This window comes from Coprococcus eutactus (assembly GCF_001404675.1).
GTDB classification, from domain to species: Bacteria; Bacillota; Clostridia; order Lachnospirales; family Lachnospiraceae; genus Coprococcus; species Coprococcus aceti.
On the sequence record NZ_CYXU01000004.1, the window covers coordinates 57,672 to 115,342 of the forward strand.

Genomic DNA, 57,671 nt, shown 5'->3' on the forward strand with positions numbered 1-57,671 from the left:
TTGTAAGGTTGCAGTCAGCGAGCTTGAGAGAGCTTTTTCCGAATCGTTACAGACATTAAAGCTTTTAAATGTACGCAATACTCTGTATGTGGACAGTGAACTTTCCACGCTTTCGGGCAAAAATGCTGCTGCGATATTAGATTTTTATGAGGAAGTAATAGAAGCAGATCTTGAAAATTTAACAAGTGTGCAGATAAGCCTCGCAAATATAAATGGATTGCGGCTGTCGCTGAATGTCTGTTGTGAAGCCGACCTGTCGATCTTTTTAAATAAAGGTAACGTTATTTATGAAATGGACGATGACGCAGGCTACCAGCATCTTGTATTTATTATTGAGGGAGGTGCCGCCGTATGAGTGCCTTTTCTTCACTTCCGGTCTTTTTGCAGACCTTAATACCACTTCTGCTGTTTGTGGAAGCTGTGCTTGAATTGGGACTTTATATATATCAACTTTCGCATCGTTCAAAATTGCATGATAATTTACCGAGTCTTGTGATTTTTGCGTTTTTGCTTACGCTTTTGTTCTCGGTAACACAGGGGGATCCGTTCAATGGCAAGGATGCATTTTTATTAGATGCGCCTTGGCTGATTTTCATTACAGTAATTTTCGTTGTTGTTGTTCATTTTGCCTTTGCTCTGACGAGAGAGTATCGCCGCCGAAAGAACATGCTCTCCCCATTTTCCGTTAAAGATGCCACAGACAAGCTGCCTATGGGGTTGTGCTTTGCCGATCCGAACGGGCGTATTGTCCTTTGCAATGACCGTATGCGTCATCTGTCGTTTGCACTGAGCGGGCATGAGTTTCAGATTACCGAAGATCTTGAAAAAGCGTTGGAGTACCCCGATAAAAGTATTATCGTTAATGGCGATTGTTACATACTGCCCGATAAGACAGTTTGGCAATTCCGCAAGCAGCATATAACCGTTGACAAAGATGAAAAATGGCTTCAAATGACAGCGCATAATGTCACTGAACTTTATAATGGCAATGTTCGTCAAACTGCTATTAACGACGAACTGAAAGAGGTCAACCGAAAGCTACAAAAAATGTATGAACGAATGGCCGATGATATAAAAGAAAAAGAAATTCTTGACCTGAAAATACATATTCATGATACAATCGGAAGAAGCTTGCTGACAATTCGTGACATAATTGAAAGCGATGAAAACACTGATAAAAAGCTTGAGGCTTTACAGGAAGCAACGGCAGTGCTGACAAGTGATCGAGTGACGGCCAGCGGAACGATGGAAGAGGTTGTTCAGACAGCGGAAATCCTCGGTGTAACTGTAATGACGGACGGATGCCTTCCAGCCGATTCACTTGCCGAAGAGCTTACTGTTGTCGCTGCGAAAGAATGTGTAACAAATTGTATCAGGCATGCCGGAGGCAATGAGGTATATATCAGCGTAAATTGGCGAAAGGATGTGTTTGATATTACGATAACGAACAATGGCGCTGCACCATCGGGCCCTATTAAGGAGGGCAGCGGACTCTCGTCGATTCGCCACAGCATAGAATCTGCCGGTGGAGAAATGCACACTGTATATAAACCACGATTTGAATTGCTGCTTATCATTCCAAAGGATGCGTCAAGTTTTATATGATGTTCAATAAAAGGAGAACGACATATGATAAATACAATACTGGTTGAAGATGATTTATATATTCAAAAGCATTTTGCCGAGCGGCTGAAATCAAACGAAATTTTTCGCCTTGTCGGCGTATATCGTGACGCTTTTGAGGCAGAGAAAAACTGCAATTGTTCAATACAGCTTATTCTTATGGATGTACAAACACAGCACAAGCACTCCGGGCTTGCCGCCGCAAAACGTATAAAAAAAGCTTTTCCAAATATCAAAATAGTAATCGTAACCTCGCTTGTCGACCCGCAGGTATTGGAACGAGCAAAGACAGGTGCAGCAGACAGCCTGTGGTATAAAGACCACGGCACAGAGGAGCTGATAAGTGTGATAAGGCGTACCCTTGCAGGCGAAAAAGTATTTCCTGACACCTCTCCTGCAATTGAAATGGAAGGCACAATGTCCGATACATTCTCGCCCCGACAGCTTGATATTCTCCGCTTATACATAAAGGGCTTTACATATCAGGAGATTGCCGATAAACTGGGCATCTCCAAAAACGGTGTGCGCTGGAACTTAGACGATATGGTTGAAAAAGGTAGATTTGAGAATCGAGAAGCGTTGGTTGTGACAGCTATTGAGAACAAGCTCATGGTGACCACTTTAAAAGACGAATAGAGTAAATGAACCCCTTGACTGACACGGTCAAGGGGTTTTTATGTCCCAAAGTCAAAAAAGTTTGAAAATAGTTTTTTCTGTTACTGGCACTTGTGCCAGTGACAGACCTCAAAAAATCCGTACAATAGAATGTGTAAGACTATAGTTGTAGTAGAAAGGGGGAGCAATGAATGTTGAAATATAACAAATACATTATGACCCTGTTGATGGTTTTAATTATGCCAGCCTTGGTTTCTGGATGTGTGGCAAAACCGTCAGAGGATTCTAATCTGACCGAAGATAAAACAACCGCCACAACCACAGAAGCAACCACAGAGGCGACTACAGAAGCAACCACAGAGGCGGCTACAGAAGCAACCATTGAGGCAACTACAGAAGCGACCATAGAAGCAACCACAGAAGCATCGGTACAAAAAGACACAGATTTATCAAAACTTCAAAACACCATTCTTGATAACAAAGAATCGGTTGGGATTGCCTATATCGGTTATGTCGGTTACGAGGCTGATGAGGAAGAAATCATAAATTTCGTAAAAGACAGTCAGTATGCGGATAAATATGATTTTCTCTGCGGCGCGCCCCTTGTAAATGTAGGCGGTGCGGAGCTTTATGCGGTAGTTATTGCCGATACAAAATACAGTGTGTCTGTTTATCGGGCGGAAATAACTGATAATGGTGAATATTCTGTAAATACCGACAATACACTCTATAATTACAACGGAAATGGAATTGATTATTTTTTACTGCGCTGCAATGAGAGTGAAATACATTCAAATGTATCGCTGAGCTTTAAAAAAGGAAACGATTCTTTTTCGGTATTCCCGATGTTGTCAGGAATGGATGGGCAGCTTGTCGATGGAAAATACTATGATTTTTCAATATATTCCGATTATGTCGGCAGCGGTGAGTCCGAGGATAAGAATGTAGCAATAGCAAGGGAAATCCTTTTGGAGTCTCAGGAGGTGCAATACTACATAAGCATGGGCATGAGTGTACAGTATACGGGCCAGATTGATGAAATTGAGGGACGACCGTAATCTACCGTGTGAGTTAAAGCACGGAATAATAAAATAAAAAAGGGAAAAAGAAAAAAAGGAGGGAAAAAATATGGTAGATATTAAATCAATGGCAGCTGCAACAGCCCCGAGAGAGTTTGAACTCTCTTATACAACCACAATTGAAGATGTATATGAAAAGCTTAGCACACATGCCTCGGCTTTTAAAATGCCTTTCAAAATCAAAGGGGGCATCCCAGGAAAGCGCATTTCCTTTGAGAAAGAACCGAACCTCGACGTTACGGTCTGGGTCTTTGTTAAGGATGGCAACAAAATTAAAGTCATGGCAAACATCCAGGAGAACACAACAACCGTCAATGGTATGCGAGTTGACAAAAACAGCGTAATTCAAAAAGGTGTAAGCGGAGTAGCTAATCTTCCTATTCAAAGAGGTGAGTATCTTGATGAGGTGACCGAAAATGTTAAAAAGATACTCAACGGCGAGCAGGTTGAAGATTATGTAGCACCCGTTGGTGTAAACGGCAGTGGACAGACGGAAAAGGATTGGCTTGTAGCCCTTCTTCTCTGCCTTTTCCTCGGCGGAGTTGGTGGCCACCGTTTCTATGTGGGCAAAGTAGGATCAGGCATTCTCTATCTTTTTACCGCCGGCGTTTTTGGAATCGGTGTACTTGTTGATCTGATAAAGATCATTACCGGCAAATTCACTGACAAAGACGGAAATCCTATTCAAAAAAAATAGACAGGACTTCTTGACAGCCTTTAGACAAATATGGCTTAAAATTGGGAACTGTGCCTGAACTCTTTCGGGCACAGTCCTGATTGCGAAAGGAGAACTTGTTATGAGTAAAAGAAAAGAGCACATCAAAATGACCATATTTATTATGGTCGCCGGCATAGCATCGATGGTTTTGGGTGTATTCGGAATTGTCACAAGCAGAATTGAAAAGAAAGAATATGCAGCCTCAACTGATATACGGAAAGTTTCCGCTGTTATTGTTGACTTTTCAACCTACGATAGTAAGGATGACAATGGCGATGTAGATTATACAACATATAAATTCAGAATTTCATATGAAATTGACGGAAAGACCTATAAAGGAAAGTGCGAAGAACGCGTTTGGCCAAGAGATATCGCAAAAGGATACACATACGATAAATTGAGAAAAGGCGATACAATAAAAGTAGAGGTCTATAAAACTACAAAAGGAAATTACAAGCTTTCCCCGGAGGGGAATCCCGTTGATTTCCTTCTCTATTGCGCGGCAATCCCTTTTGGCTTGTTCCTTGTTGTTATAATGATATGTGACATTGTAAAAGACAAACGGAAAAAGCAGAGCGAAAATGAAGTGGTCAGCAAGGAATAAATCAGAGGTGATTTTATGGATTTATCAGTATCGCTGTGCATTGCAGCTTCTTTTGCTATATTATGTACATTCTATATCGGTAAAAGTATACTTGTAATGGATTTTTCGGAATATCTTCCCAAGAATTTGAAAAAAGCTAAGCTGGAAAGATTGCTGGCAAAAAGGGAAACTCCTCTACAGGATTCGAAAATCCGAAAGGATATAAGAAAAGCATTTGAAAGAGTACTGATTCCGCTTGGAAAAGCGGATCAAAAGCTTCTTACGGCAAGAATGGACCTGGCTTTCCGAAAAAAAATCGTCAGTCAGATCGACGTACTTAATAAGAATAAGCTATGCCGCAAAATTTACGTCACGGATGTTGTTCCCATTCCTAAAAATAACTTTGAAACATGGAACGATGATGGCAGAGAATGGCGGGAATCGGTTTTGAAGTGCAGCACCCTGGAGCGTTTCGAGTCAATGCAAGGCAACAGGGTTCAGCATGAGATATACCGTAAAAATTCATATCTCCGAATACTTCAGTCGAGACACGTTCGCCGCACAGACAAAAAAGAGAATAAGAAAAGCTATTATCACGATATGTTGAGAATAACCTGCCCATCATGCGGTGCAAGAGTCAAGCTGAACAGTCAGCAGGTTACCTGTGAATATTGCGGCGCCGTTATAAGAAACGAGTTTTACGATTGGCAGACTGAATCGTTTGAGATTTATGAAACGATCAGTACAAATATGAAAAGATTTTTACAGCTTCTTTTGTCCGGTTTCATACTTTTCTTAAGTGTCTTTCCATGCTTATACTTGATCGAGGATACGGAGATTTCACTTGCAGCCGGCGTCGGTGCAGCGATTCTTGCTTTTGGAACGATTGTCACACCTATTATTTGTGGAAAAGTTAAACAAGACAATTTAGCGAAAAAGATCGTAGGATATTCAGAGAACTACCTCAGATCCTGCTTAAACGAATACTTTAGCAAAAACGAAAATGACAATGATCTGCTTGATTTCAGTATCGGCACGATCAAGCTTTTAAAAGTCTCTAACACAGATGAAATAACAACGGTTAAGTCTGAAGTTTATGGAACAAAAACCTTTCTTCCTGAAAATAAGAAACCGTTTACAAAAAAATTCAAAAAGAAACTGACCATGCAAAGGGCTAGATATCCAGAAAAAAGAAAGTCTGACGGTGAATTTTTTGTTGAAAAGGAATGTCCGAGCTGCGGAGCAACATTCTTGCCAGATGAAAACGGATGCTGTTCTTATTGTGGTTATAGCCTTCACGGAGATAGCGAAAAGTGGAAAATAAAAAGCTGAATCCTGTTAAAATCCTGCAATGCCGATTAAGGTAGGGAAGGGAAACATTTACATATTATTAATTTTAAAAGGAGGGAAACCTATGAACAAAAAGAAAAAACTTTTGACTGTCGTAACACTTGTCATACTGATGCTCGAGGCATCAGTATTTACTGTTTCGGCAGCGGACAATCATTCGGTTGACGAAAACACAACCTATGTAACCAATTTTGCTGAGCTAGAAAAAGCTCTTGAAGCCACCTCAAACGAGACAAATCCACCCGATAAGCTTGTTGTTCTCAAAAATAACATAGATTACGAAGAGCAAGTTCCGAGCGATTGGAGCTATCAGGATGAGCAGGAGTGGTATTCCGAAATCACAGTTAGCTATCCCGGAAAAATCACCCTTGACTTGAACGGAAAAACCCTGAAAGTTACAACTGATATTCGTTCAGACGAGGAGACAAGGGATCTGTTTGTGGTTTTTTCGGGTTCCAAGGCAAACACCGACTTCACAATTACCACAACCCAGTCCGGCGGACAGATAATCTTTAACTCAACAGCCAACGAAACTTCAATGATCGCTGTGAATAACCCAAACGCAGATGTGAATATTCTTGGAAAAGCAGGGAAGTTTATCAACTATAATCTCACTCTTACAGCACAATCCGGAAGTGACACTTATATAAACGATAAGAACAGGCACCACGTTATTTCCTTCTATGATATAAACAATCTCTATATCACCGGTACTCTTATTCAGAATAATGCACGCGTCCCGTCTTGTATATATTCATACGGATTGGAGCCGCAGGGCAATGTTACAATAACAGGAAACTCAGAAATAGAAGTAATTTCAAATCAGCTTCTTAATGAACAGCCGTTCAGCACAATATATTTCCAAAACACCCCATCCAGCAGAAAAGTAAGGCTTGGCGGCTGTTATATTGGACAAAAGGGAAATGTAAATTCAATCTATTACGGTGGCCAGCCTCCTCATTTCTATGACATAGTTCTATCACAATCTCTGGAAAAGCCGAACTATGTTAGTATGCACAACGGTACCAGGGTATACAATACCTGGCCTGACTTTGTTAAGTTGGATGCGGATATAAAAATTATCTCCTCCTGTCACGATTCTGAGCCTGAATTAGAGGAAAGGACATCACTTCTTGGTCACTACAAGTACTGTAAAAAGTGTGATGCTCTTGAAAGCTTCCAGGAGCATCAGTTTGGCAGAACTCTCGCTGCTAAAGAGGCAACATGCATCAGAAAGGGAAGAACGGTCGGCTATGAGTGCTTCGGCTGCAAATATTATGAGGGTTACACCGAACTGCCAGCACTTGGACACGATTTGAGCGACACCTATACGGTTGACTGGCCGGCAACCTGCGACAAAGATGGAAGGGAATCCAGACACTGCAAACACACTGGCTGTGAGTATGCAATTCAGAAAGTCATTCCGAAGCAGCATCAGAGCCTTGTATGTAATGGCACATACTGCCAAAGCTGCAAGCAATATGTTAACCCGACCAAAATAGGTTACGGTGACAATTCCTGTAAAAACATAACCGCTTACTTCTTTACTCCGACGGAAACGAAGGTTTATCTTATCACCATAACTTCGTCAAATCTCGGCAGCGGAAATATTCAGGGAACAGAAGTAAACCTTGTTGAGAATAACCGGCTTAGTGAATCCGTCTCTAGTAACGATAAAGGCAAAATTACCGAAGTCAGACTTGAAAAAGACAAAACCTACGATGTTACACCGTATATCACTAATTCAGAAAGTCAAGACTGCATAGTTAACATCTCCTGTAAGGAACATAATGCGGTTATAGATAACGAAATTAAAGCAACCTGCACAAAGACGGGTCTCACCAAAGGTAAGCACTGTTCGGTTTGTAACACCGTTATAGTCGCTCAGACCAAAGTCAAGGCTCTCGGTCATAAGTACTCCAAGTCTGTTGTCAAGGCTACTCTTACCTCAAATGGCAAGATTACCAAGAAGTGCACTGTTTGCAGTATGATAGAACCAACAATTTCGATAGCGAGAATTAAGACAGTTTCGCTGAAAAAGTCGTCGTATACATATAACGGAAAGGTTCAGAAGCCTTCGGTCATCGTTAAGGATGCAAACAAAAAAACGCTTAAGAATGGAACAGATTACACCGTTGCTTACAGCAAAAACAAAAATATCGGCAAGGCAACAGTAACCGTTACCTTCAAGGGCAATTACAGCGGCAGCAAAAAGCTGAACTTCAACATTCTTCCCGCCGCGACGAGCAAGATCAGCGTTAAGCAGACCACAAACTCAATCACGGCTTCATGGAAAAAGGTTGCCGGTGTAAGCGGATACAGAGTATACCTTTACAAGGGCAAAAAGCTTGTCAATAGAGCTGATACAACGAAGCTCTCACACACATTTAAAAAGCTTTCAAAGGGTACGGAGTACAAGATTGTTGTCAAAGCCTATAAGAAGATTGATGGCAAAAAGGTTCTTTCTCTCGTTTCAAAGGAGCTTCTGACCGCAACAAAGCTTTCTGCGCCGACTTCGGTCAAGGTCAAAGCAGGAAATAAAATGGCAACCGTCAGTTGGACAAAGGTTAAGAGTGCAAACAGCTATACGGTATATTACAGCACAAAGAAAAACAGCGGCTTCAAAAAGCTCGCTGTTATCAAAAACAGCGCAAACATCAAAAAGCTTTCAAGCGGCAAGACCTACTACTTCAAGGTTGTTGCCAACAAGAAGGCTGGAAAGGCTGTTGTGGCTTCTGATTACAGCAAGCTTATAAGCGCAAAAATCAAGTAATGGTGTTATCTGAACCGGTCAACAGATAACCGCAAAACCCCGAAGCAGAAATACTCTGCAGCGGGGTTTTTTTGTGGCAAAAAAACGGTGTTTCTGTTATGCTAGATATATTAAGAGATTGATATGTAGTGATGTTATTTTGACATTAAGAAAGGTTCAAGGTACTGCTTATGATAAAAAGGAAATTAGCAACATTTATGTTGACATTAATACTGGTGATGACAGGTGTATCGACGATTCGAGTGATAGGCTATGCGCAGGAAGAATCTGTTGGTTCATTAACAAATCCCCAAGAGGGAGTTACAGAATATAAGTACAGTGCTGAAAGTGATTCTCAAAAAGGTGTCGCATTAAAGGTTGAATGGAACGAACCCAAATTAGGAGAGGATACAACATTCCACGTTTCGGCGGATGGTGGCAGTGGCCGGTATTTGTTTAGAATGGATGCACCGAGTTATTCCAATCCGGGTGAGTATAGTTTTGAATCCGTGGCGGATCCAAGCCGCGGAGCGTGGATTCAATATACAGATGAGTGCGAATCTCACGACTTTGAATTCACAATGACCGCTTCGGGAATCTATAACTTCAGGTTTTATGTAATGGACAAGACGTCAGGTGTCTATTATATGCGTGTGAGCACAAATATACAGGTATCGGACAGGGCTTATCCGAGCGTGGGTGACATCGTGAATGCTGCGGTAAAAAAGTGCAGCAAGGAGACGGATGGTTCGGACTATGAAAAGGCATTGTGGCTGCATGACTGGCTGTTGCAGCAGCTTGATTACGATCATTCCCTGAAATGGTCTTCGGCAGAGAGCGCACTGACACGAAAGCTGGGCACATGTCAAGCCTATGAGAGTGCCTATTCAAAACTGCTTACTGCAGCCGGCATAACAAATGCTGAGACAAGGGATACCTATGATGGACATACCTGGAATGCCATGAAGCTGGATGGCAAATGGTATCAGGTGGACTGTACATGGGATGATACAAAAGACAATTATTATAACTTTGATCCTACGCATTTGTATTTTGGACTGACGGATGAACTCATGGCGTTGGCACACAACGGTCATAATAAGATTTATACGGCAAGCGGTTATGGCACACGTTCCACAAGTCTGGCAGATAACTATTTTGTCAGGAACGGAGATGCCGCAAAGTGGGCGCGGGCTTACGCTGACAGGATTCAGAAAAATCTCAATGCAGGTAAAACCAAATTCGAAGTTAGCACTGACAATGCGTCATATCCGCCGAGCATTTCGGGTATTCAAAATGGGATTATCGCATATGCCTTAAATCAGATGACGTGGAAGGCGGGAAGTAAAAAGGTTGCATTGCGCGTGGCAGGGACATCCACCAAGCTTTCTTTTACTGCAAAATATACGGACACAGTAAAGCGCGTGAGAATAGTATTTGCTCCAAATGGAGGGCGTGTGAGTTCTGGAAGTAAGACTGTCATTTGTGGAAAAACTTACGGAACACTGCCGACACCTACCAGAAGGGGATATACATTTGCAGGCTGGTACACAGCAAAGAGTGGCGGCAGCAGGATCGGCAGCAGCTCGGTTGTGAGGACCACCAGGAATCAGACATTATACGCAAGGTGGAAGCTGGTAAAGTACAAGATCCAGTACAGGCTTGGCAAGGGGAAAAACAGCCGGTCCAATCCAGTCGGTTATACCGTCGCGTCTAGGACTATCGTCTTGAAGAATCCGGTCAGAAAAGGCTACACATTTAAGGGGTGGTACAGCGATCCAAAATTCAAGAAAAAGGTTACGAAGATTGCAGCCGGCAGCACCGGCAGCAGGAAACTCTATGCCAGGTGGGTGAGAAAATAAATTCGTATAAATCGATGCAATATCCCCCTTTGTTGTCGAATTGTGAAAAATATGCGATAATGAGTGCTGGAGAAAATATTTGGCGCCAAGGAGGCATAAAGGGGATTATGGCAAAAATTGCGTTTTGTGATGATGATGTTTCTGTGCTTGCTGAGATGCAAAGGCTTATGGAACAGTATTGTGCGGAGAGAGACTGCAAAATAGAATACAATATTTTTAATCATCCTTTTGACCTGGTGGCGGAAATAGAGAAGGGAAACAGATATGATATCCTGTTTATGGATGTCTTGATGCCGGGAGAGAATGGAATTGAAGCGGCAACGGAGATACGAAAATACGATAAAAACGTCAAGATCATATTTGTCACTTCGTCCTCTGAGTTTGCGGTGCAGTCTTACGTTATAGGCGCATACTATTATCAATTAAAGCCCATCTGGGCAGAGAGCTTTTTCCGTTTGCTTGATTCTGTGCTTGCAGCCTGTAAAAAGGAGGCGGAGACCAGCCTCATTCTGCGATGTAAGAGTGGAATCACCCGTATAGATATAAAAGCCCTGGAATATTGCGAAGTCATTCACCGCACCCTTATATTTCACCTGAATACAGGAAAAGTACTGGAAAGCGCCGGCAGCATGGATGAGCTTGTAAAGCAGCTTTCCACGTATCCTTTTTTTCACAGACCTCACCGTTCTTATCTGGTAAATCTGGAATATGTGCAAAACATAACATTTAGGGGGATTACCATGTCTAGTCTTGCAGAAATACCGGTTCCACGGGGAAAATACAATGAAGTAAAGGATGCATTCCTTGAATATGCGTTCCAGAACAGGCAGGTAATGATATGAGCCTATATATTTCGCTTCTTAACAATATGGCTGTGAGCTTTTTTGGGGGAATATTATCAGCGTCTTTTTGTAATGCGCTGTCCACTAGGAAAAGAAAACTCATTTTCATAGGATGCATGGTTTTACTCCCGCTGATACAGAGCATATTATATTTCAGCAAGGGCGCTGATTTTGTAAGACATATTTATCCGTTGGCGGTGCATCTTCCATTGGTCATTGTTCTCTGGATGTTGACAGGAAAATTGCTGTGGTCTGTTTTTTCTGTACAGGCGGCATACTTGTGCTGCGAACTTAGAAGATGGGTTGCACTTGCCACAGTTGCTGCATTTTCGGGAAGGCAGATGATGCAGGATATTACAGAACTTGTGGTTACAATCCCTGCATTGCTGCTTCTGCTTCATTTTGTGTCACCTGCAGTCAGAGGATTGTCAGATAAAAGTCTCAGGGAGCAATGGCAGTTTGGAATCATACCGGCGCTATATTATTTATTTGACTATTTTACAATAGTGTATACGAACCTTCTTTTGAGTGGCAGTTACGTTGTAGCGGAATTTATGCCTTTTGTATGCTGTGTTGCATATCTGGCCTTTCTCTTATATAACTCCAAAAAGGAACAGATGCAGAATGAGATGAAGCTGATCCGGAATAATCTGGATCTGCAGTTAAGTCAGGCGGTGAGGGAAATCAGCAGTCTGCGCGAGTCGCAGACATTGACCAGACAGTATCGCCATGATATGCGTCATCACCTGCAGTATGTGTCTACATGTATAGAAAATGGTGAAGTTGAACAGGCGCAGGCTTATATATCGGGAATATGTAAGGAGATTGAGGCGCAGAAGGTCCAAATATACTGTGAAAATGAGGCAGTGAATCTGATCCTATCTTCATTTGCGGGTAGAGCCAGGAAGAAAGAAATTGAAATAAAGATACAATGTGCAATTCCCGCAGATCTTACTGTGTCGGAAAGTGATCTGTGTGTGCTCTTGTCTAATGCCTTGGAAAATGCCTTGCATGCATGTGTGCCTTTGGCTGCAGAGGGAAGATCATGCGAGATTGATGTGAATTTTTATGAAAGAAATAAACACCTTTTTTTACAGGTGGTAAATGACTGTAAAGCTCCCATAAAGTTTCAAAATGGAATACCTGTGTCTGATATGGAAGGACATGGTATAGGCGTTCAGAGCATATGTGCAATCGTGCAGCGTTACGGCGGGGTTTTCAGCTTTGCGGAAAAGGATGGCAAGTTTACGCTCAGACTGTCATTGTAAAAGAGTGTCGATTCGATACATTTTTGGTACGATTCGTGCATTTAGACCTCACTGATTGCAAATACATAATAAAATATACTCAGATTATGTGATTGCAATAAAGAGGAGGAAATTATTATGAAAAAGACAATGAAAAAACTGATGGTTCTCATAATGACCATGATGATGGGAATGTCTCTGGTGGCATGCGGCGGTGCAGATAAGCAGCCTGCGATTGATGCGTTCAATAAGACAAGTACATCTTTTAATGAGGTTGCAAACATTATCAACGAAAATCCACAGGCTTATGATCAGGATTTGGTTGATACAATGGTCGACATGGCCGGTGTGCTCAATGAGCATAAACAGATCTTAGAGAGCGATGATGATGTTGAGGAAGAAAAGCTTCAGGAAATGATCGACTGGTATGGTACGGTTGATGAGTGGGTTGCTCAGGTTAAGGAAGAAATTTCAAAATAGTTTATTATTAGATCATGTGGTGAAGACTGTATACCAGAGGGGCGGGCGCATTGGAGTGCCTGCCCTTTTTTAATAGCAAAAATTAAAATTCTCTTGCTATATTGCAAAAAGACGTTTAAAATGCATGTGTATTTTTATGTTTTATATCTCAGTCTGGACTCTATCTTCGACGGAGATATACACTCCGTGAGGATTGCTGAGCCGCTGATATGATATATGTCAGCAGAGCTGACTGGCAGCTTGCGGCAAGATTCGCCAGCGAATCTTAAGAAGAAAGACATTCAAATAAGAATATGGCAAAGGAAATAGTGGAATTATGAAAAAGGTAGTAAAATTTGGCGGAAGTTCATTGGCAAGTGCAGAGCAGTTTAAAAAGGTTGGAGCAATCATCACATCAGATGAGAGCCGTGTATACGTTGTTCCTTCTGCACCTGGAAAGAGATTTTCAGATGATACAAAGGTAACAGATATGCTCCTTCATGTGTATGAAACTGCGAAGGCAGGGAATGATTTCACAGAGGAAGTGAAGGCGATCAAGGCCAGATATGATGAGATCATCACAGGCCTTGAGATTAAGGATTTTTCACTTGATAAGGATTTTGAGGAGATTACAAAGCAGTTGGAGGATCTTACCAATCCGGACCCAATGTGCACACTGGACTATGTGGCATCAAGAGGAGAGTTCCTCAATGGTAAGATTATGGCTGCATATCTTGGCTTTGAGTTTATAGATGCTGCAGAGGTTATCTTTTTCAATGCAGAGGGCAATCTCAATAGCTATAAGACGGAGAAGGTACTTGGTGAGAGACTTGCCAAGACACAGCATGCGGTTGTTCCAGGATTCTATGGACTTGGCAAGGATGGCAAGGTAAAGACATTTTCCAGAGGCGGTTCAGATGTAACGGGCTCGATAGTCGCACAGGCAAGCAGAGCCGATGTATATGAGAACTGGACAGATGTCTCAGGCTTTCTTGTAGCTGACCCACGTATTGTTCCAGATCCAAAGCCGATCAAATATATTACTTACAGAGAGCTTCGTGAGCTTTCATACATGGGTGCATCAGTTCTCCATGAGGATGCGATATTCCCTGTACGCCACTGTGGTATCCCAATCAATATCCGCAACACAAATGCGCCTGAGGACGCAGGAACCTGGATAGTTGAGAGTACCTGCCAGAAGCAGGATTATGTTGTAACAGGTATTGCAGGCAAGAAGGATTTCTGCACAATATTTATTACGAAGGCTATGATGAATTCAGAGATAGGATTTGGAAGAAAGGTGCTTCAGGCATTTGAGGAGAATGATATCTCATTTGAGCATATGCCATCAGGTATTGACACGATGACTATCGTAGTTCATGCTGATGAATTCGTACACAAGGAGCAGAGAGTTATATCTGCCATCCATAGACTTGCAGAGCCGGATTCAGTTGAGATTGAGTCAGGACTTGCGCTTATAGCTGTTGTAGGCCGTGGAATGAAGTCAGCAAGTGGTACAGCAGGCAAGTTGTTCAGCGCACTTGCAAAGGAAGGCATCAACATAAAGATGATAGACCAGGGTTCATCAGAGCTGAATATCATAATCGGAGTAAAGAACAGTGATTTTGATACAGCTATAAAGGCAATATATAACACATTTATAACAGACAAGTAATAACAGATTGCTAAGCATCGTAGGGGTGGGCACGTATTGATAATGCATACCTTTGCAGAATGGGGCAACACAGGGCAGAATATGGCGGAAAACCTCCAAACTGATGTAAGATAAAATTACTCAGTTTGGAGGTTATTTTTATGGCAATAAGAAAAGACAGCCCACAAAAAGCAGCAATGAGAGAAATGACGGTAGAACTGTTCACAAGTTTTAGGGTATAATTTGAATGCAAATTGAGCAACAAATCTGGGAAAACATAAGCATCAATGTGTAAAATGTGATAGTCATGAGGAAAAAACGAGAATTACCGAAAGGGTGTGGGAGGCATTGTGCGGGAAGAGGACCAAACAACCAGTAGCCTTGGCTGTATTATTTGTTCTAATGTTTATTGGTGTATGTTTTTTGGTGAAAGCCAATCAAGCAAAGGAATTTGAGAAAAACGATTATGGGGTGTTTTTAAATGCGGACGCCTCATCTTTGGAACGATTTAAAACGTATGAAACGATTGTAATTGATGCACAGTATTTTACAAAAAGGGATATTGAATTGCTCCATCAAAATGGAACAGTCGTATATACATATCTAAATATTGGGTCGATTGAAAACTTCAGGGAGTACTATACAACCTATGCGGAACTGGCAATCGGTGAGTATGAGCACTGGGAGGAAGAAGAATGGGTAGATGTAGCAAATCCAGACTGGCAGAAGTTTATAGGACAGCTTTCTCAGGAACTATATGAAAAAGGTGTTGACGGATTCTTTATAGATAATTGTGATGTATATTATTACGATCCGCACGAGAGTATTTTTGAAGGCATTACAGCGATTCTACAAAACATAATGACGTTTGGAAAAGCGGTCATCATCAACGGTGGAGATACTTATGTGGCGGAATATAGGGAACGCTATGGGGCGATTGATCAGATTATGACAGGTGTAAATCAGGAATCAGTATGGAGCAGTATTGATTTTGATAGCGGAACTTTTGGTGAACAAACGAGCGAGACGAGAGATTATTTCTGCAAATATTTGGAAACGTGCAAGGCGGATGGGGTGGAAGTGTATCTGTTGGAATATACAACTAATCAAAAACTGATTCAAAAAATAAAAGAATACTGCAAGGAGCAAGATTTCCATTTTTATATTTCCAATTCCCTTGAACTTAGATAATGAGTGTTGAGAAATACGAAAAAGATGAGCAAATTAAGTTTCGTCACTTCGTTCCGTCAAGGTGGCTACACCCCCCTTGCGCCGCTAAAGCGGCTATCCCCTGTGGACTTGCCGTCCGCAAACAGCATAAAATGCTGTTCGCCGCCAGCAAGTTTGAAAAAGAAACATAAAGCTTTGGAGGTGCTTATTTGAATGAAAAAGTTGATAGCATTGCGAGCCGTCCGTCACATGGCGAAATCTGGCATGAATCCTAAGACATTGCAGTACCTCATGGGGCATTCGGATATTGCCGTGACACTTAATGTTTACACCCATGTTGGACTTGAGGATGCGGAGAAAGAACTTCAGAAGATGCAGGGGTTGGAAAATGCAAGAAAAGAGATGGGGATTTCGGACAAGGATGATAAGCCTTTGAAACAGAATATGTTCAAGGTGATTTGATAATAGAATATTGGTGGAAACTGGTGGCACTCAGGCATATAGCTTGGGTGCCTTTTTGACTGGTAAAAATATGCCTTGGCCGATATAATGTAAATTGAAAACAAAAAATATTTTGTTAAGGAGAGATTTGATGGGAACATGGGGAGTAGGCATTTATCAAAATGACATAAGTGCAGATGTGAAAGAAGATTATATTGCAAAACTTAAGTCGGGGAAAAGTGATGAAGTTGCTCTGAAGGAAATATTATCAGAATATCAGTAGGACATGGAGGATATCGACTGCAAATATGATTTTTATTTTGGTCTGGCAGATACGTTGTGGAAAAAGGGAAGATTGACAGAGAAAATTAAAATAATAGCACTTCAGTTGATAGAAGAAGATAGAGTATCGCAACGTTGGCAAACAGAAAGAATTAGGTATGAGAGAAGTAAGGTATTGGACAAGTTGAAAGTGCAGTTAGAAGAGACGATGCCGGAATATAAAAAAATTCCTGTTCATAAACCATATGTCTTGGGATGGGAAGAGGGAGATGTATATTTTTTTCAAATTAAAGAGAAAATAGAGAGTTATGAAAAATATCTTGGTTGGTATGCTTTGTTTTATGTGAACAAAATATATTTGAGGGATTGGAATGTAAATGGAGTGGCTGATGAAGTAGCAGATGTATACTTTTTCTTAACTAAAGATAAACCCGAAAGTATAGATGCTCTTCGTACATCGAAAAGAGTATGCTTTCATATAGGAAAAACAGGTAATAGATACCAAATGCATATTTATGAGAGCTCGAGGAGAAATCGTCCAAAGGATTTAACTTTGCTTGGGAAGTGTGACGGAATTCATTATCCTTTAAATAATAGTAGTAAGGGAGGCCATTTTTGTTGGAGTAGAGTAGATATAAGGGAGATATTATATGGTTACGAAAATCAGTTGAAATTAGACAACGAGGATTAACATTAAAATTATAAATAATGCACACCTCCATCCGTAGTCTGACCCCCTTAACTGACTACGATTTGACTACTACACAAGGCATCCGTTTGCTCCGTTTTGCATTATTTTGCAAAAAGTGTAGTTTTAGAAAATAAAAATACGATGCCCGGAAAAGTCGATAAATCAACGCAAAACTCGGCATTACAGGGCATTTCAGAACAGGAGAATTTTATGATAAAAGTACTTTTCATCTGTCATGGCAATATATGCCGTTCCCCCATATCCGAGTTCATCCTCAAGGACATGGTAGAAAAGCTCGGCATAGCAGATAAATTTGAGATAGCCTCTGCGGCCACCAGCACTGAGGAGATCTGGGGCGGAAAAGGCAATCCGATATATCCACCGGCGCAGGAAGTGCTGAGGGCGCATGGCATAGGTAAGACGGCTTATACAGACTTTAGTGGCAAGCGGGCAAGACAGGTTACAAGGCGGGATTATGAATATTATGATTATCTGCTCTGCGCAGATACAGCAAATGTGAGGAATGTGCTGCACATAACCGGTCCGGACTACCAGGACAAGATACATTTGCTACTCGATTATGCGGGAAGACATGGACAATCTATAGCAGATCCGTGGTATACAGGACGATTTGATGAGACATACAGGGATGTGTGTCAGGGGTGCGAGGGATTTCTTGAATATCTCAGACAAGGCGATTGGTTGTAGATAATATTATCAAAATGGGAACAATGGGATATTATTGAGTGCATCAGCTGAACACAGGTGCATTTGATATTGTCAGATTGTTCCTTTTTATTCTGACAAGGTATTGCCGGTATGTGTTTACACTCTCGAAGGCATGGTTTTATATTGATTTTATATTGCTTGTTTTATATAGCAACGCCACGGAAAACGTGATATGATTTACGCGTAAATGCATGAGAGAAAATATGTAAACCACCAACGGAGGGCACACAAATGGAATTATACAAAGGCAGACCGGATACAAATGAAGGACGACTTGAGAGGGAGATCAGAGTTTATGATTTCCTTGATGATCACGGCATAGAGTATTGGCGCACAGATCATGCTCCAGCAGACACAATGGAAGTTTGCAGCGAGATAGATGCGGTGCTTGGGGCAACCATTTGTAAGAATCTGTTTCTGTGCAACAGGCAGAAGACACAGTTCTATCTGCTCATGATGCCGGGCGACAAGCCGTTCAAGACAAAGGAGATCACATCGCAGATAGGCAGCGCGAGACTTTCATTTGCATCGCCGGAGGATATGGAGAAGTATCTGGATATCAGGCCGGGGGCGGTCAGCGTCATGGGTCTCATGAATGACCATGAGAATCATGTGCAGCTGCTTGTTGACGAGGATGTTATGAAGGGCGAGTATCTTGGATGCCATCCGTGTGTGAACACATCAAGTATGAAGGTCAGGACGGAGGATATATTTGGGAAGTTTCTTGAGGCGGTTCACCACGATATGATCAAGGTGACGCTCACTGGAGAATAGGAGTGGTAAAAATGATGGCAGAGCGAAGAAACGGGGGCAAGCCTCGCAGAGAAGAAAACAATAAAACGAGTGGCAGCGTAAACGAAAGAAAAAGACAGACACATAGCAGAAAGTACGATGTAACAGGTGGAGAGAAACAAATAAAAACAGGAAGCAAAGGTAAAAATGTACAGGGAAAACCGCGGCAGGCACACTCATCACAATATAAGCCCAACCCAAACAGCAAATGCCCTATATCCCATCTGTGCGGTGGCTGTCAGTATGTGGACATTCCATACGAGCAGCAGCTCGCCGAGAAACAGAAGTATATAGATGGCCTGCTCGGAGCATTTGGCCCGGTGGACAAGATAATAGGCATGGAGAATCCGTATCACTACAGGAATAAGGTCACTGCGGCATTCAGGAGAAAGAAGAGCGGAGAAATAATTTCCGGGGTGTACGAGGAGGGGACGCACAATATACTTCCAGTCGAGAACTGTTATGTGGAGGATGAGAAGGCTGCGGCCATCATCAGAACATTTGCCGGACTGATAAAGTCGTTCAAGCTCCAGATATACAACGAGGATACAGGAACCGGACTTATCAGGCATTTGCAGATAAGAGTCGGAAGAAAGACCGGACAGATCATGGTGATCATAGTCACCGCATCGCCGGTATTTCCGTCCAAGAAGAACCTTGCAAATGCACTTGTGACAGCTCATCCGGAGATTACAACGGTTGTCCAGAATATCAACATGAAGGACACGAGCATGGTCATTGGAGACAGGAACCAGGTCATTTACGGCAAGGGGCATATAGAGGATATTCTGTGCGGAAAGCGTTTCCGTATATCACCGGGCAGTTTCTATCAGGTGAATCCGGAGCAGACGGAGGTCCTCTATGGCAAAGCCATCAAGTACGCGGATCTCAAGAAGAAGGAGACCGTGATCGATGCCTACTGCGGTATAGGAACCATAGGCATAGCTGCAAGCGACCGTGCAAAGAAGGTCATAGGCGTGGAGTTGAATGAAGCCGCTGTGCACGATGCCCGGGTGAATGTGAAGATGAACAAGATACAGAATGTTGATATTTACAGCAACGACGCTGGCAGATTTATGGTCGATGTCGCTGAGGAGGGGGACAGCATAGATGTGGTATTCATGGATCCTCCGAGATCTGGAAGTACAGAGGAGTTCATGTCATCGGTCATCACACTTGGACCTAAAAGGGTTGTGTATATATCCTGCGGACCGGAGAGTCTTGCCCGGGATCTGAAATATATGACAAAGCACGGCTATCAGGTAATCAAGATGACCCCTGTGGACATGTTCCCGCTCACTCGCGGGGTAGAGACCGTGGTGCTCCTCACAAGGGCGGGTGCGGTACATCGTGGATAAAATTAACAAAAAGCCGGTTCTCTATGAGTGAGAACCGGCTCCGTTTATAAAAATGGAAGGTTTTATCGTAAATTAAATCACGTTACATATATTTGACAAGCTCATCGATGATAGGAGCGTAGTGTTCGCCTTCAAGACCATAGTCTTTTTCTTTGTAGTTCCATGCGGCGCGGCCTATTCCGTACTTTTCAAATACAGAATGGATATCTTTGTACCAGTTCAGAGTTCCGTCAAGTGGTGCCTGATCTATAACACCATATTCGCCGCAGTACATAAATCCGTCTCTTTCTTCAACAGCCTTGATGCCGTCGAGAAACATTTTTTCGAACAAATCAGGTCCGATGGAATTAAGTCCAAGGCTACTCTCGGTGATGGCCCCATGCATACACCCTTCGATCTGGCGGGATTTCTCCATGTAGTCATTGAAATCCCCCGGATATTCGATATGAAAATCTGAAGGCATACCTGTTACCCAGTAAGCAGACTGGTGGGTAAATACCATTGGCTCGTAACAGTGGAAATTGTAAACTATGTTCTCATCGTTGTGATGAGGGAGAAGCTTTATAGATGTAACAGCATTGTAGCCAACCCCACCGAGCAGGATCTTGGCAGTAGGTGCTTTCGCACGGATGATCTCGATGCATTTGCTTGATATTTCGTTCCACTCGTTTACAACGGTCGGACTTACGACCTCGTTCAGCGGCTCGAACATCATTATGTCTGCATCCTTTGCATATCTGTCTATGAGCTTTCTCCATATTCCATAGAATCTTTCCTGAAGAGGTTTCTCATGGAAGAATTCAAGAAGATGAGCCTCGTCGTCAAATATATATCCATATGTCTTGTGCAGGTCAAGGACCATGTTGAGTTTGTACTTCCGGCACCACTCAATGCATGAATCGATGTAAGCGTAGCCGTATTCCTTATCACTTCCGTCCTCGTTTTCAAAATTATCGTAATCGATAGGAAGACGAACGTGGTCAAGTCCCCATGATGCTATTCTTGCAATGTCTTTTTCTGTGATAAATGTGTCAAGATGCTCCTTGTCAAGTGGTCCCTGTGAAAGCCATCCGCCTAAGTTTACACCTTTTTTGAATCCGTCTAAAGTTCTCATAATCTTTAACCTCCTGTGAAATAGTAAAATATATATTGCACTCATTGTCTGTTTCGTTTTCTGTGAGTTTATAGTAGCATTTGCGTTGATAAGAGAATATAATAAATGTGTCAATTATATAATAAATGTGTTGTAGCAATGTAGTTAGGACAACAAATTACAAAAATGTAAATCGCAAATGAAAGTATATGATAAAAATGTGCGATGAAGGAACATGAATATCACAGAGGAAAGGCAGAAAGACAATGAAGATATCGAATGAGATAGTAAAACAGCAGTTTGTCCAGAGGGAATATGGACTGGCACATTCCACATACGACAACGAGCTGGATTTCTACCAGCTTGTGAGCAGCGGTGATGTGAAAGCTTTGTCTGGAATGTTGCTGACAGGCGATGAGGACGAGGCTGTTCTTGCGGCAAGAGGAATATTGTCAGATGACAAGGTTCGCAATAGGAGATATCACGAGATAGTGCTAGTGGCAATGATTTCCAGATTTTGCATAGAAGAGGGGATGGAGGAGATGGAGAGTTACAATCTCAGTGACTTCTATATTAATAAGCTGGACAAGGCGCAGACAGAACGGCAGATCATAGATGTACATAACCAACTGATTATGGACTATGCCAGGCGGATGAAAAAGGTGAAAAAGAAAGCTGCTATATCACCTCATTGTGTAAGGGCGATGGACTATGTGTATGATCATCTGCATGAAAAAATAGAAATTACTGATATTGCAGAATTTGTGGGAGTGGAACGCTCATATCTGAGCAAACTATTTCATAAGGAGGTCGGTCAGACAATCTCAGATTACATCATGGAGAAGAAGCTTCAGACTGCCAGAAATATGCTTCTATATTCAGATTTTTCCTGTACGGAGATATCGCAATATCTGGCATTTGCCAGCGGAAGCTATTTTGCAAAATGCTTCAAGACAAAATATGGATCGACTCCGAATTCATATCGCAGGATAAATTACAGGAAACACTGGAAAGAGGCGAAATCATAGTCTTGTTATGTGCTGGTATAATTGACAACATCTGTCAAAGGTTGTAGAATTACATGAGTTTTATTTGTATATATAAGGAGAATGAATAGCTATGTCATCTTTTAGATTTCATGTGGCTCTCGCAGCCGCAAAACTGAGCAAGGGACTCATCCAGCTCCTGGGTAGGAACGGTACGCATACACCTGGAGTTATCGCCCTGAAGATATGTCCGGATTTCCTGGCACAGGCGCCCAAGGCACCGCTTACGATATGTGTCACAGGAACAAATGGTAAGACCACCTGTAGTAACCTGATAACTGATGTTTTGGAGAAGGATGGAAGAAGAGTTGTCAGCAACAGAACAGGTTCCAATATCGTCCCTGGCTGTACGACAAATGTCATCAACAGCCTTACATTTACGGGAAAGGTCAGAGTGGATGCCACTGTATTTGAGGTGGACGAGCGTGCTTCAAGGCTGATACTTCCATATGTGAAGCCGGATTATCTTGTTGTAACAGGACTTTTCAGAGATTCACTCAAGAGAAATGCTCACCCTGACTATATTTTCAGTGTCATAGATACCTACTGCCCTGATTCTGCAAAGGTTATCCTGAATGCGGACGAGCTTTGCTCAAGCATGTTGAAGAAAGACAGCTACAGAGTGTTCTATGGAATCGGCAAGCAGCCTGATGACAAGACCGAGCCATACAACCTTATCGCGGATTACCAGATCTGCCCTAACTGCGGCGAGAAGCTGAAGTACAATTACCTCAGATATCATCACATCGGCGATGTGGTATGCCCGAAGTGTGGACTTCACTCCCCGGACAAGAAGTATCTGGCAACCGACATAGACAGAGAGAAGATGACAATTACTATACAGGAGGGAGACAAGAAGACAGTTTATCCGCTGATCCATACAGCTCTCTTCAATATATATAATGAAGTTACAGTTATCTCGGCACTGCGCGAGATCGGTCTCTCGGCTGAGAGAATCAAGGAACTCATGGGTCAGATCCATATACCGGATTCCCGCCACAACGAGACTACAGTGAATGGTGTTACAGTAATCCAGGCGCTCTCAAAGGGACAGAGTGCGGTTTCTTCATCCAGAACATTTGAGTATGTGGCAAATGAGGAGGGCAAGAAGGCTATCCTCCTTGCGATGGACGATCTTGAGGACAGACAGAAGAGTATAGAGTTTTCAGGCTGGATATACGATCTGGAGTATGAGCAGTTCAACAGGGATGATGTTGTACAGGTCATCTGCACAGGACCTAGATGCTACGACCACAAGGTGAGATGCTTACTGGCTGGTATCCCAGAGGAGAAGATACTCACAAATCTCAGCGAGGTCGCTGCGGCAGACGATGTGACTATAGATGGTGTTGACAGAATATATATCCTGTACGACTGTGAGAATTACGGAATGTCATGTGAGATGAAGAAGAAGATAATTAAGAGACTGGAGGGTGACAAATAATGAAGATTGAGATTTTATATCCGGAAATATGTACACTCTACGGTGACAAAGGAAATACAATGTACCTGCAGAAATGTCTGCCGGATGCGGAATTTGTGACAACAGGACTTAATGAGAAGCCACTCTTCCTCAAAGAGAATATAGACATGGTGTATATGTGTTCCATGAGCGAGAAGAGCCAGGAGCTCGTGCTTGACAGACTGATGCAGTACAAGGACGAGATCGCAGCATGCATGAAGGATGGAAAGGCGCTTTTCCTTCTGGTTGGCAATTCCATGGAACTCCTTGGTGATTATATCAAGAGAGAGGATGGAACCAGAGTTACAGGACTTGGCGTTGTTCCGGGCATGTACTCAGTCCGCCAGACTCCGAATCGTTTCAACACGCTCATCAAGGCGAAGTTCAACGATATGACACTCATCGGATACACAAGCCGATTTGCCCACACTTACGGAATACCTGATGATATGACATTCTGCAAGGTGGAGATCGGACAGGGCAGCAATCCTGATACCATGAATGAGGGAATCTGCAAGAACAGAGTAATTGCGACATACATTCATGGACCACTGCTCATTCAGAATCCTGATTTTGTACATTATCTGTTGGAAAAACTGGATGCTCCTATGAAAGAGATACCATTTGAGGCAGCTATGCGCAAGGCATATGATGTGAAACTTGCTGAGTATGGCAAGCCTGATCTGGAGCTGTCATAATATAGAGAATTATAGTGATAATTAAGCCCCGGTGGCCTTTGATATGTACCTGAAATCCAGGACACATGTCAGTATGCTGCCGGGGATTTTATATGTAGTAATGTATAAAACTATACATTTTGTATAGTTATGTAAACCCATTGAAAAGAAAAAGATAATATGTCACAATACAGATGTTGCCACCCCTAGACAGGCTAGGAAAGGGGGGAGCGCAGTGACAGAACGGAGATAAGTAAGTGGTAATCAGCCCAAGGAGTACGTCGCCTTTAAAAGACGGAGAAAACCCCAGTAGCGCCAACTACTGGGGTTTTCGTTATGCTTTTGGGAAAGCATATGTCAGAATTTCTTGTTTCATTGTTGCTGACATTATATCATATGAATTTTACCTTCGCAACATTCATTTTCCTCACATATCTTAATGTTTTTTCAGATGTATCAACTCAAAAGAAAGTAGTATAATGATATCGCAAGAAGAAAAAACAAGCGACGCGAAGCGGCATTTGTTTTTTTCTTGCGATATCAACGAGAACCCGTTCGGCGGAGCCGAACATGGAGCGCGGCAGCGCGAGGGTTCGAGTCTGCCAAAAGCAAGAAGGAAAAAGCACGACGCGAAGCGGCATTTGTTTTTTTCTTGCGATATCAACGAGAACCCGTTCGGCGGAGCCGAACATGGAGCGCGGCAGCGCGAGGGTTCGAGTCTGCCAAAAGCAAGAAGAAAAAAGCGCGACGTGAAGCGGCATTTGTTTTTGTAAATTGGGGCATATTATTCATAAAAACAGATGAAGGGACAATGTGAAAGGAGCAGTGGGTTACATGTTAAAGGACTGGAACAAGCCGGAGCGTCCATCGGATGAGGAGATAGACACTCGGTTAAAGATCGCCAGAGAGAATCTGACACGCAATCAGATCAAGGTAAAGGAAGGTAAGATACCTGTATTTGTCATATTTGAGGGCTGGGGAGCCGCAGGTAAGGGAAGTCTTGTGGGAAGGATCATAAAGAATATGGATCCGAGATTTTTCAACGTTGAGTCAGTGAAGTATTCCACAGATGAGGAAAAACGCAGACCATTCCTGTACAAGTATTTTACGAGAATACCGGAACAGGGGGAGTTTGTATTTCTGGATGGTGGATGGATGAGGGACATAGTAGGTGGCAAGATGTCTGGAGAATTGTCAGACAAGGAATACCGGAAGAGAGTTGACAGCACCAAGAGATTTGAGAGGACTCTGGCGGACAACGGATATCTGGTCATGAAATTTTTCTTCCAGATAGACAAGCATGAGCAGAAGAAGAGGCTTGAAACACTTCTTGAAGATGATACTACAAGCTGGAGAGTGTCTAAGCATGATCTGAAGCAGAACAAAAAGTATGACGAGTATCTTGAGGCATTTGACAGCTTTATGTATGACACCAATCTGTCAAATGCACCGTGGTACATGATAGATGCAAAGGAGAGAAAATGGGCAGAACTTCAGATACTCGATATCATCAATCAGGGAATAGATACTGCGCTGCTCAATCAGGGGCATGCTGTACCTATACTGCAGAATACATTTGCGCTCAAGAAGATCCCGAAACTTTCCGAGGTGTCTCTCGACAAGAAACTGACGGATGAGGAGTACAAGGAGGAACTTGACAAGCTGCAGAAGAAACTCGGCAGACTGCACAATGAGCTTTACCAGAAGAGGATACCTGTTATCATAGGCTACGAAGGTTGGGATGCGGCAGGCAAAGGTGGAAATATCAAAAGGATAGCGGAGGCACTTGATGCGAGAGGTTATGTGGTAAATCCTATAGCAAGTCCTGAGCCGCATGAGAAAGCAAGGCATTTTCTGTGGCGATTCTGGACAAGACTTCCTAAGTCAGGACATGTGGCGATATTTGACAGAACATGGTATGGCAGAGTCATGGTTGAGAGACTTGAGGGCTTCTGTTCGGAGAATGACTGGCAGAGAGCGTACAACGAGATAAATGAATTCGAGAAGGAACTCCACGACTGGGGTGCGATCGTCATCAAATTCTGGGTTCAGATCGACAAGGATACACAGCTTGAGAGATTCACACTCAGACAGAACACGCCTGAGAAACGCTGGAAGATCACAGATGAGGACTGGCGCAACCGTGACAAATGGGATGACTATGAGACTGCGGTGGATGAGATGCTGGAAAAGACCAACACCAGCTTTGCGCCATGGCACATATTGGAGTCAAATGACAAGAAGTATGCCAGAATAAAAGCCCTCAAGATCGTTATCAAGGCGATAGAGGATAAGCTGGAGCAGGTTGAAAAGAACTAAAAATGCATATAGGACTGAGAGTCCATGCTGGAAATAGAACACATAAGGCGGTGATACACAACAGAAGTATCACCGCCTTTTTCAAAAAGGTTTAAGGAAGGAAAAAGTTATTATCAGATTTAATTATTTTCCTTGATGATGGATACTCCAAACGGAGCCAATTCCATTTTGCCATCAAATATATTCTTCGTCTGAATGTCGGTTCCGTGAACTTCAGATATTGTCTGAGGTTCGTTGGTGTTGTTCAGGTAAAATCCATATGCAGTTCCGTCATCTGCATATCTGCAGTGATACTGAACTCCGTCAGGGAGATCTTTTATGGCGATACCGGCGTTCACCATCATCTGCTCCATGATCTCACCGAGTTTACTGTAATCTATTCTTGCAGCCACGTAGTAGGCCTTGCCCTCGCCGTAGCTGTTCACTGTCACTGCTGCATTTCCGGCGTAGAAATCAGAATCGTAGGTTCCAAGTACATCCGCCGTTCCGACTCTCAGGATCTCAGCATAGTCACGGAGTTCGCATGAACTGCCATCTGTGAAGCTCACGCTGTTTCTGTCAGATGGATACAGGGTGTCTATCTCTTCACTGATGATTCCAAATACATCTGCAAGTCCATTTCCCGGGAATCCACCGAGTATACAGAGCTGATCCTTGTCTACATAGCCCGTAAAGTAAGTGGACAGAAGCTGTCCGCCCCTCTTTACAAATGCGGCAAGAGACTCGGCTGCGCCATCTCTCAGCATGTAGAGCATAGGTGCAACAACCACATCGTAATCGTCGAGTGGTTCATCGGATGCAATGACGTCCACGTCAACGCCGCGCTTTGTCAGCTCTTTGTATACAGACATACAGGTCTCAGGATATTTTTTTGATTCCTGCCCCAGAGCCTTGACATCATCTATGGCCCACATATTGTCCCAGTCGAACAGCAGTGCAACCTTTGATCTGATGAGTGTGCCGGTTATCTCGGAGAGCCCATCAAGCTCTGCGCCGAGGGCGGCAACCTCCTTGAATATTCTGGTGTCATTTGTTCCGAGATGGTCAACAACGGCACCGTGATACTGTTCAAATGAGCCCCTGCCCTTTCGCCACTGGAAGTACTGAACAGTGTCAGAACCGCAGGCTATAGCGTTGTATGAGAACAGCTTGTGGATGCCCGGTCTTTTGAGTTTGTTATATGGATGCCAATTTACAAGCCCCGGAGCACTCTCCATAAGCATGAAAGGCTTATCCTTCTTCATGGATCTCATGACTGCGTGGTCAAATGTGTTCTGCCCCATGACATCCGCAAGGCTTTCATAGTCGTTGTGGAATCTAGGGTATGAATCCCATGAGATCACATCAAGTTCCTTTGCCATTGGTCTGTAGTCAAGACCATCGTAGAGCTGCATGAAGTTGGTTGTTATAGGTATTTCAGGGGTGAGTTCACGGAGGAGCGTTATCTCTGATTTCATGTAATCGTTCATGTTCCATGTGGTAAATCTCTTCCATTCGAGGTTCAGCCCCATGATACTGAAATCACCATTTTTGTATGGCGGCTCAATCTGTGAGAAGCTGTTGTATGAGTGACTCCAGAAGGTGGTCCACCATGCTTTGTTCAGCTTGTTTATGTCGTGGTCGAACTTCTCTGCGAGGTAATTCTGAAATCTTTTCACACAGAGACGGCAGTAGCACTCGCCACCAAGCTCATTTGACACATGCCACATGATGAGTCCCGGATGGTTTCCCACATGGGCGTGGAGCTGACGGATGATATTGGCAACTTTTTCTCTGTATACAGGTGAGCTCATGCAGTGGTTCTCACGGACGCCCTGATGTTCCCTGACGTCATATGAATCCACACGCCTGATCTCAGGATACTTCTGTGCCATCCATGCCGGTTTGCCGCCCGATGGCGTGGCAAGAACGGTGTAAATGCCTGCATTATACAGGTTGTCCATAACATCCTTCAGCCAGTCAAAATGGTATTCGCCCTCAACAGGCTCATATGCTGACCATGAAAATACACCAAGAGTAGCGGAAGTCATTCCTGCCTCCTTCATCATCTCGATATCCTTTGCCAGAATATCAGGGCGGTCAAGCCACTGTTCAGCATTGTAATCACCGCCGTGTAGTATTCCGTTTATCTGTGGAAAAAGCTTGTTTTTGTTCATTTATCTGTCATCTCCTATAAATAAAGGTAATGTGCTCTATGTGATCTGTTTTTAGTGTAGAATATATGCGCAAACGGTTGCACAGCTTGCTATTTAAAGGTAGCACAAATAGACAAATAATTCAATTGTAATTTGACAATACATTTCAATTTGTGCAAAATATACAAAATATATACACTGCCATTCATCAGGACAATATTGTATATAATTAAGAAAAACGGCTTGAAATAAGAGATATAGTTGCTTATGATTAAGATATCATGAATTGCTCAAAGTTGCGCAATTTGTCAATTCCTACAAGATGTACAAAAGTGAGGTAAAAAGCTATCGAACAGTGTCAAAAATCTATATAATAAAAGTATTGAGGGATGAACGGAAATATAAGGTTGGAACGTATCGTTTAAGGAGGAGTTTTATGATAAAAAAGAGGAAATCATATAGAGTGGTGGCAGGCAGTATAAGGTCTGAGTTGTTAAGGGAGCTGAGCAGAAAAATCTGTATCGGTGCCTTGGCATTTTCAGCGGCGGTTGTGCTATTGCCAGGCGGTAAAGTGGGAGCATATGCATCTGATCAGACACGGGTAAGTTCAGATGAGAGTCAGGTTACGGTAGGGTATGATGATCTGGACGACACTTTGCAGAAAGGCGGACTTGGCGTTGTCGTTGAGCAGCAGGATGGTGCGGCTTCACTGGCATCTACATATGATGCAACAGCACTTGAGAAGCTTATTGTTGAAGGAATCAAGGCATGGCAGACGAGTATAGATGTATCGGAACTTGGCCTTACGAGAGACGATATTGATAACGGGGCAGTAAGATCTATTATCAATTCTCATCCCGAGTTTATCAGTCTATCGGGAGGCTATACATATTGGACTTCTGGCTCTTCAATCACCAAAATAGCATTTACATATTTGACAAATGCAAAGGAGGAGCAGCAGGAGCTTGATGCTGCACTTCAGGAAGTCAAGAGTAAGATAGATACCAGTGGAATGAGCGATGAAGAGATAGTACTTGCATATCATGAGTATCTCACATCCACAGTTGCATATGCATATGAGGATTATTTCAATGGAACGATTGCTGCAAATCACGGGTACGATATGTATGGAGCTTTGGTTAAACATAGTTGTGTGTGTCAGGGATATGCCGAGACTATGTTTTATCTGCTAAGAGAGGCTGGTCTTTCATGTGCAATCGCATCAAGTGAAAATATCAATCACGCGTGGAACATAGTTAAGATACATGGAAAATGGTATCACATAGATGCAACTTGGGACGATCCGGTGTGGGATATGCCTGGAAGATCATATCATGATTATTTCCTTGTCAGCTTTGATACAATGAATAAGAATACACTCATCAACCATACTAAGGACAGAACGGATATGGTTGTCAGTGCACAGTGGGGAGATACATATACGACAGCGGTGGACACCACTTATGAGAGTGGTAAGTTCTGGAATGGTATTGAGAAAGCTATTTTTTATAAAGACGGTTATTGGTACAGCATAAGTGAGGGCAGTTCGAAAACATCATTTAACATAAATAAGTACCAGTATTCGACTAACATAAACAAGGTTTTGTATTCGGGCACTGCAAAATGGACAACTCCGAGTGGTGGGTATTATCCTGGTGTTTATAGTTCAATATATCTCCGAGGTGATAATTTATATTTTACTACTCCGGATAGCTTGAACAAGATAGATATAACATCGACAAATGTAATTCCTACAGAGCTTATAAATATACGAACACAGTATAATAGTTCAACAGGAAATAATTTATATGCGTTTGGAGAACAGTATGGTAAGCTGGTGTATTTTATTACAGATTCTCCTAATATAAAGAAAACTAAGGATTCAAGCAATTCAAGCAAGTATAACAAGGAGTATGCCGAGTATACATTCGAGATGTGCATAAGCCACAAGTGGGATGCTGGAGTGGTGACAAAGGAGCCGACCTACACAAGTACAGGAACCAAGAAGTACACCTGTACAAACTGCGGTGAGACCAAGATCGAAACGATAGCCAAACTTGTATGTACGAGCCACGTGTGGGATAGCGGCAAGGTTGTGACAGCGCCGACATACAAGACAGAGGGAACCAAGAAGTATACGTGTAAGAATTGCGGAACAACCAAGACCGAAACGATAGCCAAGCTGGTATGTACAAAGCATGCATGGGATGCCGGAGTGGTGACAAAGGAGCCGACCTACACAAGTACAGGAACCAAGAAGTACACCTGTACAAACTGCGGTGAGACCAAGATCGAAACGATAGCCAAACTTGTATGTACGAGCCACGTGTGGGATAGCGGCAAGGTTGTGACAGCGCCGACATACAAGACAGAGGGAACCAAGAAGTATACGTGTAAGAATTGCGGAACAACCAAGACCGAAACGGTAGCCAAGCTGGTATGTACAAAGCATGCATGGGATGCCGGAGTAGTGACAAAACAGCCAACATACAAGACAGAGGGAACCAAGAAGTACACCTGTACAAACTGTGGCGAGACAAAGACCGAGACTATAGCTAAACTTGTATGTACAGATCATGCATGGGATGCCGGAGTAGTGACAAAACAGCCAACATACAAGACAGAGGGAACCAAGAAGTATACCTGTACAAACTGCGGCGAGACAAAGACCGAGACTATAGCCAAGCTTGTATGTACCGATCATGCGTGGGATGCCGGAGTAGTAGTAACAGCATCAACGTATAAAAACGAGGGAACTAAGAAGTACACCTGTACAAACTGTGGCGAGACAAAGACCGAGACTATAGCCAAGCTTGTATGCACCGAGCATGTATGGGATGCCGGAGTAATTGTAACAGCACCTACGTATACAAACACAGGTACAAAGAAATATACATGTGAGAACTGTGGCGAGACAAAGACTGAGACTATAGCCAGGCTTGTATGTACAAATCATGCATGGGATGCCGGGGTAGTGACAATACAGCCAACATACAAGACAGAGGGAACCAGGAAGTACACCTGTACAAACTGTGGCGAGACAAAGACTGAGACTGTAGCCAGGCTTGTATGTACAAATCATGCATGGGATGCCGGAGTAGTGACAAAACAGCCAACATACAAGACAGAGGGAACGAGAAAGTACACCTGTACAAACTGTGGCGAGACAAAGACCGAGACTATAGCCAAGCTTGTATGTACAAATCATGCATGGGATGCCGGAGTAGTGACAAAACAGCCAACATACAAGACAGAGGGAACAAGAAAGTACACCTGTACAAACTGTGGCGAGACAAAGACCGAGACTATAGCCAAGTTTGTATGTACAAATCATGCATGGGATAATGGAACGGTTACTAAGAAAGCTACATATACAGCTACAGGAGTCAGGAAATATACGTGCAAGACATGTGGCGCAGCAAAGCAGGTCACAATTGCAAGGCTGAAGCTTGCGAAGGTAACCGTAAAGTCTGCACAGCAGGCCGGCGCGATAAAGCTTACCTGGAATAAAGCGTCAGGGGCATCTGGTTACAAGATATACAGGAGAACCGCCAAGGGAAGATATGTATGTATCAAGACAGTCAAGTCGGGAACGACAAGCTATGTAGACAAGACAGTCAAGTCAGGAAACAGGTATTACTACTGTGTAAAGGCATATAATGGAAATGTACTCAGTGGATATACAGAGGCAAGTATTCTCTACATCAAGGCTCCGGTTGTCACGGTCAGGAAGTCAGCACAGGGAGTGAAACTTTCCTGGAAAAAGTCTGCCGGTGCAAAAAAATACATTGTGTATAGAAAGACACCAACAGGCAAATACAGGGCAGTCAAGACTGTAACAGCGAAAACTCTCAGTTGGACAGACAAAACGGCAAAGAAAGGTCAGACTTATTATTACATTGTGAAGGCAGTGAATAATAAGACATACAGTGCAGCGTCACCGCAGAAGAGAATAAAAAGGTAGATGCTTACTGCGTAATTATAAGGGAGAAAAAGAATGAAATATGAAAATGTAAGACTCACAGAAGCTGTGCGGCGTATCAGGATGATATTTGTGGTGGGCGTCATCGCTGCGTGTGTGCTGTACGGCGGGAAAATACCAGCATTTGCGGAAGATACTCAGGAACAGTATGACTCATCACAGAGCAGCTATGGTCAGTTGCTTGAGCAGGAGGGCGATACTTCAGGTATCCTGCAATTTGGCGGACAGATAATAGAAGATGAAGCATCGGATTCATCGGAAGCGTCACTGGCAGCGGCAAATTCAAAGAAATATGAGAGTGCCATTGTCGGCGCTGTGGAGAAATTTTCACCGAGACTCAATGTAAAGAGCTGGGGATTGACCACACGAAATGTTGCAAATGTAGTCACAACTGCAATGAATGCGCATCCCGAGGTCGTGTATGTGGCAAGATACAGTTATCTGTATGACCAGACCACAGGAAAGGTTGTGTATCTGAAGTTCTCATACAAGCCAAATGCCCGAACCGAAAAGAAGCAGTTGGATGCAGCCATAGCGGAAGTGAACAAGCAGATAAATACAAAGAACATGAAGCCGGCAGAGATCGTGCTTGCATATCATGAGTTCCTGACATCCACAGTTGCATATGACACCAGCGGGGCTAAGGAATTTGATCCAACAACCGGAAGAGACCACATGTATGATATGTATGGTGTATTGGTTAAGAGGAGCAGTGTGTGTCAGGGATATGCGGAGACCATGTGGTATTTCCTCAGGAAAGCCGGGGTTCCGAGTGGAGTTGCCACAAGCCAGTATGTAAACCATGCGTGGAATGTTGTAAATATAGGTGGAAAGTGGTATCACGTTGACGCAACCTGGGATGATCCCGCAAGTGATATACCGGGAAGGTCGATGCATGATTATTTCCTTGTAAGCTTTGACACCTTGAACAGTAAGACTAAGGCCGCCAGCAGCGATTATTATCTTGGCAGATATGACACAAAGGTGGGAAATGTATGGAAGGGAACATACAGCAATGCCACGGATAAGCGATATGAAAAAGGCCAGTTCTGGAATGGCGTTGAGAAGGTCATCTTTTATAGAAAGGGCTACTGGTACAGCATAAAGCAGGGCAGCCAGTCATCATACTATCAGATAAACAAGTACAGCTTCACCAACGGTGTAAATACAACGATATTTACCGGGCAGGATGAATGGCTGGATACAGATGGTACGGCACTTAACAAACAGTATGGAACACTGTTCCTTGCACAGGAAAAGCTCTATTTCTGCACATCGAGATATGTTGCATGGATAGATCTTGAGGTAAATGAGCGCAAGGCGTGGGCTATATATGACATAAGACAGAAGTATGTATCAGGTGTAAACATATATGGAATGGGATATTACGGAAATGATGTTGTGATCTGGGTTTCCGATACTCCATCCTGTACAAGAAAAGACGCTTACTATCTCGGAGCATGTATGAGCCACAAATGGCAGGCGGGAGAGGTTACAAAACAGCCGACATTCACATCCAAGGGATCGCAGAAGTACAAATGCAGCAACTGCGGATATACCAAGAATGTCACACTCGACAAATTGAAGCTTGCGACGGTGACGGTCAAAACGAAGAATACAGGTAAGGGAATAAGCCTCACCTGGAATACCGATTCAAGAGCCACCGGTTATAAGGTATACAGACGCACAGGCAAGGTTGCATACAGACTTATAAAGACAGTGAAGGGAAGCTCTGTGAGATCAATGGTAGACAGATCTGTTGTAGGAGGAAAGGCCTACACATACAGAGTATCGGCATACAACAGCTATACAAAGGGCGGCTCCAAGGCAAAGAGCCAGTATTATATAGGTTGCACGACCGCAAGAGCAAAGAATACCTCACAGGGAGTAAGAGTCTCCTGGAAGAAGACAAAGGGAGCCGCCGGCTATAAGATATACAAAAAGACAGGCAGCGGCAGATTCAAATGTGTGAAGGTTGTGAAAGCAAAGACCAGAACATATCTTGACCGCCGTGTGAAGTCAGGAACAAAGTACACATACTTTGTAAAACCATACAAAGGAAAGACGGCAGGAACCTACAAGAAGGCTAGTGTCAAGTACAGATAAAAAGTAAATAGAGCGCGTAAAAAATACCATGTACAGCATTTCGCCTGTACATGGTATTTTTGCTTTTGTTATATGCTTAGAATGATATTATTTTTCATTCTTGTGTTCTGTTATGTCCCTGTGGGAATTGTCGAACAGATCTGTGTCGGCCACATCTGATGAATCATTTCGATTCAGCGTCTCGCCTATGCGGGCCTTTGCCTCAGTTCCGGCAGCCTTGATACCCTCGGTGATCACCTCGCTCTTTTCCTTGAGATTTTCACTTATCACAGCGCTTTTTTCCTTTACGTTCTCTGTAAGCTCCTCAGCCTTCAGTTTGATCTTCTTTGTTATGGAGAAGCTTTCAGGGTTATTCTCAAATGCTCGTTTGATCGATGCTGTATCGTGAAGAGAGAGAAGGAAGCTTGGCTTCTCCTTGAACTTCTCACGATCCAGAGCCAGTCGGGACTTGAGTTCCTCAACACGGACAATAAGATCATTCTCTTTCGCAAATTTCTTCACCTTGCTCATCAGGTTGAATGATACAACACAGTCGATCACGAATACCCCGTAGAAGAAACCGATGAAGAAGGAGAATGTCAGGTGATCCGCCAGCCAGTACACAGCGTTCAGTATGTGTGGATGGAGGAAGAAATAGTACAGTGCCGCGATCACACCCCAGAAGAATGAGAACAGCGGACATATGATGCCCTGTATATTGCCCCACTCATCTGAGTAGTCCCACAGCTTGATGTTCATTCCTATTATAAATATACGTCCGGCAATGTATTCCACAACGGTCATGGCGATGGCCATGATCAGTACCACCAGAACCTTTTGCAAAACAGGATGGGCGTCAACAGCATCTATATGGATCAGGGACAGGAGATACAGCACCACCAGGCCTGAACCGTAGAGAGGCAGGTAAGGTCCGATGAGGAATCCCGGGTTGATCCATTTGTGGCTTGGGTTGCTCTTGGAGAAGAACTTTCTGAATATGACTTCAATGCACCAGCCCATGACGCATCCTATGAAAAATAAAAATAATATTACCAGAATACTTTTGATATTGAAATTATCCATACATGGAATCTCCTTTGTATATATGACTTTGCCAATAGTAATAAGATAGTATATAGAAGGAAAAAAAGCAACCTTACAAAATGTCACAAGTGTAAGATAGCTTGTTGATACTTATTGAGAAAAAAAGTCATTTAAATTGCGAATGTTATATTGGACTAACGCCGGGGCAGTGCTATACTTACAGCAAATAAAAAGCCACGAAACAGATGCAGACTCTTTCTACAGTACGAAGATCGAGAATGCATTTTTACGTTAAGGAGAGTTTGATTGAACAAACCGTGATTAGAAAAATCGAATCACGGCGAAGCCTGTCATATAATCCACCTTGCGTATAAGTGGTCATATCATTAATCAGAATAAATATATAATCAAGGAGGACAAAATCATGATGAAGGCATTAAAGAAGGTAAACTGGAAGAAGCTTGGAATATTTGCAGGTGGAGTATTATTTGGAACAGCTGGTATCAAGGTTCTCTCAAGCAAGGATGCAAAGAACGTATATACACATTGTACAGCTGGTGTTCTTAGAGCAAAGGACTGTGTCATGAAGACAGCAAATACTATCCAGGAGAACTGTGGTGATATCTACGCAGGAGCAAAGGATATCAACGAGGCAAGAGCACAGAAGGCAGCAGAGGCTGACTTTGAGGATACTGAGTGCACAGAGGCTGAGAGCGCTGATGCAGCAGAGACTGTAGAAGAGTAATCAGTATAAGACAAAACATAAGAAAGAGGCGAAGATCTTGAAGTTTTCTATTTTAAATGAAACAAAGAATCGTCTGCGTATACACATGGCACAGAGCCGCATGACCATGGCACAGGCCGACATACTTCAGTATTATCTGGAGAACTGTGAGGCAGTGGAAGAGGTCAAGGTGCACGACAGAACCTGTGACGCGATCATCATATATGATGGTGACCGTGCAGCGGTGATAGATGCGCTGAGACAGTTTGGATATGACAGGGTGGAGGTTCCGGCGGATCTCACAGAGACATCAGGCAGAGTCATGAACAGACAGTATGAGGACAAGCTGTTTTGGAAGACCGCCTGGTACATGACCAAGAAATGGATCATGCCAATGCCGCTTCGGTATTGTCTGACATCCGTCAAAGCTCTCAAGTATATAGGCAAGGGGCTCAAGTGTCTTGCGAACAGGAAGCTTGAGGTGCCGGTTCTCGATGCAACAGCCATAACAGCATCCATTCTGACAAATGATTTCGCGACAGCGGGATCAGTCATGTTCCTTCTGGAGATCGGTGAGATCCTTGAGGAGTGGACACATAAGAAGTCGGTGGATGGACTGGCAAGAAGCATGTCACTCAATATCAATAAGGTATGGGTGCGTGTGGATGATTGTGATGTACTTATGGACAGTGCGAAGATCGCAAAGGATGATCTGGTAGTGGTTCATATGGGCAATGTCATTCCATTTGACGGTGTTGTGGATCAGGGCGAGGGCATGGTCAATCAGGCATCCCTCACCGGAGAGTCAGTACCGGTCCACAAGGGACACGGAGACAGTGCATATGCAGGTACAGTTGTTGAGGAAGGTGAGCTGGTAGTCAGAGTTGTAAAGACTGGTAAGACCAGCAGATATGATAAAGTTGTTGCGATGATAGAGGAGTCTGAGAAGCTTAAGTCAGGACTTGAGAGCAAGGCAGAGCATCTTGCAGATGGTCTTGTGCCATGGACTCTCGGTGGAACTATCCTCACATACCTTTTAACAAGGAATATCACCAAGACACTTGCGGTGCTCATGGTCGACTATTCATGTGCACTGAAGATGTCCATGCCTATAGCGGTATTGTCTGCTATACAGGAGGCAAACAAGCATCACCTCACAGTCAAGGGCGGCAAATTCCTGGAGGCTGTAGCTGATGCAGACACGATAGTATTTGACAAGACAGGAACACTTACAAAGGCATCACCTACGCTTGTACGCGTCGTATCATTTGACGGAAGAGATCCTGATGAACTGCTCAGGATAGCTGCATGTCTGGAGGAGCATTTCCCTCATTCCATGGCAAGAGCGGTTGTGGCAGGAGCTGCAGCCAAGGGGCTGGAGCATGAGGAGATGCACTCCAAGGTTGAGTATGTTGTGGCTCACGGTATCTCATCAAGCATAGACGGCAAGAAGGTTGTCATAGGAAGCTATCATTTCGTATTTGAGGATGAGGGCTGTGTGATACCTGAGGATAAGATAGAGCTGTACGAGTCGTTGTCCAAGACTCATTCACATCTGTTCATGGGAATCGATGGCAGGCTGGCAGCAGTCATATCCATCAAGGATCCGGTCAGACCTGAGTCGGCCGAGGTTGTTTCAAGGCTCAAGAAGCTGGGAATCAAGAAGGTTGTCATGATGACAGGAGACAGTGACAGAACGGCCAAGGCTATTGCAGAGCAGGTAGGGGTGGATGAGTATTACTCAGAGGTCCTTCCTGAGGACAAGGCAAAGTTTGTCGAGGCTGAGAAGACTGCGGGTCGAAAGGTCATCATGGTGGGAGATGGAATCAATGACTCACCTGCACTGTCGGCATCCGATGCTGGAATTGCCGTAAGTGATGGCGCGGAGATTGCCAGAGAGATCGCAGATATAACTGTCAGTGCGGACAATCTGTACGAGCTCGTAACACTTAAGGAACTCAGTAATAAGCTGATGAGCAGGATCAACAGGAACTATCGCAAGATAGTGACCATCAACACAGGACTTATCATCCTGGGCGTGATGGGAGTTATCCAGCCAACCACATCAGCACTGCTTCACAATTCATCGACGCTTCTCATAAGTCTTGACAGTATGAAGAAGCTGCTGGATTGATGATCGGAGCATAGAATTATATTGATGATCGAAGCGTAGAATCATATAGAATATAAAATAAAGCTGCCCTCTTCACTGTGATGAGTACCCGGGATTCCGGAACATTAGTGAGGAGGGCAGTTTTGTAGTTAAAAGATGATTTTAAATAATAAAAATAATCTGTAAGAATTGTTGACCGGGCCGACAGAATATGACAAAATGTACGTATAAATCATGAGTAGATAGCTGAACATAAGGGCAGAATATTAGCAGATATTATCTGGAATGTTTATGAAATGAAAATATACAGATGTGTGTGGAACACAGCATGATGCGTGTGTTCATCACAATAGAATGGAGGATGATTAGTATGGTAAAAACGGTAAAAGGCGATAATTTTGAAGATATAAAGGCATGCGGTGTGGCGGTTGCGGATTTCTCAGCAACATGGTGCGGACCATGCAAGATGATGGCACCGGTATTTCACACGGTTGCAGATGAACTGAATGGTGAAGTGGATTTCTTCAGTGTGGACGTGGATGAGAATCCTGGACTTGCGGCTGCCAATAAGGTGTTCAGTGTTCCGACATTGATACTGTACAAGAATGGTGTTGAGGCATCGAGGAGTGTCGGAGCTATATCCAAGTATGATCTTCTCGATTTCATTGAGAAGATCAAATAATTGTCTGTGATATGTATCCCGGATATTTTAATTGGGATCTGAATTGAAGTGGGGATACAAACTAGAAACAGGAAAAACATAAAGCCCTGTCAGACTTAACATTCATATGGGTCTCATATTATGGATACATATGAATGTTAAGTCTGACAGGGCTTTAAGGTTATTGAAAACACATTGACTATCTGGCGTCTCTGTCTACATATTCTCTATACTTAACCAGACTCTTATATGCCGGTCTGATGATCTTGTCCGTGGTGACAAGCTCCTCGATTCTGTGAGCGCTCCATCCAACTATACGTGCCACTGCAAAGAGCGGTGTGTAGAGCTCCCTAGGAATTCCGAGCATCTCATACACGAATCCGCTGTAGAAGTCTACGTTAGGGCTGACACCCTTGTATATCTTGCGTTCCTTGGCGATGAGCTTTGGCGCGATCTTCTCAATGTTGTTGTACAGAGTCATATCCTCGTCCCTGCCCTTGGCAGCGGCAAGCTGTTCGACAAATGACTTGAATACTTTTTCTCTTGGGTCTGACAGTGAGTAAACGGCATGGCCCATACCATAGATGAGTCCCTTGTGGTCGTAGGCTTGCTTGTTCAGCAGCTTATCCAGATATGCCTCTATGGCCTCTTCGTCATGGTAATCCTTTATGTGCTCCTTGATATCGTCCATCATGTTCATAACCTGCAGGTTGGCACCACCATGCTTCCTTCCCTTGAGGGATGAAAGGGCGGCGGCAATGGCAGAGTATGTGTCAGAGCCGGATGACGTTACAACTCTTGTGGTGAATGTGGAATTGTTACCACCGCCGTGCTCCATGTGAAGCAGAAGTGCTATGTCAAGAACTCTTGCCTCAAGCTCGGTATACTTCATGTCAGGCCTGAGCATCCTGAGGATGTTTTCAGCCACGGAAGCATCCTTGTCAGGTCTGTGAATGTACATACTTCCGTCGTTCTCATAATGGTTGTATGCGTGATAACCATACACAGCCATCATAGGAAATGTTCCGATGAGACCGATACACTGTCTGAGAACATTGTCTATATCCAGGTTGGTAGCCTGATTATCGTATGAAGCCAGAGTCAGCACACTTCTTGTCATGGAGTTCATTATATCCACACTAGGTGCTTTCATGATGACATCACGGGTAAAGTTGGTCGGCAGGTTCATGGACTCGGCGATGACACTGCTGAATTCTGAGAGCTGAGCCTCGGTAGGCAGTTCTCCGAAGAGAAGAAGATAAGCAGCTTCCTCAAATATATGGCGTTTTCCTTTGCCGCCTTTTACGAGATCCTGTACATCATAGCCTCTGTACAATAACTGTCCGTCACACGGAACCTTCTGGCCATCCACATCCTTAAATGCTATGATCTGTGATATATTGGTAAGACCGGTCAGAACTCCCTGCCCATTCTCATCACGCAGTCCTCTTTTTACTCCGTATCTGGCATAGAGCTCTTTGTCTATCACATCATGCTGCTGACAGAGAGAAGCCTGCTTCTCCACGTATTCTGTCAGATTCTCCATATACTCCATATAAGTAACTCCTTTCCGTTTGTATGATAAATCAGATGATCTTTTTGCATATGTCGCTTAGACAACATGCGTCGCAATGTGGCTTCGTTCTGGCTGTGCACACGGATCTGCCGTGATCCACCAGCCTGTGACAGAAGTCATTGCTCTCATCTGGAGGTACAAGCTTCCACAGTTCCATCTCAACCTTCTTCGGATCTTTTATCCCGTCAACCAGTCCCATTCGGTTGACAAGGCGTATACAGTGGGTATCTGTTACAATGGCAGGTTTGCCGTAGATATCACCCATGATGAGGTTTGCGCTCTTGCGGCCTACGCCGGGGAGCTTAAGCAGCTCATCAAGACTGTCAGGAACCTGGCAATCATAGGAATCAACAAGCATATTCATACATGCACTAATATCTCTGGCCTTGCTCTTCCCCAGTCCGCAAGGTCTCACAATGGCCTCGATGTCACTGACATCGGCAGCAGCCAGTTCTTTTACTCCTGGATATTTGGCAAATAAATCCTGGACTACCACATTCACCCTTGCATCAGTGCACTGCGCCGCCAGGCGGACACTGACAAGAAGCTGCCATGCGTGTGAAGTATCGAGGGTGCATACTGTGTCAGGATATTCCTTCTTCAGCCTCTCGATAATGTCCAGTGTTCTCTGTTTTTTCGTATATCTCTTCTGTGATTCCATAAAAAAGACCTCCAGTCTCTATATGATAACATGAAAGGCCTGCAAATGGATATCGAAAAAGAATTCTTAATAAAAATGTTAGAAGTGTGAAAATGTTGGGAAGAGAAGACATGCCGCAGCCCAGTATATGTGCTGGGCTGCGGCATGTCTATGCTGGTATAAATATCATGTCTGAAAGATCTTACTTTGTTCCGAAGATTCTGTCGCCGGCATCGCCAAGTCCTGGGCAGATGTAAGCGTTCTCGTTCAGCTCGCGGTCAACATGACCAACGTATAGCTGGATGTCAGGATGAGCCTTGAGAAGTCTCTCAATTCCCTGCGGTGCAGCGATGATCGACATGAACTTGATATGCTTACCGCCGTGCTGCTTGATGAAATCAACGGCAGCAACAGCTGATCCTCCGGTTGCAAGCATAGGATCCGTGACAACTATAAGTCTCTCATCGATAGGATCAGGGAGCTTGCAGTAGTACTCATGAGGTTCATGAGTCTCCTCGTCTCTGTACAGACCGATGTGTCCGATCTTGGCTGTAGGAACCAGAGCCTGAAGTCCACTGACCATTCCAAGTCCTGCACGGAGAATAGGTACGATCGCAAGATTTCTTCCTGCGATGACCGGAGTCATGCATTCCTCGATAGGAGTCTCTATACATACATCCTCGGTAGGAAGATCTTTCAGAGCCTCATATCCCATGAGCATGGCGATCTCTTCAACAAGTGCACGGAATTCGGCAGTTCCGGTGTTCTTATCTCTGAGCTTTGAAATCTTATGCTGAATAAGTGGATGTGTCATAACTGTGTAATCTGTCATATTGTGTAACCTCCTAATAAATAATATACAGATAATTATTATGCCTCAATGTCAGAGTTCTGTGGATTCATTCCAAGTCCACGGCTTACATCACCCTTGGTGTTCTCACCAAATGTATAGTCGTTACCAGGCAGTATAGCATTCAGCAGGATGCCGAATATAGCTGCGAGGGCAAGTCCTGTAAGAGTGATAGTTGTGCCTCCGATCGTGAATGTAAGGCCATTTTTGAAACCAAGTCCACATACCATGATAACGGCTGCGATGATCAGGTTTCTTGACTTCGTGAAGTCTACGTGGTTCTCAACCACATTTCTTACACCTATGGCTGAGATCATTCCGTAGAGGATGAAGCTTATGCCGCCAATGATGGCGAAAGGCATTGAGCGGATGACTTCTGCAACCTTAGGTATGAAACCGAGGATGACTGCAAAAATGGCAGCCAGTCGTATAACTCTTGGATCGTGAACGCGGCTGAGCTCGAGAACTCCTGTGTTCTCTCCGTAGGTTGTGTTGGCAGGACCGCCAAAGAGTGCGGAGAGAGATGTTGCCAGACCGTCACCGATAAGTGTTCTGTGGAGACCTGGATCCTCAAGGAAATTCTGATCTACAGTTGCTGATATGGCACATATATCACCTATATGCTCCATCATGGAAGCGATGGCGATAGGAGCCATGACAAGTATGGCAGTTAAGTTAAATTTACAGATCTGGAAAGGTGGCAGACCGAGAAAATGTGCGTCTGAAACTCCAGAAAAGCTGAGTATTGCTGAACCATCAGGGTTGGTCATACCACAGAAGTGAAGTATGAGTGCAACGCCATATGAGATAAGTACACCCATGAGGATAGGTATGATCTTGAACATGCCCTTGCCCCAGATGTTGAACACAATGACAACAGCCAGTGCGATAAATGCAAGCAGCCAGTTAGTGGATGCGTTTGATATAGCTGATGGTGCGAGGCTCAGACCGATACATATGATGATAGGTCCGGTAACCACTGGTGGAAGGAATCTCATGACACGCTTCACGCCGACAAGCTTGACGATCAGTGCAAGTATCAGATACAGAAGTCCTGCAACCACAATACCGCCACATGCATATGGAAGCTTTTCGCCCATTGGCATGTCCTTGAATATGCCTGTTTTAAGGTCTGCAACTGTGGAGAAACCTCCCAGAAATGCAAATGAAGAACCGAGAAATGCAGGTACCTTAAGCTTAGTGCATAAGTGGAAGAACAGTGTTCCAAGACCGGCACATACAAGAGTTACCTGAATTGAGAGTCCCTGACCCTCGAAGTATCCGTTTACGAGAAGCGGAACAAGAATTGTTGCACCAAACATGGCAAACATATGCTGGAATCCAAGTAAAAGCATCTTTGGAATTCCAAGCTTACGTGCATCACGAATGGCTTCTTTTTGATTATCCATAAGTAATAATCCTCCCATATTTTTTCTTAGTTAAATATTATAAAGTTTATTTACACTAAGGTCAATTTGAATAGTGAAATTTCCAAAATAAACTTAAGATATGTAATATATGTCAGCACTTGACAAAATGTTACAGAATTGTTACAATTCTGCTTGGATTGAGTAAAGGGGAGAAAAATAAAGATACAGGTCGAAGGAGACTACAGATATTATGATTGAATTAGAGAACGTGAGTATGACATATCCTGGGGGCAATCAGGCACTCAAGAATGTCAATATTAATATAGAGAAAGGCGAGTTCGTATTTATCGTTGGAAGCAGTGGTTCGGGCAAGACCACTCTGTTCAGGCTTCTGCTCAAGGAGCTCGATCCTACGGAGGGCAATATCACTGTTGCCGGATACGACTACGGCAAGATCAAGAGGAAGGATATACCGAAGGTCAGAAGAAGGATAGGGGTTGTGTTCCAGAACTTTAGACTTCTCAAGGACAGGACTATATACGAGAATGTCGCATTTGCACAGAGAGTCATCCAGACCCCGGCGAGATATATCAGAAGACGAGTTCCGGCCATGCTGACGCTGGTTGGACTTGCAGACAAATACAAATCATACCCGAAGGAGCTCTCAGGTGGTGAGCAGCAGAGAGTTGCCATGGCGAGAGCACTGGTCAACAATCCGGACATCATACTGGCGGACGAGCCTACAGGAAACCTTGATCCTAAGAACTCACTGGATATCATGAACCTCCTTGAGGATATTAACAAGAGAGGAACCACAGTTGTTGTGGTAACCCACAACAAGGATATCGTCAATGAGATGAAGAAGAGAGTTATCACCTTGAAGAAGGGCGTTATAATCAGTGATGAGAAGGAAGGAGGCTACATAGATGAAGATTAGTACATTTTTCTATGTCCTCAGACAGGGCTTTGCGAATATAAGAAGAAACATACTGTTCTCACTTGCATCACTGGGAACCATCATATCATGTCTGTTCCTTTTCGGAATCATATATGCGGTGGTTGTAAACTTCCAGTCAGGTATGCAGGAGCTTGAGAAGACAGTCACCATATCTGTATTCTTCGACGAGGATGCGTCAGATGAGACCATACAGCTCATAGGTGAACAGATAAGAACGGTCGATTATGTTGAGACGATGGATTTCATCTCAGCCGATGAGGCATGGGACAAGTTTGCAGATCAGAACTACGATGATCCACAGGTTGCAAAGAATGCATTTGGCGGAGATAACCCGTTAAAGAATGCTGCGTCATATGAGATCACACTCAAGGATGTATCAAGACAGCCGGAGTTCGTGGCATTTGCCCAGGGCCTTTCAGGAGTCAGAAAGGTAAAGAGTTCTGACGTGACTGCGGACAGCATCACGACACTGTCATCCCTTGTGGGATATGCATCCATAGGAATAGTTGTGATACTGATGCTGGTATCTATATTCCTTATAAGTAACACGATCACCATAGGTATCACAGTGCGAAAGGAAGAGATAGGGATCATGAAGCTGATCGGTGCGACAAATGTATTTGTAAGAGCACCGTTCATCATAGAGGGTGTGATCATAGGCGCGGTCGGTTCGGCTATACCTCTGGTCCTTCTGTACTACATGTACGATAAGATACTGACATACGTTGCCGGAAGGTTCAAGGTTGTCACAACGCTGTTCGCATTTGTGAGCCAGCAGGATCTGTTCAGGACTATGGTACCGGTCGGACTTGTGCTCGGTATCGGTGTTGGTCTGGTAGGAAGTATTCTTACCACAAGAAAGCACCTGAGAGTGTAGTGTTAAATGCGGTCAGAGCAATGCACAAAAAATTCACAAATTGTTATTACTTTTTTAGGAACAATATGTGTTATAATGTTGATAAGTAGGGCAAAAAGATAATAACATTATGAAATGCGATTAGGAGGCATGAATGATGAGAATAGATTTATACAAGATAAAGAAGAAAGGTATGCAGGTGGCAGTGGTTACTACAGGAGCACTGCTCATGTCGTTTACATCCATATTTGCGGCTCCTGTGTTCAGCGTGCATGCTGAGGAGACCAAGGAGGATGTTGAGCAGCAGAAGGAAGAGGCTCAGCAGGCTCAGGAAGAGGCGAATGCAAACGCAGAGAAGTATCAGAAGAAGGTAGACAAGCTTACAGCGGCTGTAAATGAGCTCGATAAGCAGGCCACAGATATAAGCACACAGATCGTGGAGAAGAAACAGCAGGCTGAGGATCTTCAGAATGAGATAGATGAGACTCAGACAAAGCTTGCAGAGGCTCAGGTCAGTGAGGATAATCAGTATGAGGCGATGAAGAAGAGGATACAGTACCTCTACGAGGAGGGCGATGTTGCTTACATAGATGCACTTATGTCATCGGCTTCATTTGAGGATAGTCTTAACAAGTCTGAGTATGTTGATCAGCTCAGCACATATGACCAGAAGCAGCTCAACAAGCTGGTAAAGACTAAGAATGACATAGCAGAGTATCAGCAGACACTCAAGGATGATCTGGCGGATGTAGAGAAGGTAAAGGCAGACCTGGAGACCAAGCAGGCAGACCTCGATGATGTTATAAGCCAGAAGAATGCGGAGATCAACAAGTACAGTGATGATGTTGAGATGCAGAAAGCTCTTGCGGCTGAATACGCAAAGCAGGAGTCAGAGCTGGATGACAAGCTGGCAGAGCTTGCGCGTCAGGAACAGCAGAGACTGGAGGAGGAGCGTAAGCAGAGAGAAGCTGAACAACAGCAGCAGGATAACAACGGTGGAAGCGATAACTCAGGCAGTGACAGCGACAACAGTGGAAGTAACAATGGCGGTTCAACAACCGGTTCAGGTCAGTTCATATGGCCTGTATCAGGACCTATCACAGACTACTTCGGACCTAGAGAGTCACCGACAGCAGGAGCAAGCTCCAATCATATGGGTATAGATATAGGATGTTCATACGGAGTGCCTATCGCAGCGGCTGATGCAGGTGTTGTAACGGTAGCCGAGTGGGGCGAGAGTGGTGGTAACTACGTTATGATAGATCACGGTAATGGATTTGTGACGATGTACCTTCACAACTCATCACTTGCAGTAAGCGTTGGCGATGTGGTTTCACAGGGACAGACCATTGCGTACGCAGGTTCAACAGGATATTCAACAGGTACACATTGCCACTTCTCAGTATTCCTGAATGGCTCATATGTCAACCCACTTGATTATCTGTAAGATGAGGCTGAGACATGGCATAGGGATATGTGTCATATCATAAGATCTTAATATGATCATATATAGAATAGAGAAAAAATGCGTGATTCATGAAATATGGATCACGCATTTTTTATGTTAATAGGGGCGTGGATATGGGCGAAGTACCATATGTTGTGGTGGTGAGAAAATATGTCGAAAACAATAGTTTTTTTAAGAAAAAATAGGATTAGTGTCGGTTGACATAAGTGGTAAAAGTATTTATACTCACACTGGACTGAGTATTTATTTAAGGAGTATATTATGGTTTTTTCGAGCATGGAGTTCTTATTTAGATTCCTGCCTTTATTTTTGCTTATCTATTTTGTGACAAAGCCGAAGTACAGGAATGTTGTACTGCTTTTAGGCAGCCTTGTGTTCTACGCGTATGGCGAACCCATATACGTGTTCTTGATGATGTTTTCTATTATATTTAACTATTCGGTGGCAAGACGAATCAAGCGTTTTTATGATATAGAAGTATATTCGGAGATCGACTGTTCATTTGAGAGAAACTGCTGGCTGGCGGTGGCTATGGTGTTTGATTTTGGAATGTTGTTCATATTCAAATATATCAACTTCTTTATAGAGATAATAAACACTGCAGCGGGAACAAAGATATTTGATAGCGTGGCGATCACGCTGCCGCTTGGAATAAGCTTCTATACGTTCCAGATAACATCGTATATATTTGACGTGTACAGGCTCAAGTATCAGGCGGACAAGAGTATAATCAAGTTCGGAACATATGTGAGCATGTTCCCTCAGCTCATAGCCGGCCCTATAGTCAACTACGATGAGGTGAAGCCTGAGCTGGATCACAGAGAGGTCAAGGCGGACGATATAGAGCGCGGTGCGACACTGTTCGTATTGGGACTTGCGTACAAGGTGCTTCTGGCAAATAAGATAGCCAGTCTGTGGAACGATGTGCAGACGGTTGGCCCTTATGGAATAAACACTGTGACCGCATGGCTTGGTTCATGGGGATATTCATTCCAGCTCCTGTTTGATTTCATGGGTTATTCCGTGATGGCAATAGGAATTGGCCTTATACTTGGCTTCAGGATACCGGAGAACTTTGTCGATCCTTATATGGCACATTCCCTCACAGATTTCTGGAGACGCTGGCATGTTACACTCGGACGCTGGTTCAGAGAGTATGTGTACATACCGATGGGCGGCAACCGAAAGGGAAAGCTCAGAATGATACTTGCCATGTTCACTGTGTGGATGTTTACCGGATTGTGGCATGGTGCGGACTGGAATTTCCTGATATGGGGCTTGTTCCTGTTCGTGTTCCTTCTCATGGAGAAGCTGTTCCTTGGCAAGGTATTTGACAAGGTGAAGGTTCTTGGCCATGTGTACATGTTCTTCCTGATACCGATATCATGGACAATATTTAACATATCTGATCTGAAGCTTCTGGGACTGTACCTGAAGAGAATGTTTGGCATGAACATAGAGGGATCAGTCACCACACATGCCATGGACAAGCTGATCATGCTGGGACACACATACTGGTGGCTACTGCTGATCTGCGTGATCTTCTGTACACCGTGGCCTAGAAAGCTCATAGAGAAATTCTACAAGAACTGGGTATGCAAGCTTGTAATGCTCGCACTGTTCTGGTTCTGTGTATATCAGATAGCAAAGGGTGGCTCCAATCCATTCCTTTATTTTAGATTTTAGGAGGTGGGCAGATGAAGAAATTATGGCAAATGATAAAAGGCTGTCCACTGTTCTCGATACTCATAATATCCGGCGTGATAGTTACCGCAGGCGGTTATGTGGGAGCTGCGCTTGGCGTGTATAAATGGGATGTCAGCTTTCATCATCCTATGGCCCAGACTGTGCTGCTTGATGAGAGGGTGGCAACCGGAACTGACGCAACAAGCACGGATGCTCCGGGAAAGAGCGAGCTGACGTCGGAGTCCACGGGCAGTGCGGCTGCAGAGGAGCAGACAACGGAGGTGAAATCCACGGAGAAGCAGACTTCTGAGAATGCATCCACGGAGAAGACAACAGAGAAATCTACAGAGAAAGCGACCACCGAAAAGGCAACTACGGAAAAAGCAACCATAGATACAGGCGGTTCGGCTGCTCCGGTGACAAGACAGACTCAATACAAGAAGGTTAAGAAGAGAAAGGCAAGAAATAGCTGCTACAGAGATCTCACACAGATCGCTCTTGAGACCCAGTACCCATATATAAAGGTTGACAAGTCTTATTTTGACGATGCTCTGTTTATAGGTGATTCCAGAGTGGAAGGACTGGCGTTGTATTCCGGACTGGACAATGCAGAATTTGCATATATGGAGGGCCTTACTTCATTTGGACTGATGGGTGAGAAGATCGCCTCAAATGGAACAAAGACACTCACAGAGCTGCTTAAGAGCAAACAATTCAGAAAGATATACATCATGCTCGGCATAAATGAGGCGGGTTACGATACGGAGACATACGCATCCACATATATCGATGCGGTGGCCCAGATACAGGCGCTTCAGCCGGACGCAGTGATCTTTATGATGGGATGCATGCATGTATCCAGCGACTATTCGGCAAGCCACGATATTGTGAACAATGACAATATCGATGACAAGAATGGTGCCATAGCTGCATATGCTGATGGAATAAAGCTTTTCTATCTGGATATGAATACGGTTGTGGATGATGGCAAGGGTGGTCTTGTAAAGGACTATACCTGGGATGACATACATTTGCAGGCGCAGTATTACAGTCTGTGGGAGCAGTATCTGTATGAGCATGGGCTCAAGGATGATGCTTTCAAATAGATAAAGTGCTGCGGGACCTGATGGCATTTTATCATTATCGGGAGTTGATCAAATGGCAAAAATACTGGTAATAAAAGATAAATATAAGGGAATCCTGTTCATAATCATGGCAGGGTTCTTTTTCTCACTGATGACATTCTTCGTGAGACTGTCTGGAGATCTGCCAACTATGCAGAAGGCATTTTTCAGAAATGCAGTGGCCGCTGTTGTGGCCATTGCCATGCTCATGAGGACTGAGGAGAAATTCAAGATAAAGAAGAGCAGCTGGCCGGGAATCGCGGCGAGAAGCATATGTGGAACGACGGGGCTGATATGTAATTTCTACGCAATTGACAAGTTGAATATTGCGGATGCCAATATCCTTAACAAGCTTTCTCCGTTCTTTGCTATCATCGCATCATACTTTGTGTTGAAGGAACGGGCAAATCGGGTAGAGTGGGCATCTGTTGTGCTGGCTTTCGTTGGTGCATTGTTCGTTGTAAAACCTTCGTTTCATATGGATTTTCTGTATGCCATGGTTGGTGTGGCAGGAGGCCTTGGGGCAGGAATAGCCTACACCTATGTGAGAAAGCTTGGAAAACAGGGGGAGCGCGGACCGGTCATAGTCATGTGTTTCTCTGTATTCTCATGTCTGGTGACGCTTCCATTTATCATATTGGACCACGCACCTATGACATGGCAGCAGATTGTGTGCCTGCTCTGTGCCGGACTTGCGGCGGCTGGTGGACAGTTCAGTATAACCGCAGCATACCAGAAGGCTCCAGCCAGGGAGATATCGGTATTTGACTACAGTCAGGTCATATTTGCGGCTATATTGGGATTTGTATTCCTGGATCAGATCCCTGACATGCTGAGCATTATAGGATATGTGATAATCATAGGAAGTGCAGTTTTCAAATGGTGGTACACCATGAGACAGGATCGCACTTAGCATGATCGGCAGGGCTGAGAGTGGCAGTGCCTTGTACAAATACTTGTAGAATAATTGATATATACAAAAAGACGGATGTCAGAAATGGAAAATGGGTAAAAGTTTCATTGTCTGATATCCGTCTTTTTTATAAAGTTATAAAGGAAGGTTTTAGGTGTTGTGACCGGACTTGTGAGGTATCCGGCCTCCCATCTATCTAAATTGGATTGTTGTTAGTTTGAGTGACGGCAGATACGCTGGTGCTGCCTGGGCATGTCGCACATCTGCTGTCCTCATCAATCTGTATATATAATAAGATGGTACTGTGTACATTCTGTGTATCGGATGTTAAAGAAATATGTTCATAAAAGAAATAATATATAAAGCGTAAATAAATGTTCTATAAATGGTAAAGCTTCTGAATATAGTGAGTATAAGGTTGTGGGTATAGTTGCTGACATGTTAAAATGAAACACACATATGATCATAATTGGTGGATATATCAGATGACAATATTGGATAGAGCAGCTTTATTATGGAATAGTAAGGGGGATTAATATATGGATAAAGAAAAGGTTATACAGGAGCTTCAGGAGAGAACAGAGGAGATAAAGGAAAAGGCCGGGGAGCTTCATAAGGCGATAGAGGAGACTATATCGCAGAAGAAGCAGATGCATTACACGGAACTGGGCGGTCAGGACGGGCAGCCGGATGTGCCGGTTAAGGAAGGATACGGTCTGGTGCTCGGTGGCGGTGGTGGCCGTGGCTCCTATGAGATCGGAGTGTGGAAGGCTCTTGAGGAGTACAGAGATGTGATCGATATAAAGGCGGTGTCAGGAAGCTCGGTCGGTGCGCTGAACGCGGCACTGTATGCGTGTGGTGATCTGGATAAGGCTACACAGATGTGGTACGACATAACCAACGACAGGATACTGTCCAACAAGGATATAGACGAGGACAACAGGAACAAATGGTTTGAGTCCATCAAGGAGAAGCTCACGACCATAGACAATCCAGTCATACAGAGTGCAATAGAGTGCATAGGACTGGATGCTGTGGCAAAAGGCATGAGGATAAAGGATGGCTTCTTCTCCAGAGAAGGACTTATGGACATACTGGAGAATTCACCAGTACTTGATGGTGTGTCGAACAGTGACATGAGCTGTTATGCTACATGTCTCAATGTGGAGGGCAAGCCTACTCCTGAGAGATTCCAGCTGTCAGGCATGGAACCGGAGGAGATAGAACGTATACTTCTTGCTTCTTCAGCCATACCGGTCATATTCCCTATGGAGACGATAGACAAGACAAAGTATTATGATGGAGGCTTCTTCCTTGGGGGAGATAATGTGCCAATACAGCCTCTCTATGATGAGGGCTACAGAAAATTTGTCGTGGTGCATCTCGATGAGAGGAAGACCGACAGATACGATGATGCAGAGATGATACATATATATCCGTCTATTCCTCTTGGTGGTGCCATAGATGGCATGCTTGACTTTTCGCCTGAAGGTGTTGAGAAGAGGATAACACAGGGATATGACGATGCAAAGGCGGTGCTTGTTGAGAAGTTTGGCCCAAGACTGTTCTTCACCCGCCATGGGCAGACCGTGTGGAATGTGGAAAACAAGATATGTGGAGCCACGGATATTGAACTCACAGAGCTTGGACATCAGCAGGCGGAGCAGCTTGGTGAGATGATAAAGAATGGAGATTATCACATAGATGAGATCCTGTATTCGCCTCTGGTCAGGGCTTCGGAGACGGCAAGACATATATCCGAGATAACAGGAATTCCTATGAGAGCCGAGGAGAGACTCCGTGAGCAGTGTTTTGGCAAATACGAGGGAACAGCCAGAAACGGCGCTATATTCGCCAAGGCGAAGACGCATTTTCTGGATCACTATGAGGGTGGAGAGACCATGGTTCATCTGTGTCAGAGGGTGTACAATTTGTTAGATGAGCTTAAGGCTGAGTCGGAAGATTCCGGTAAGACATATCTTCTGGTTGCCCACAATGGAATATCAAGAATAGTACAGTCGTATTTCAATGATATGACAAATGAGGAATTCGCAGCATTTGGCATAAAGAACTGTGAGATAAGAGAATATAGATTCTGATCGCCACATGTGTGGTATCAGATGTAAAAAAAGAGAAAACAGCAGGCAGATCAATATGATGTGAATGTGGTTTTCTCTTTTTTTCTGGGATATCCCCAAATGCTCCTGTAAATGTGTATAAAAGAATACTTGATATTATTTATCACTAATATAGTTGACACAGAGCCTACATATGTGCTAATAAATATATGAACATATAATCATGCGTTTAAATATCAACGTACGGCATGAGAGCTATGCGATGCGTTTATGGAGAATATAAAATGTGGAAAAGGAGAGAATCATGGGAGACAACAGTTTTTTGAGGATCAGTGGGATAAAGAAAAGCTTCGGTTCAGGGGAGAACCGAACTGAGGTACTTAGAGGAATTGATTTTGAGGTCGCAAAGGGCGAGTTCTGTGTGCTGCTTGGCCCATCGGGGTCTGGCAAGTCAACTCTGCTCAATATCATAGGTGGGATCGACAGCCCGGATTCCGGTTATATCTCCATAGATGGAGAGAAGACAGGTGATATGGACGAGAAGACACTGACCAGATATAGGAGAAAGCATCTCGGTTATGTATTCCAGATGTATAATCTCATACCTAATCTCAATGTAAAGGAGAATGTGGAGGTTGGAGCATACCTTAGTGATAATCCTTTTGATGTTGATGATCTGTTAAAGACTCTGGGGCTTTATGAGCACAGACATAAGCTCCCAAATCAGCTGTCGGGTGGACAGCAGCAGAGGACCTCAATTGGAAGGGCAATCGTGAAGAATCCTGATATACTTCTCTGCGATGAACCGACAGGTGCCCTTGACTACAACACTTCCAAGGAGATACTTAAGCTCATAGAGGATGTGAACCAGAAGTATGGCAACACAATAATCATGGTCACCCACAATGATGCCATCAAGAATATGGCGGACCGGACTGTGAAGCTCAGGGACGGCATGATAAGACGCAACATTGTAAATGAGAACAAGATATCCGCTGTAGAGCTTGACTGGTAATTGGGCAGACAGGGGATATGTTCAATAGGAAAGGGGATCTGTTATGAGAAATCCATTGTGGAGAAGAATTCCAAAAGAACTGAAGGAAGAGCTTGGAAAATATATAGTCATATTCCTGTTCATGGTCATCACGACGGGAATGGTGTCGGGCTTCATGGTTGCAGGTGAGAGCATGAAGAAAACCTACGACAATACATTTGACAAATACAACGTGGAGGATGGACATTTTGATCTGTCGGATGAGGCGTCAGACAATATGAAGGGCAATATAGAGGATGAGGGCGTGAAGCTCTATGATATGTCGTATTATGAACTGCCTATGAGTAAGATCGGATCAGACTCTAATGGCAATAGTGGTAATGTGGAAGGCAATGCAGAGACAAAAGATGATACGGAGGACTCTGAAAATGATGCTGCAGATGATGGGGGAAGGACACTGAGGATATTTGCACCAAGACACGATGTAAATAAAATGTGCCTGATGGATGGTGAATTTCCTGCAGGAACTGATGAGATCGCCATTGACAGAATGTATGCGGTGAACAACGATATAGAGATCGGTGATGATATAAAAGCGGGTGACAAGGTATACAGCGTGTGCGGATTTGTGGCACTCTCCGACTACAGTACCATGTTCCAGAACAACAATGACACCATGTTTGATGCCACGATATTCGGAATTGCGGTTGTGTCAAATGAGGAATTTGATGATCTTCCGGAGAAAAATAAGACCTGGTCGTATTCATGGATGTACGATGATGGAATGCCGGATGAGGAGAACGATGAGAAAAAGCTGGCGGATGACCTTCTTGAGATTGTGTATACACAGGCGGTCATGAACGGCATTATGGTGGAGAACTACATTCCAAGGTATCAGAACCAGGCGATCAACTTTGCAGGGGATGATATTGGCAGTGATACAAATATGATGAAATGGTTTGAATACATCGTCATAGTTATACTTGCATTTATATTTGCGGTAACCATCAGCAACACTCTGACAAAGGAAGCGTCGGTTATTGGAACATTGAGGGCTTCAGGATATACGAAGGGCGAGCTGCTTATTCACTACATATCACTTCCTGTCATAGTTACATTTATGGCATCAGTGGTGGGAAACGTGCTGGGCTATTCGGTGTTTAAGGATATGGGTGCGCAGCTTTACTATGGAAGCTATTCTCTCACTAAGTATGTGACGTATTGGAATGCCGATGCATTTGTGCTTACCACAGTCATACCTCTTATAATCATGATCGTTGTGAACCTGTTAGTGGTAAACAGCAAACTGAAGCTCTCACCACTGAGGTTCCTGAGACATGATCTCAGCAGATCAAAGAGAAAGAAGGCGGTGAAGCTGCCTCACTGGAAGTTCATGACAAGGTTCAAGACCCGTGTCATACTTCAGAACATTCCAGGATATGTGGTCATGCTTCTTGGAATTTACTTCGCACAGGTTCTTCTGATGTTCGGACTTATGTTGAATCCTATGCTGAAGCACTATCAGAATGACATATTGGATAATATGGTAGCTGACCATCAGTATGTTCTGGATTCACAGGTGGAGACGGCAAATAATAATGCGGAAACCTACTGTATGAAGACGCTAAGGACGACCGGAGATATAGATGATGAGATCATGGTGTATGGAATACACTCGGACAGTAAATATTTCCCGGTTAAGCTGGACGACGGAGATGTGCTGGTATCTGACAGCTACGCAGACAAATATGAGATAGTTGATGGCGACAAACTTGAGCTCAAGGAGAGCTATACTGATGACACATATGAGCTCAAGGTGACGGGTTCTGTGGTGTATCCGGCAGCCCTTGCGGTGTTCGTGACAGAGGGTGATTTCAGAGAAATATTTGACAAGGACGAGGATTACTTCACCGGCTATTTCTCGAATGACAAGCTGACCGATATAGAGGATCATGTAGTGTCAGAGATCACAAAGGATGACATGATAAAGGTGTCCAGACAGCTCACCAAGTCCATGGGAGGTATGTTCTACATAGTGGTTGTATTTTCACTTGTTATGTTCATGCTTCTCGTATATCTGCTCACAAAACTAATAGTGGAGAAGAACACGGTGTCCATATCCATGGTTAAGATACTGGGATATGACACAAAGGAGATCAGTAAGCTGTATCTGTCATCCACAACTGTCATGGTTGCGGTGGTGACGCTGCTTGATATACTGCTCAGTTACCTGTCGATCAAGGTGATATACAGGGCAATGCTGATAGATATGCTAAGCGGCTGGATGCCGATATACATGGCACCATGGATATTCCCACTCATGTTCGTGCTCAGCTTTACCTGCTATCTGGTGATCTCACTGTTGCAGATGAAGAGGATAAAGAAGATTCCTATGGACGAGGCGCTCAAGAATGTGGAGTGATGTGTCAGGCTGTGTTCAGGTATTATGAAAAAAGAGAAAATTTTGTGCTGTAAATCCCCCGAATCCCTGGAAAGGATACATGGATTAGAAGTCGTGTATCTTTTCAGTGGGAATCCGGGAGTTTGAGCACAAAATTTTCTTTTTTTTGCTATTTTGTGGGAAATGTTCCCAAAGCTGTCAGGTTGTCGACCCGGACAGGCTCATGCCAGCTAGATGGTTCCTGTGACGGTCACGGTTGCCGTTCCCGGTGTTGTGGTGATGACTCCCGTGGCTGTATTCTGTGTGAATGTTGCCGCTGGAACAGTGATCTGTCCGGCAACTGTTGCGAACGCGCCTGTTGCTTCATTGTAGGTATAGCTGGCTGGCGCTGTCCATGCATTTCCATTGTATGCCACAGTGATTCCGGTGAGAATCGGATTGAAGGTATCTGTGATGATGACGTTGTCACTTGCGGATGCCTCGGTGTTGCCGTAGTTCTCTATAAGGAAGGTGTAAGTGATCTGACCATTCTCTGCAACTATGCTAGGACTCACAGACTTTGTGATGGCGAGATCGGGAGCTGCAACAGGGGAAATCGACTCAGTTGCAGTGACTGCGTTGGTAAGTCCTGCGCCGGTTACTGTAACAGTGTTGGTCACGGAATCCTCATTGCCTCTAGGTGTAAATTCATTTGTTGTTGTCTCATATATAATAGTAGCATTTCCGCCCGCTGGAACGGAGATTCCAGTGAGTGTCAGCGGAGCTGCAGCACCGACAGCCGGAGCGGCTACCAGAGTTCCATTGGTGTAGTATCTGATGGAATCCGGAATATATGTGAGAGGATATACTGTTGTATTTCCCACTGCATATGCTCCCAGATTATCTGTGAGAGACAGACCTGTGAGTGTGGTAGTTCCGGAATTGATGAGACTTATCACATACGTGATCTTATCCGGTGTTCGGTAGGTGTCCACCACAGCCGTCTTGGAGACTGTGAGGACTTCAATTATTTCTCCAGTTATGATATTGGAATTGGTGGATCCTCCGTTGTATGACAGAGTTGCCTGATTAGTGAATGTTGCCATTACTTTACCTCCGTATTGTGTTGTCAGAGGTTTATATACCTCTGATATAAAGTATGTGCTGTGGAGGCTTTGGGTTACAGATAT

Annotated in this window: 47 protein-coding genes and 1 pseudogene (1 of these 48 only partly in view); 40 read left to right on the plus strand and 8 right to left on the minus strand. The window is 43.8% G+C overall.

All coding sequences use genetic code 11. The features are described from left to right. The 20 genes from ARA78_RS09325 to rlmD all read left to right on the plus strand — a co-directional run. On the plus strand, positions 1-355 hold the final stretch of the coding sequence (locus tag ARA78_RS09325; RefSeq protein WP_055273214.1) for a histidine kinase N-terminal 7TM domain-containing protein. The gene continues 1,355 nt to the left of window position 1, outside the view; only the last 355 of its 1,710 coding nucleotides appear in the window; the start codon falls outside the window, past its left edge; it ends in the stop codon at positions 353-355. Then, complete coding sequence (locus tag ARA78_RS09330) at positions 352-1,605, plus strand: ATP-binding protein (protein ID WP_055280438.1); 1,254 nt, start codon at positions 352-354, stop codon at positions 1,603-1,605. Before ARA78_RS09325 ends, ARA78_RS09330 begins: the two co-directional genes overlap by 4 nt. A 24-nt stretch (positions 1,606-1,629) precedes the next feature. Beyond that, complete coding sequence (locus tag ARA78_RS09335; protein ID WP_055222960.1) at positions 1,630-2,259, plus strand: response regulator transcription factor; 630 nt, start codon at positions 1,630-1,632, stop codon at positions 2,257-2,259. 170 nt (positions 2,260-2,429) lie between these two features. Next, complete coding sequence (locus ARA78_RS09340) at positions 2,430-3,296, plus strand: hypothetical protein (protein ID WP_055280439.1); 867 nt, start codon at positions 2,430-2,432, stop codon at positions 3,294-3,296. A gap of 70 nt (positions 3,297-3,366) precedes the next feature. After that, the gene (locus tag ARA78_RS09345; RefSeq protein WP_015533622.1) at positions 3,367-4,014 is read left to right on the plus strand and encodes a TM2 domain-containing protein; all 648 of its coding nucleotides are present in this window, start codon (positions 3,367-3,369) and stop codon (positions 4,012-4,014) included. A gap of 100 nt (positions 4,015-4,114) precedes the next feature. Then, entirely contained in the window at positions 4,115-4,639 is a 525-nt protein-coding gene (locus ARA78_RS09350; RefSeq protein WP_015533623.1) for a DUF3592 domain-containing protein, read from the plus strand. A 15-nt stretch (positions 4,640-4,654) separates the two neighbouring features. Further along, a complete protein-coding gene (locus ARA78_RS09355; protein ID WP_055280440.1) occupies positions 4,655-5,950 on the plus strand; it encodes a zinc ribbon domain-containing protein in 1,296 nt (431 codons plus the stop codon). Between the two features lie 82 nt (positions 5,951-6,032). Continuing rightward, positions 6,033-8,741, plus strand: a complete 2,709-nt coding sequence (locus ARA78_RS09360; protein WP_055280441.1) for a fibronectin type III domain-containing protein — start codon at positions 6,033-6,035, stop codon at positions 8,739-8,741. Between the two features lie 197 nt (positions 8,742-8,938). Further along, positions 8,939-10,582: an InlB B-repeat-containing protein gene (locus tag ARA78_RS09365; protein ID WP_242849702.1), complete on the plus strand. Its 1,644-nt coding sequence runs from the start codon at positions 8,939-8,941 to the stop codon at positions 10,580-10,582. Further along, positions 10,567-11,424, plus strand: coding sequence for a LytR/AlgR family response regulator transcription factor (locus tag ARA78_RS09370; RefSeq protein ID WP_242849703.1), 858 nt, complete (start codon positions 10,567-10,569; stop codon positions 11,422-11,424). Before ARA78_RS09365 ends, ARA78_RS09370 begins: the two co-directional genes overlap by 16 nt. A gap of 227 nt (positions 11,425-11,651) precedes the next feature. Beyond that, positions 11,652-12,692: a sensor histidine kinase gene (locus ARA78_RS09375; RefSeq protein WP_242849704.1), complete on the plus strand. Its 1,041-nt coding sequence runs from the start codon at positions 11,652-11,654 to the stop codon at positions 12,690-12,692. A gap of 117 nt (positions 12,693-12,809) precedes the next feature. After that, positions 12,810-13,151: a hypothetical protein gene (locus ARA78_RS09380; protein ID WP_022216291.1), complete on the plus strand. Its 342-nt coding sequence runs from the start codon at positions 12,810-12,812 to the stop codon at positions 13,149-13,151. A 316-nt stretch (positions 13,152-13,467) separates the two neighbouring features. Beyond that, a complete protein-coding gene (locus tag ARA78_RS09385; RefSeq protein WP_055280443.1) occupies positions 13,468-14,805 on the plus strand; it encodes an aspartate kinase in 1,338 nt (445 codons plus the stop codon). Between the two features lie 360 nt (positions 14,806-15,165). Further along, complete coding sequence (locus ARA78_RS09390; protein ID WP_242849705.1) at positions 15,166-15,975, plus strand: endo alpha-1,4 polygalactosaminidase; 810 nt, start codon at positions 15,166-15,168, stop codon at positions 15,973-15,975. A gap of 192 nt (positions 15,976-16,167) precedes the next feature. Further along, positions 16,168-16,416, plus strand: a complete 249-nt coding sequence (locus tag ARA78_RS09395; RefSeq protein WP_004850440.1) for a tyrosine-type recombinase/integrase — start codon at positions 16,168-16,170, stop codon at positions 16,414-16,416. 130 nt (positions 16,417-16,546) lie between these two features. Further along, positions 16,547-16,678: a hypothetical protein gene (locus tag ARA78_RS14400; protein ID WP_278319466.1), complete on the plus strand. Its 132-nt coding sequence runs from the start codon at positions 16,547-16,549 to the stop codon at positions 16,676-16,678. Positions 16,679-16,681: 3 nt separating this feature from the next. Continuing rightward, positions 16,682-17,368 carry a hypothetical protein gene (locus tag ARA78_RS09400; protein WP_055280444.1) on the plus strand — a complete coding sequence of 229 codons (687 nt, stop codon included), beginning with the start codon at positions 16,682-16,684 and terminating at the stop codon, positions 17,366-17,368. Positions 17,369-17,578: 210 nt separating this feature from the next. Next, positions 17,579-18,076: a low molecular weight protein-tyrosine-phosphatase gene (locus ARA78_RS09405; protein WP_082419766.1), complete on the plus strand. Its 498-nt coding sequence runs from the start codon at positions 17,579-17,581 to the stop codon at positions 18,074-18,076. Between the two features lie 252 nt (positions 18,077-18,328). Then, positions 18,329-18,871 carry a prolyl-tRNA synthetase associated domain-containing protein gene (locus tag ARA78_RS09410; protein WP_055147481.1) on the plus strand — a complete coding sequence of 181 codons (543 nt, stop codon included), beginning with the start codon at positions 18,329-18,331 and terminating at the stop codon, positions 18,869-18,871. Between the two features lie 11 nt (positions 18,872-18,882). Next, positions 18,883-20,247, plus strand: a complete 1,365-nt coding sequence (gene rlmD / locus ARA78_RS09415) for a 23S rRNA (uracil(1939)-C(5))-methyltransferase RlmD (RefSeq protein ID WP_055147478.1) — start codon at positions 18,883-18,885, stop codon at positions 20,245-20,247. Positions 20,248-20,329: 82 nt separating this feature from the next. On the opposite strand, the gene ARA78_RS09420 is transcribed toward rlmD, so the two are convergent. After that, a complete protein-coding gene (locus ARA78_RS09420; RefSeq protein ID WP_055147475.1) occupies positions 20,330-21,361 on the minus strand; it encodes a glycoside hydrolase family 5 protein in 1,032 nt (343 codons plus the stop codon). Positions 21,362-21,606: 245 nt separating this feature from the next. Here ARA78_RS09420 and ARA78_RS09425 point away from each other — a divergent pair, with 245 nt between their 5' ends. The 5 genes from ARA78_RS09425 (at position 21,607) to pap (ending at position 26,844) form a co-directional block, all read left to right on the plus strand. Then, complete coding sequence (locus tag ARA78_RS09425) at positions 21,607-22,368, plus strand: helix-turn-helix transcriptional regulator (RefSeq protein WP_055147472.1); 762 nt, start codon at positions 21,607-21,609, stop codon at positions 22,366-22,368. A gap of 91 nt (positions 22,369-22,459) precedes the next feature. Beyond that, on the plus strand, positions 22,460-23,830 hold the full coding sequence (locus tag ARA78_RS09430; RefSeq protein WP_022215873.1) for a Mur ligase family protein: 1,371 nt from the start codon (positions 22,460-22,462) through the stop codon (positions 23,828-23,830). After that, the gene (locus ARA78_RS09435) at positions 23,830-24,546 is read left to right on the plus strand and encodes a glutamine amidotransferase (protein ID WP_022215872.1); all 717 of its coding nucleotides are present in this window, start codon (positions 23,830-23,832) and stop codon (positions 24,544-24,546) included. The genes ARA78_RS09430 and ARA78_RS09435 overlap by 1 nt, the downstream gene beginning before the upstream one ends. A 458-nt stretch (positions 24,547-25,004) precedes the next feature. Further along, complete coding sequence (locus tag ARA78_RS09440; protein ID WP_055280445.1) at positions 25,005-25,298, plus strand: hypothetical protein; 294 nt, start codon at positions 25,005-25,007, stop codon at positions 25,296-25,298. A 61-nt stretch (positions 25,299-25,359) separates the two neighbouring features. Next, positions 25,360-26,844, plus strand: coding sequence for a polyphosphate:AMP phosphotransferase (gene pap, locus ARA78_RS09445; RefSeq protein WP_055280446.1), 1,485 nt, complete (start codon positions 25,360-25,362; stop codon positions 26,842-26,844). A 119-nt stretch (positions 26,845-26,963) separates the two neighbouring features. Here pap and ARA78_RS09450 read toward each other — a convergent pair whose 3' ends face one another. After that, complete coding sequence (locus tag ARA78_RS09450) at positions 26,964-29,000, minus strand: beta-galactosidase (RefSeq protein WP_055147463.1); 2,037 nt, start codon at positions 28,998-29,000, stop codon at positions 26,964-26,966. Positions 29,001-29,415: 415 nt separating this feature from the next. Here ARA78_RS09450 and ARA78_RS09455 point away from each other — a divergent pair, with 415 nt between their 5' ends. Together ARA78_RS09455 and ARA78_RS09460 are read left to right on the plus strand one after the other, a co-directional pair. Further along, positions 29,416-32,943, plus strand: coding sequence for a transglutaminase domain-containing protein (locus tag ARA78_RS09455; RefSeq protein WP_055280447.1), 3,528 nt, complete (start codon positions 29,416-29,418; stop codon positions 32,941-32,943). A 33-nt stretch (positions 32,944-32,976) separates the two neighbouring features. Continuing rightward, entirely contained in the window at positions 32,977-35,067 is a 2,091-nt protein-coding gene (locus tag ARA78_RS09460; RefSeq protein ID WP_055280448.1) for a transglutaminase domain-containing protein, read from the plus strand. Positions 35,068-35,154: 87 nt separating this feature from the next. On the opposite strand, the gene ARA78_RS09465 is transcribed toward ARA78_RS09460, so the two are convergent. Next, a complete protein-coding gene (locus ARA78_RS09465) occupies positions 35,155-36,129 on the minus strand; it encodes a putative ABC transporter permease (RefSeq protein ID WP_055280449.1) in 975 nt (324 codons plus the stop codon). Positions 36,130-36,514: 385 nt separating this feature from the next. Between ARA78_RS09465 and ARA78_RS09470 the strand changes: the two genes are divergently transcribed. The 3 genes from ARA78_RS09470 to trxA all read left to right on the plus strand — a co-directional run bounded on the left by ARA78_RS09470 (position 36,515) and on the right by trxA (position 39,609). Beyond that, complete coding sequence (locus tag ARA78_RS09470; protein ID WP_022217250.1) at positions 36,515-36,835, plus strand: DUF6110 family protein; 321 nt, start codon at positions 36,515-36,517, stop codon at positions 36,833-36,835. Between the two features lie 37 nt (positions 36,836-36,872). After that, a complete protein-coding gene (locus tag ARA78_RS09475; RefSeq protein WP_055280450.1) occupies positions 36,873-38,948 on the plus strand; it encodes a heavy metal translocating P-type ATPase in 2,076 nt (691 codons plus the stop codon). Positions 38,949-39,297: 349 nt separating this feature from the next. Next, entirely contained in the window at positions 39,298-39,609 is a 312-nt protein-coding gene (gene trxA / locus ARA78_RS09480; protein ID WP_022217252.1) for a thioredoxin, read from the plus strand. Between the two features lie 178 nt (positions 39,610-39,787). On the opposite strand, the gene ARA78_RS09485 is transcribed toward trxA, so the two are convergent. The 4 genes from ARA78_RS09485 to ARA78_RS09500 form a co-directional block, all read right to left on the minus strand. Further along, the gene (locus ARA78_RS09485) at positions 39,788-41,134 is read right to left on the minus strand and encodes a citrate/2-methylcitrate synthase (RefSeq protein ID WP_055146778.1); all 1,347 of its coding nucleotides are present in this window, start codon (positions 41,132-41,134) and stop codon (positions 39,788-39,790) included. Between the two features lie 40 nt (positions 41,135-41,174). Next, entirely contained in the window at positions 41,175-41,825 is a 651-nt protein-coding gene (locus tag ARA78_RS09490) for an endonuclease III domain-containing protein (protein WP_015533674.1), read from the minus strand. Between the two features lie 181 nt (positions 41,826-42,006). Continuing rightward, a complete protein-coding gene (gene upp, locus ARA78_RS09495) occupies positions 42,007-42,636 on the minus strand; it encodes a uracil phosphoribosyltransferase (protein ID WP_015533675.1) in 630 nt (209 codons plus the stop codon). Positions 42,637-42,674: 38 nt separating this feature from the next. Next, positions 42,675-44,063 (minus strand): uracil-xanthine permease family protein, encoded by a 1,389-nt coding sequence (locus tag ARA78_RS09500; RefSeq protein WP_015533676.1) that lies wholly within the window; start codon positions 44,061-44,063, stop codon positions 42,675-42,677. A 211-nt stretch (positions 44,064-44,274) separates the two neighbouring features. Between ARA78_RS09500 and ftsE the strand changes: the two genes are divergently transcribed. The 10 genes and pseudogenes from ftsE (at position 44,275) to ARA78_RS09545 (ending at position 56,523) form a co-directional block, all read left to right on the plus strand. After that, positions 44,275-44,961 (plus strand): cell division ATP-binding protein FtsE, encoded by a 687-nt coding sequence (gene ftsE / locus ARA78_RS09505; protein ID WP_022216898.1) that lies wholly within the window; start codon positions 44,275-44,277, stop codon positions 44,959-44,961. Then, complete coding sequence (gene ftsX, locus ARA78_RS09510) at positions 44,951-45,859, plus strand: permease-like cell division protein FtsX (RefSeq protein WP_015533677.1); 909 nt, start codon at positions 44,951-44,953, stop codon at positions 45,857-45,859. The genes ftsE and ftsX overlap by 11 nt, the downstream gene beginning before the upstream one ends. Positions 45,860-45,992: 133 nt before the next feature. After that, the gene (locus tag ARA78_RS09515; RefSeq protein WP_022217255.1) at positions 45,993-47,285 is read left to right on the plus strand and encodes a murein hydrolase activator EnvC family protein; all 1,293 of its coding nucleotides are present in this window, start codon (positions 45,993-45,995) and stop codon (positions 47,283-47,285) included. Between the two features lie 297 nt (positions 47,286-47,582). Next, positions 47,583-48,992, plus strand: coding sequence for an MBOAT family O-acyltransferase (locus ARA78_RS09520; RefSeq protein WP_242849706.1), 1,410 nt, complete (start codon positions 47,583-47,585; stop codon positions 48,990-48,992). Between the two features lie 11 nt (positions 48,993-49,003). Then, positions 49,004-50,098, plus strand: coding sequence for a GDSL-type esterase/lipase family protein (locus ARA78_RS09525; RefSeq protein ID WP_022217257.1), 1,095 nt, complete (start codon positions 49,004-49,006; stop codon positions 50,096-50,098). Between the two features lie 52 nt (positions 50,099-50,150). Further along, positions 50,151-51,029 carry a DMT family transporter gene (locus tag ARA78_RS09530; protein ID WP_082423622.1) on the plus strand — a complete coding sequence of 293 codons (879 nt, stop codon included), beginning with the start codon at positions 50,151-50,153 and terminating at the stop codon, positions 51,027-51,029. A 650-nt stretch (positions 51,030-51,679) separates the two neighbouring features. After that, positions 51,680-52,363 (plus strand): annotated as a pseudogene (locus ARA78_RS14565) (patatin-like phospholipase family protein); the annotation flags it as partial. A gap of 201 nt (positions 52,364-52,564) precedes the next feature. After that, positions 52,565-53,128, plus strand: coding sequence for a histidine phosphatase family protein (locus ARA78_RS14570; RefSeq protein ID WP_334290611.1), 564 nt, complete (start codon positions 52,565-52,567; stop codon positions 53,126-53,128). 283 nt (positions 53,129-53,411) lie between these two features. Further along, positions 53,412-54,122, plus strand: a complete 711-nt coding sequence (locus tag ARA78_RS09540) for an ABC transporter ATP-binding protein (protein ID WP_055280474.1) — start codon at positions 53,412-53,414, stop codon at positions 54,120-54,122. Between the two features lie 43 nt (positions 54,123-54,165). Beyond that, positions 54,166-56,523, plus strand: a complete 2,358-nt coding sequence (locus tag ARA78_RS09545) for an ABC transporter permease (RefSeq protein ID WP_055280452.1) — start codon at positions 54,166-54,168, stop codon at positions 56,521-56,523. A 209-nt stretch (positions 56,524-56,732) separates the two neighbouring features. On the opposite strand, the gene ARA78_RS09550 is transcribed toward ARA78_RS09545, so the two are convergent. Next, positions 56,733-57,587, minus strand: coding sequence for a hypothetical protein (locus tag ARA78_RS09550; protein ID WP_055273175.1), 855 nt, complete (start codon positions 57,585-57,587; stop codon positions 56,733-56,735). Positions 57,588-57,671: the final 84 nt, after the last annotated feature.

Excerpts from the sequence above, each read along its gene's own strand:
- ARA78_RS09330 (WP_055280438.1), top strand. The coding sequence starts at position 352 with ATGAGTGCCTTTTCTTCACTTCCGGTCTTTTTGCAGACCTTAATACCA.
- ARA78_RS09335 (WP_055222960.1), top strand. The coding sequence starts at position 1,630 with ATGATAAATACAATACTGGTTGAAGATGATTTATATATTCAAAAGCAT.
- ARA78_RS09340 (WP_055280439.1), top strand. The coding sequence starts at position 2,430 with ATGTTGAAATATAACAAATACATTATGACCCTGTTGATGGTTTTAATT.
- ARA78_RS09345 (WP_015533622.1), top strand. The coding sequence starts at position 3,367 with ATGGTAGATATTAAATCAATGGCAGCTGCAACAGCCCCGAGAGAGTTT.
- ARA78_RS09350 (WP_015533623.1), top strand. The coding sequence starts at position 4,115 with ATGAGTAAAAGAAAAGAGCACATCAAAATGACCATATTTATTATGGTC.
- ARA78_RS09355 (WP_055280440.1), top strand. The coding sequence starts at position 4,655 with ATGGATTTATCAGTATCGCTGTGCATTGCAGCTTCTTTTGCTATATTA.
- ARA78_RS09360 (WP_055280441.1), top strand. The coding sequence starts at position 6,033 with ATGAACAAAAAGAAAAAACTTTTGACTGTCGTAACACTTGTCATACTG.
- ARA78_RS09365 (WP_242849702.1), top strand. The coding sequence starts at position 8,939 with ATGTTGACATTAATACTGGTGATGACAGGTGTATCGACGATTCGAGTG.
- ARA78_RS09375 (WP_242849704.1), top strand. The coding sequence starts at position 11,652 with ATGTTGACAGGAAAATTGCTGTGGTCTGTTTTTTCTGTACAGGCGGCA.
- ARA78_RS09380 (WP_022216291.1), top strand. The coding sequence starts at position 12,810 with ATGAAAAAGACAATGAAAAAACTGATGGTTCTCATAATGACCATGATG.
- ARA78_RS09385 (WP_055280443.1), top strand. The coding sequence starts at position 13,468 with ATGAAAAAGGTAGTAAAATTTGGCGGAAGTTCATTGGCAAGTGCAGAG.
- ARA78_RS09395 (WP_004850440.1), top strand. The coding sequence starts at position 16,168 with ATGAAAAAGTTGATAGCATTGCGAGCCGTCCGTCACATGGCGAAATCT.
- ARA78_RS14400 (WP_278319466.1), top strand. The coding sequence starts at position 16,547 with ATGGGAACATGGGGAGTAGGCATTTATCAAAATGACATAAGTGCAGAT.
- ARA78_RS09400 (WP_055280444.1), top strand. The coding sequence starts at position 16,682 with ATGGAGGATATCGACTGCAAATATGATTTTTATTTTGGTCTGGCAGAT.
- ARA78_RS09405 (WP_082419766.1), top strand. The coding sequence starts at position 17,579 with ATGATAAAAGTACTTTTCATCTGTCATGGCAATATATGCCGTTCCCCC.
- ARA78_RS09410 (WP_055147481.1), top strand. The coding sequence starts at position 18,329 with ATGGAATTATACAAAGGCAGACCGGATACAAATGAAGGACGACTTGAG.
- rlmD (WP_055147478.1), top strand. The coding sequence starts at position 18,883 with ATGATGGCAGAGCGAAGAAACGGGGGCAAGCCTCGCAGAGAAGAAAAC.
- ARA78_RS09420 (WP_055147475.1), bottom strand. The coding sequence starts at position 21,361 with ATGAGAACTTTAGACGGATTCAAAAAAGGTGTAAACTTAGGCGGATGG.
- ARA78_RS09425 (WP_055147472.1), top strand. The coding sequence starts at position 21,607 with ATGAAGATATCGAATGAGATAGTAAAACAGCAGTTTGTCCAGAGGGAA.
- ARA78_RS09430 (WP_022215873.1), top strand. The coding sequence starts at position 22,460 with ATGTCATCTTTTAGATTTCATGTGGCTCTCGCAGCCGCAAAACTGAGC.
- ARA78_RS09435 (WP_022215872.1), top strand. The coding sequence starts at position 23,830 with ATGAAGATTGAGATTTTATATCCGGAAATATGTACACTCTACGGTGAC.
- ARA78_RS09440 (WP_055280445.1), top strand. The coding sequence starts at position 25,005 with ATGATATCGCAAGAAGAAAAAACAAGCGACGCGAAGCGGCATTTGTTT.
- pap (WP_055280446.1), top strand. The coding sequence starts at position 25,360 with ATGTTAAAGGACTGGAACAAGCCGGAGCGTCCATCGGATGAGGAGATA.
- ARA78_RS09450 (WP_055147463.1), bottom strand. The coding sequence starts at position 29,000 with ATGAACAAAAACAAGCTTTTTCCACAGATAAACGGAATACTACACGGC.
- ARA78_RS09455 (WP_055280447.1), top strand. The coding sequence starts at position 29,416 with ATGATAAAAAAGAGGAAATCATATAGAGTGGTGGCAGGCAGTATAAGG.
- ARA78_RS09460 (WP_055280448.1), top strand. The coding sequence starts at position 32,977 with ATGAAATATGAAAATGTAAGACTCACAGAAGCTGTGCGGCGTATCAGG.
- ARA78_RS09465 (WP_055280449.1), bottom strand. The coding sequence starts at position 36,129 with ATGGATAATTTCAATATCAAAAGTATTCTGGTAATATTATTTTTATTT.
- ARA78_RS09470 (WP_022217250.1), top strand. The coding sequence starts at position 36,515 with ATGATGAAGGCATTAAAGAAGGTAAACTGGAAGAAGCTTGGAATATTT.
- trxA (WP_022217252.1), top strand. The coding sequence starts at position 39,298 with ATGGTAAAAACGGTAAAAGGCGATAATTTTGAAGATATAAAGGCATGC.
- ARA78_RS09485 (WP_055146778.1), bottom strand. The coding sequence starts at position 41,134 with ATGGAGAATCTGACAGAATACGTGGAGAAGCAGGCTTCTCTCTGTCAG.
- ARA78_RS09490 (WP_015533674.1), bottom strand. The coding sequence starts at position 41,825 with ATGGAATCACAGAAGAGATATACGAAAAAACAGAGAACACTGGACATT.
- upp (WP_015533675.1), bottom strand. The coding sequence starts at position 42,636 with ATGACAGATTACACAGTTATGACACATCCACTTATTCAGCATAAGATT.
- ARA78_RS09500 (WP_015533676.1), bottom strand. The coding sequence starts at position 44,063 with ATGGATAATCAAAAAGAAGCCATTCGTGATGCACGTAAGCTTGGAATT.
- ftsE (WP_022216898.1), top strand. The coding sequence starts at position 44,275 with ATGATTGAATTAGAGAACGTGAGTATGACATATCCTGGGGGCAATCAG.
- ftsX (WP_015533677.1), top strand. The coding sequence starts at position 44,951 with ATGAAGATTAGTACATTTTTCTATGTCCTCAGACAGGGCTTTGCGAAT.
- ARA78_RS09515 (WP_022217255.1), top strand. The coding sequence starts at position 45,993 with ATGATGAGAATAGATTTATACAAGATAAAGAAGAAAGGTATGCAGGTG.
- ARA78_RS09520 (WP_242849706.1), top strand. The coding sequence starts at position 47,583 with ATGGAGTTCTTATTTAGATTCCTGCCTTTATTTTTGCTTATCTATTTT.
- ARA78_RS09525 (WP_022217257.1), top strand. The coding sequence starts at position 49,004 with ATGAAGAAATTATGGCAAATGATAAAAGGCTGTCCACTGTTCTCGATA.
- ARA78_RS09530 (WP_082423622.1), top strand. The coding sequence starts at position 50,151 with ATGGCAAAAATACTGGTAATAAAAGATAAATATAAGGGAATCCTGTTC.
- ARA78_RS09540 (WP_055280474.1), top strand. The coding sequence starts at position 53,412 with ATGGGAGACAACAGTTTTTTGAGGATCAGTGGGATAAAGAAAAGCTTC.
- ARA78_RS09545 (WP_055280452.1), top strand. The coding sequence starts at position 54,166 with ATGAGAAATCCATTGTGGAGAAGAATTCCAAAAGAACTGAAGGAAGAG.
- ARA78_RS09550 (WP_055273175.1), bottom strand. The coding sequence starts at position 57,587 with ATGGCAACATTCACTAATCAGGCAACTCTGTCATACAACGGAGGATCC.